General features: G+C 74.3%; 47 protein-coding genes. 20 read left to right on the plus strand and 27 right to left on the minus strand.

Annotated features, from left to right (window positions below; genetic code table 11):
* Nucleotides 1-169 precede the first annotated feature (169 nt).
* Entirely contained in the window at nt 170-1,036 is an 867-nt protein-coding gene (locus V9U70_RS17820) for a phosphotransferase enzyme family protein (RefSeq protein ID WP_336676399.1), read from the plus strand.
* 22 nt (nt 1,037-1,058) lie between these two features.
* On the opposite strand, the gene V9U70_RS17825 is transcribed toward V9U70_RS17820, so the two are convergent.
* Together V9U70_RS17825 and V9U70_RS17830 are read right to left on the minus strand one after the other, a co-directional pair.
* Nucleotides 1,059-1,772 (minus strand): 3'-5' exonuclease, encoded by a 714-nt coding sequence (locus tag V9U70_RS17825; protein WP_336676401.1) that lies wholly within the window; start codon nt 1,770-1,772, stop codon nt 1,059-1,061.
* 137 nt (nt 1,773-1,909) lie between these two features.
* Nucleotides 1,910-3,145 (minus strand): SAV2148 family HEPN domain-containing protein, encoded by a 1,236-nt coding sequence (locus V9U70_RS17830; RefSeq protein WP_336676403.1) that lies wholly within the window; start codon nt 3,143-3,145, stop codon nt 1,910-1,912.
* 381 nt (nt 3,146-3,526) lie between these two features.
* Here V9U70_RS17830 and glgX point away from each other — a divergent pair, with 381 nt between their 5' ends.
* Both glgX and treY read left to right on the plus strand, forming a co-directional pair.
* Complete coding sequence (gene glgX / locus V9U70_RS17835) at nt 3,527-5,656, plus strand: glycogen debranching protein GlgX (RefSeq protein WP_336676405.1); 2,130 nt, start codon at nt 3,527-3,529, stop codon at nt 5,654-5,656.
* A 137-nt stretch (nt 5,657-5,793) separates the two neighbouring features.
* Nucleotides 5,794-8,205: a malto-oligosyltrehalose synthase gene (gene treY / locus V9U70_RS17840; RefSeq protein WP_336676407.1), complete on the plus strand. Its 2,412-nt coding sequence runs from the start codon at nt 5,794-5,796 to the stop codon at nt 8,203-8,205.
* Here treY and V9U70_RS17845 read toward each other — a convergent pair.
* From V9U70_RS17845 to V9U70_RS17860, 4 genes are all read right to left on the minus strand, one after another.
* On the minus strand, nt 8,165-9,202 hold the full coding sequence (locus V9U70_RS17845; protein WP_336676408.1) for a cytochrome P450: 1,038 nt from the start codon (nt 9,200-9,202) through the stop codon (nt 8,165-8,167). The two genes, treY and V9U70_RS17845, sit on opposite strands and share 41 nt — an antisense overlap.
* A gap of 315 nt (nt 9,203-9,517) precedes the next feature.
* On the minus strand, nt 9,518-10,264 hold the full coding sequence (locus V9U70_RS17850) for a dienelactone hydrolase family protein (protein ID WP_336676410.1): 747 nt from the start codon (nt 10,262-10,264) through the stop codon (nt 9,518-9,520).
* A gap of 153 nt (nt 10,265-10,417) precedes the next feature.
* Entirely contained in the window at nt 10,418-10,984 is a 567-nt protein-coding gene (locus tag V9U70_RS17855) for a DUF1707 and FHA domain-containing protein (RefSeq protein ID WP_336676412.1), read from the minus strand.
* A 211-nt stretch (nt 10,985-11,195) separates the two neighbouring features.
* Complete coding sequence (locus tag V9U70_RS17860) at nt 11,196-12,326, minus strand: alpha-L-fucosidase (RefSeq protein ID WP_336676415.1); 1,131 nt, start codon at nt 12,324-12,326, stop codon at nt 11,196-11,198.
* Between the two features lie 330 nt (nt 12,327-12,656).
* On the opposite strand from V9U70_RS17860, the gene treZ reads away from it, so the two are divergent.
* Complete coding sequence (gene treZ, locus V9U70_RS17865; RefSeq protein ID WP_336676417.1) at nt 12,657-14,414, plus strand: malto-oligosyltrehalose trehalohydrolase; 1,758 nt, start codon at nt 12,657-12,659, stop codon at nt 14,412-14,414.
* Between the two features lie 49 nt (nt 14,415-14,463).
* Here the strand turns inward: treZ and V9U70_RS17870 are convergent, their stop codons facing one another.
* Together V9U70_RS17870 and V9U70_RS17875 are read right to left on the minus strand one after the other, a co-directional pair.
* Entirely contained in the window at nt 14,464-15,612 is a 1,149-nt protein-coding gene (locus V9U70_RS17870; RefSeq protein ID WP_336676418.1) for an aminopeptidase P family protein, read from the minus strand.
* Between the two features lie 139 nt (nt 15,613-15,751).
* Nucleotides 15,752-16,393, minus strand: a complete 642-nt coding sequence (locus V9U70_RS17875; protein ID WP_336676419.1) for a nucleoside/nucleotide kinase family protein — start codon at nt 16,391-16,393, stop codon at nt 15,752-15,754.
* Nucleotides 16,394-16,501: 108 nt separating this feature from the next.
* Here V9U70_RS17875 and V9U70_RS17880 point away from each other — a divergent pair, with 108 nt between their 5' ends.
* Entirely contained in the window at nt 16,502-16,891 is a 390-nt protein-coding gene (locus V9U70_RS17880) for a VOC family protein (RefSeq protein ID WP_336676420.1), read from the plus strand.
* Between the two features lie 57 nt (nt 16,892-16,948).
* Here V9U70_RS17880 and V9U70_RS17885 read toward each other — a convergent pair whose 3' ends face one another.
* From V9U70_RS17885 to V9U70_RS17910, 6 genes are all read right to left on the minus strand, one after another.
* A complete protein-coding gene (locus V9U70_RS17885) occupies nt 16,949-17,872 on the minus strand; it encodes a LysR family transcriptional regulator (protein WP_336676421.1) in 924 nt (307 codons plus the stop codon).
* 49 nt (nt 17,873-17,921) lie between these two features.
* The gene (locus V9U70_RS17890) at nt 17,922-19,115 is read right to left on the minus strand and encodes a glycine C-acetyltransferase (RefSeq protein ID WP_336676423.1); all 1,194 of its coding nucleotides are present in this window, start codon (nt 19,113-19,115) and stop codon (nt 17,922-17,924) included.
* Nucleotides 19,116-19,146: 31 nt separating this feature from the next.
* Nucleotides 19,147-20,175 (minus strand): L-threonine 3-dehydrogenase, encoded by a 1,029-nt coding sequence (tdh, locus tag V9U70_RS17895; RefSeq protein WP_336676425.1) that lies wholly within the window; start codon nt 20,173-20,175, stop codon nt 19,147-19,149.
* Between the two features lie 318 nt (nt 20,176-20,493).
* Nucleotides 20,494-22,851, minus strand: coding sequence for a bifunctional serine/threonine-protein kinase/ABC transporter substrate-binding protein (locus tag V9U70_RS17900; protein WP_336676427.1), 2,358 nt, complete (start codon nt 22,849-22,851; stop codon nt 20,494-20,496).
* A gap of 2 nt (nt 22,852-22,853) precedes the next feature.
* Entirely contained in the window at nt 22,854-25,055 is a 2,202-nt protein-coding gene (locus V9U70_RS17905) for a bifunctional serine/threonine-protein kinase/ABC transporter substrate-binding protein (RefSeq protein WP_336676429.1), read from the minus strand.
* 9 nt (nt 25,056-25,064) lie between these two features.
* Nucleotides 25,065-25,868, minus strand: a complete 804-nt coding sequence (locus tag V9U70_RS17910; RefSeq protein WP_336676431.1) for a hypothetical protein — start codon at nt 25,866-25,868, stop codon at nt 25,065-25,067.
* A 553-nt stretch (nt 25,869-26,421) separates the two neighbouring features.
* On the opposite strand from V9U70_RS17910, the gene V9U70_RS17915 reads away from it, so the two are divergent.
* Nucleotides 26,422-29,001, plus strand: a complete 2,580-nt coding sequence (locus tag V9U70_RS17915; protein WP_336676432.1) for a GTPase-associated protein 1-related protein — start codon at nt 26,422-26,424, stop codon at nt 28,999-29,001.
* A 57-nt stretch (nt 29,002-29,058) separates the two neighbouring features.
* Here the strand turns inward: V9U70_RS17915 and V9U70_RS17920 are convergent, their stop codons facing one another.
* Entirely contained in the window at nt 29,059-29,271 is a 213-nt protein-coding gene (locus V9U70_RS17920) for a hypothetical protein (RefSeq protein WP_336676433.1), read from the minus strand.
* A gap of 254 nt (nt 29,272-29,525) precedes the next feature.
* Between V9U70_RS17920 and V9U70_RS17925 the strand changes: the two genes are divergently transcribed.
* The gene (locus V9U70_RS17925) at nt 29,526-29,999 is read left to right on the plus strand and encodes a hypothetical protein (RefSeq protein WP_336676435.1); all 474 of its coding nucleotides are present in this window, start codon (nt 29,526-29,528) and stop codon (nt 29,997-29,999) included.
* A 78-nt stretch (nt 30,000-30,077) separates the two neighbouring features.
* Here the strand turns inward: V9U70_RS17925 and msrB are convergent, their stop codons facing one another.
* The 4 genes from msrB to V9U70_RS17945 all read right to left on the minus strand — a co-directional run bounded on the left by msrB (nt 30,078) and on the right by V9U70_RS17945 (nt 33,389).
* Entirely contained in the window at nt 30,078-30,485 is a 408-nt protein-coding gene (msrB, locus tag V9U70_RS17930) for a peptide-methionine (R)-S-oxide reductase MsrB (protein WP_336676437.1), read from the minus strand.
* Nucleotides 30,486-30,495: 10 nt separating this feature from the next.
* Nucleotides 30,496-31,905, minus strand: a complete 1,410-nt coding sequence (murC, locus tag V9U70_RS17935) for a UDP-N-acetylmuramate--L-alanine ligase (RefSeq protein ID WP_336676439.1) — start codon at nt 31,903-31,905, stop codon at nt 30,496-30,498.
* 71 nt (nt 31,906-31,976) lie between these two features.
* Entirely contained in the window at nt 31,977-32,429 is a 453-nt protein-coding gene (locus V9U70_RS17940) for an indole-3-glycerol phosphate synthase (protein ID WP_336676441.1), read from the minus strand.
* A gap of 162 nt (nt 32,430-32,591) precedes the next feature.
* Nucleotides 32,592-33,389 carry a pyrimidine reductase family protein gene (locus V9U70_RS17945; protein ID WP_336676443.1) on the minus strand — a complete coding sequence of 266 codons (798 nt, stop codon included), beginning with the start codon at nt 33,387-33,389 and terminating at the stop codon, nt 32,592-32,594.
* A gap of 37 nt (nt 33,390-33,426) precedes the next feature.
* Here V9U70_RS17945 and zapE point away from each other — a divergent pair, with 37 nt between their 5' ends.
* The 3 genes from zapE to V9U70_RS17960 all read left to right on the plus strand — a co-directional run bounded on the left by zapE (nt 33,427) and on the right by V9U70_RS17960 (nt 36,727).
* The gene (gene zapE / locus V9U70_RS17950; RefSeq protein WP_336676445.1) at nt 33,427-34,518 is read left to right on the plus strand and encodes a cell division protein ZapE; all 1,092 of its coding nucleotides are present in this window, start codon (nt 33,427-33,429) and stop codon (nt 34,516-34,518) included.
* An 88-nt stretch (nt 34,519-34,606) separates the two neighbouring features.
* Complete coding sequence (locus tag V9U70_RS17955) at nt 34,607-35,032, plus strand: OsmC family protein (protein ID WP_336676447.1); 426 nt, start codon at nt 34,607-34,609, stop codon at nt 35,030-35,032.
* Between the two features lie 321 nt (nt 35,033-35,353).
* Nucleotides 35,354-36,727: an alkaline phosphatase PhoX gene (locus tag V9U70_RS17960; protein WP_336676448.1), complete on the plus strand. Its 1,374-nt coding sequence runs from the start codon at nt 35,354-35,356 to the stop codon at nt 36,725-36,727.
* A 142-nt stretch (nt 36,728-36,869) separates the two neighbouring features.
* Here V9U70_RS17960 and V9U70_RS17965 read toward each other — a convergent pair whose 3' ends face one another.
* The gene (locus tag V9U70_RS17965) at nt 36,870-37,217 is read right to left on the minus strand and encodes an STAS domain-containing protein (protein ID WP_336676450.1); all 348 of its coding nucleotides are present in this window, start codon (nt 37,215-37,217) and stop codon (nt 36,870-36,872) included.
* Nucleotides 37,218-37,371: 154 nt separating this feature from the next.
* Here V9U70_RS17965 and V9U70_RS17970 point away from each other — a divergent pair, with 154 nt between their 5' ends.
* Complete coding sequence (locus tag V9U70_RS17970; protein ID WP_336676452.1) at nt 37,372-38,241, plus strand: polysaccharide deacetylase family protein; 870 nt, start codon at nt 37,372-37,374, stop codon at nt 38,239-38,241.
* A 207-nt stretch (nt 38,242-38,448) separates the two neighbouring features.
* On the opposite strand, the gene V9U70_RS17975 is transcribed toward V9U70_RS17970, so the two are convergent.
* The 4 genes from V9U70_RS17975 to V9U70_RS17990 all read right to left on the minus strand — a co-directional run bounded on the left by V9U70_RS17975 (nt 38,449) and on the right by V9U70_RS17990 (nt 40,777).
* Nucleotides 38,449-38,979, minus strand: a complete 531-nt coding sequence (locus V9U70_RS17975; RefSeq protein WP_336676453.1) for a hypothetical protein — start codon at nt 38,977-38,979, stop codon at nt 38,449-38,451.
* Nucleotides 38,976-39,224 carry a helix-turn-helix transcriptional regulator gene (locus V9U70_RS17980; RefSeq protein ID WP_336676455.1) on the minus strand — a complete coding sequence of 83 codons (249 nt, stop codon included), beginning with the start codon at nt 39,222-39,224 and terminating at the stop codon, nt 38,976-38,978. The genes V9U70_RS17975 and V9U70_RS17980 overlap by 4 nt, the downstream gene beginning before the upstream one ends.
* Nucleotides 39,225-39,520: 296 nt before the next feature.
* Complete coding sequence (locus tag V9U70_RS17985; RefSeq protein ID WP_336676457.1) at nt 39,521-39,712, minus strand: hypothetical protein; 192 nt, start codon at nt 39,710-39,712, stop codon at nt 39,521-39,523.
* A 390-nt stretch (nt 39,713-40,102) separates the two neighbouring features.
* Nucleotides 40,103-40,777: an AIM24 family protein gene (locus tag V9U70_RS17990; RefSeq protein ID WP_336676459.1), complete on the minus strand. Its 675-nt coding sequence runs from the start codon at nt 40,775-40,777 to the stop codon at nt 40,103-40,105.
* Between the two features lie 71 nt (nt 40,778-40,848).
* Between V9U70_RS17990 and V9U70_RS17995 the strand changes: the two genes are divergently transcribed.
* The 3 genes from V9U70_RS17995 to V9U70_RS18005 all read left to right on the plus strand — a co-directional run bounded on the left by V9U70_RS17995 (nt 40,849) and on the right by V9U70_RS18005 (nt 44,937).
* Nucleotides 40,849-41,589 carry a peptidyl-tRNA hydrolase gene (locus tag V9U70_RS17995; protein ID WP_336676460.1) on the plus strand — a complete coding sequence of 247 codons (741 nt, stop codon included), beginning with the start codon at nt 40,849-40,851 and terminating at the stop codon, nt 41,587-41,589.
* Nucleotides 41,590-41,720: 131 nt separating this feature from the next.
* The gene (locus V9U70_RS18000; RefSeq protein ID WP_336676461.1) at nt 41,721-43,169 is read left to right on the plus strand and encodes a multinuclear nonheme iron-dependent oxidase; all 1,449 of its coding nucleotides are present in this window, start codon (nt 41,721-41,723) and stop codon (nt 43,167-43,169) included.
* 175 nt (nt 43,170-43,344) lie between these two features.
* Nucleotides 43,345-44,937, plus strand: coding sequence for an alpha/beta hydrolase (locus V9U70_RS18005; protein ID WP_336676463.1), 1,593 nt, complete (start codon nt 43,345-43,347; stop codon nt 44,935-44,937).
* Between the two features lie 142 nt (nt 44,938-45,079).
* Here V9U70_RS18005 and hemQ read toward each other — a convergent pair whose 3' ends face one another.
* Together hemQ and hemG are read right to left on the minus strand one after the other, a co-directional pair.
* Complete coding sequence (gene hemQ / locus V9U70_RS18010; RefSeq protein WP_336676465.1) at nt 45,080-45,808, minus strand: hydrogen peroxide-dependent heme synthase; 729 nt, start codon at nt 45,806-45,808, stop codon at nt 45,080-45,082.
* Nucleotides 45,805-47,310, minus strand: coding sequence for a protoporphyrinogen oxidase (gene hemG, locus V9U70_RS18015; RefSeq protein ID WP_419723993.1), 1,506 nt, complete (start codon nt 47,308-47,310; stop codon nt 45,805-45,807). The genes hemQ and hemG overlap by 4 nt, the downstream gene beginning before the upstream one ends.
* A gap of 326 nt (nt 47,311-47,636) precedes the next feature.
* Between hemG and V9U70_RS18020 the strand changes: the two genes are divergently transcribed.
* Nucleotides 47,637-49,013 (plus strand): FAD-dependent oxidoreductase, encoded by a 1,377-nt coding sequence (locus tag V9U70_RS18020; RefSeq protein ID WP_336676849.1) that lies wholly within the window; start codon nt 47,637-47,639, stop codon nt 49,011-49,013.
* A gap of 49 nt (nt 49,014-49,062) precedes the next feature.
* On the opposite strand, the gene hemE is transcribed toward V9U70_RS18020, so the two are convergent.
* Nucleotides 49,063-50,076 carry a uroporphyrinogen decarboxylase gene (gene hemE, locus V9U70_RS18025; RefSeq protein WP_336676851.1) on the minus strand — a complete coding sequence of 338 codons (1,014 nt, stop codon included), beginning with the start codon at nt 50,074-50,076 and terminating at the stop codon, nt 49,063-49,065.
* A 202-nt stretch (nt 50,077-50,278) separates the two neighbouring features.
* Between hemE and V9U70_RS18030 the strand changes: the two genes are divergently transcribed.
* The 5 genes from V9U70_RS18030 (at nt 50,279) to V9U70_RS18050 (ending at nt 56,974) form a co-directional block, all read left to right on the plus strand.
* Complete coding sequence (locus tag V9U70_RS18030; RefSeq protein ID WP_336676466.1) at nt 50,279-50,938, plus strand: DUF3000 domain-containing protein; 660 nt, start codon at nt 50,279-50,281, stop codon at nt 50,936-50,938.
* 211 nt (nt 50,939-51,149) lie between these two features.
* Entirely contained in the window at nt 51,150-51,812 is a 663-nt protein-coding gene (locus V9U70_RS18035) for a helix-turn-helix transcriptional regulator (RefSeq protein ID WP_336676468.1), read from the plus strand.
* A 114-nt stretch (nt 51,813-51,926) separates the two neighbouring features.
* A complete protein-coding gene (locus V9U70_RS18040) occupies nt 51,927-53,201 on the plus strand; it encodes a ribonuclease D (RefSeq protein ID WP_336676469.1) in 1,275 nt (424 codons plus the stop codon).
* Between the two features lie 426 nt (nt 53,202-53,627).
* On the plus strand, nt 53,628-54,848 hold the full coding sequence (locus tag V9U70_RS18045; protein WP_336676471.1) for a thiolase family protein: 1,221 nt from the start codon (nt 53,628-53,630) through the stop codon (nt 54,846-54,848).
* Nucleotides 54,845-56,974 carry a 3-hydroxyacyl-CoA dehydrogenase NAD-binding domain-containing protein gene (locus tag V9U70_RS18050; RefSeq protein ID WP_336676472.1) on the plus strand — a complete coding sequence of 710 codons (2,130 nt, stop codon included), beginning with the start codon at nt 54,845-54,847 and terminating at the stop codon, nt 56,972-56,974. Before V9U70_RS18045 ends, V9U70_RS18050 begins: the two co-directional genes overlap by 4 nt.
* Nucleotides 56,975-57,046 lie beyond the last annotated feature (72 nt).

Raw genomic sequence — 57,046 nt, forward strand, 5'->3', positions numbered from 1 at the left:
ACGCCGGGAAGGGGCACGGCCGTTCCCGCTCCTTCCTTCGGCGCGGCCCGGCCGCGCGGGGCGATGAGGCGGCGGCGTTCGTCGCGATCCGCCTGCCGGGAGACCGCCGCCTCATGCCGACGGGCCGCCGTTCCCCGAGGCGACCTGCGGGGATGCGAAAATCACCCCCATGGACGAGATGCGTGCGCGCGAGGTACTGACCGCCGCCGGGCTGCCCGGCACCGCGAAGCTGCTCGCGCTGGGCGAGAACGCGGTGTTCGCCGCCGACGACCTGGTGGTCAAGGTCGGGCGGGACGCCTCCGGCCACCCGGAGCTCCGCGAGCGGGCCGAGAGGGAGGTGGCCCTCGCCGACTGGCTCGCCGCGTCCGGTGTGCCGGCCGTCCGGGCGGCCGAGCGCGGCGCCCGGCTGGTAGAGGGCCATCCGGTGACCCTCTGGCACCGGCTCCCCGACCCCGTGCGCCCCGCCGAGCCGCGCGATCTCGCACCTCTGCTCTCCCTGGTGCACGCGCTGCCCGCCCCACCGGACTTCCCCCTGCCGCGCCGGGAGCTGCTGGGCGGTGTGGAGCGGTGGCTGAGCCTGGCGGGAGAGGCGATCGACCCGGCCGACGCCGACTACCTCCGCGAGCGCCGCGACGGCTTCGCGGCCGCGTCCGCCGCTCTGGTCCCCCGGCTGACGCCTGGTCCGATCCACGGTGACGCGCTCCCGCGCAACGTCCATGTCGGGCCCGAGGGCCCGGTCCTGGTCGACCTGGAGACGTTCTCCGCCGACCTGCGGGAGCACGACCTGGTCGTCCTCGCCCTGTCCCGCGACCGCTACGGGCTGGACGCGGCGGCCTACGACGCCTTCACCTCCGCCTACGGCTGGGACGTACGGGAGTGGGAGGGGTGCGCGGTGCTGCGCGGCGCCCGCGAGACGGCCAGCTGCGCCTGGGTCTCCCAGCACGCCCCGGCCAACCCGAAGGCGCTCGCCGAATTCCGCCGCCGGGTGGCCTCGCTGCGCGACGGCGACACGGAGGTCAGGTGGTATCCCTTCTAGGGGATGCCCCCGGGCCCGGTGCTCACCGGCTGCGCGGGATCATCGGCCAGGACGCCTCGACGACGGCCGCCGGGTCGGCGGTGCGCCGCAGGTAGGCCTGGAGCGAGGCCGACTGCTCTGCCGCCGCCCGGACCTGGAGGGCGTGCAGCTCGGACGGCGGCAGCGTCCCGACGGGCCGGTGGCGCTCCCCCATCCGGCGCACCACGCGCACGGCGGCCACCGCGTCCGCCGTCGCGTCGTGGGCGGCGTCCAGCGTCACCCCGTAGTGGTCGCACAGTGCCTGGAGGGCACGCTTGCCCTTGCGGTACCTGTCGACGTGCTTGTCGATCACCAGCGGATCGATGACGGGCGAGGGCGCGCCGCCCACCCGTTCCTCTACCGACGCCAGCTGGTACCTGCGGCATTCGCGGTCCAGCAGCGAGAGGTCGTAACGCGCGTTCATCACCACCAGCGGGACGCCGGAGCTCAGCACCCCGGCCACCGCGTGGGCGATCTCCTCGACGGACGAGGCGGCCCGGGAGCCGTGCCGGCGGGCGTGGTCGGTGCCGATGCCGTGGATAGCCGACGCCTGCTCAGGTATCGCCACCCCCGGGTCGAGCAGCCAGGTCCGCTGCTCGGCGACCGTGCCGTCCGGCTCCAGCCGGACGAGCGCGGCGGTGACGATCCGGTCGGTCTCGACGTCGGTCCCCGTCGTCTCCAGGTCGAAGCCGACCAGTGTTCCCCGGTGCCAGCTCATCCGGATACCTCCTTCGTGGTGCGCTCCCCCAAGTGATGACCACCCTGCCACGTGCCACTGACAGCACCCCCGGGGCCCCGGAAGCCGCACGGCGCCCGAGTCGGCACGGGCACCCGTGCGGATGCCCGCACGGCCCGTCAGGAAACCGGGCGTGAATCCGTCCAGACCGATTCGAACTCCTCGCGATAGGTCTCGAAGAGACCGTGTTCGCTGTCCTGCCCCGCCCGCACCACCGTGCGCCGGCCGCCGCCGCGCAGCACCAGGACCGGGGCCTCCATGCCCCGGGCGCGCCGCAGGTAGGGCTGGACCACGCCCACGGCGTCCTGGCCGTCGCCGTCCACCAGGTAGGCCGTGAAGCGCGGCGTCTCGTCGAAGACCTGGATCTCGAAGGCCCCCGGGTCGCGGAGTCGGGAGCGCACCCGGCGCATGTGGAGGATGTTCATCTCCACCGACCGGCTCAGCTCCCCCTTCTTGAGGCTCAGCTCCCGCTCCCGTCGGCGGACCGCGCTGCTGGCCGGGTTGATGAACAGCAGACGGACGCGGCAGCCCGACTCGGCGAGCCGGACGAGCCGGCGGCCGGAGAAGTTCTGGACGAGCAGGTTGAGGCCTATCCCGATGGCGTCCAGCCGCCGCGCTCCGCCGAACAGGTCCTCCGCGGGCAGCTGGCGCTGGAGTCTGACCCGGTCGGCGTGGACGGAGACCACGTCGGCGTACCGGTCGCCCACCAACTCCTCCACCGCGTCCACCGGCAGCCGGTCCGCCGCGGGCGCCCCCGCCCCGCTGCCGAGGATGTCCAGGAGGCGGGCGGAGGCGCGTTCGGCCTGGGCGAGGACCGCCTCGTTCAGCGCGCGGTTGCGGGAGACGACGTTGCGCGCGACCTCCAGCTCGTCGAGGGCCAGCTCGACATCGCGCCGGTCGTCGAAGTACGGCTCGAAGCAGGGCCAGTGCTGGACCATCAGTTCGCGCAGCTGCGGCAGCGTCAGGAAGCTGAGGACGTTGTCGTCGGCCGGGTCCAGCAGATAGCCCTTGCGGCGCGAGACCTCGCGGACGGCGACGGCGCGCTGCACCCACTCCTGGCCGGCCGGCCCGGCCGCGGCCACCACCCAGTCATCGCCGTGCACCGGCTCGTAGATCGGCCGGAGCACCGCTGCGACGACGGCCCGCAGCCGCTGTTCGACCAGATTCAGCCAGATATAGGCGCGTCCGGCTCGCTGGGCGCGTGTGCGCACCTCGCCCCAGTCCTCGGCGCCCCAGTCCAGCTCGGCGCCGATCTCCATGGGTTGCGCAAGGGACACCGCCCCGGGCGGCGCATCGCTCGACTCCCCCTCGCGACCTGCGTCACCTGGAGGCAGCTCGAACCCTCCCGAGCTCACCCGCGTACCGCCTTCCACTCCCCCACCCAACGATCAAGGAAGGGTACTCCGGGAGCATGATCCGACGCAGCCCGATGCACAGCGACTTTCCCAACTGTCCGGCCGAAGCGGCTTGTTCCTTTCCGCTGGATCAGGCGGAGTGAGCTGATTCATAGCGGTTGCGCACACCGTCGCGGGGCGGGGTCGGGGCGTGCGCCGTGCGGCGCGTCCCGTAAGCGCGTCCGGGGCGGCGCCGGAGTGTCCGAAGTTGACCGGTACGGCCGACGGGACCCGGCCGCACCGAGCGGCCTCCTAGGCGAGCGCCCCGTTTTCGGGGAGTATCGGGGAATATCGGGCCGAGGAGGCCGCCGCACCCGGATCAGAAGTGGAAGAGTCCTATCTATGCAGGTCCGGCCGGGACACGCGTATCCCCTCGGCGCCACGTACGACGGCGCCGGCACCAACTTCGCGGTCTTCTCCGAGGCCGCCCACCGGATCGAGTTGTGCCTGCTGCACGACGACGGTTCCGAGACGGCGGTGGAGCTCCGCGAGACCGACGCCTTCGTGCGCCACGCCTATCTGCCCGGAGTGATGCCGGGCCAGCGGTACGGCTTCCGGGTGCACGGGCCCTACGAGCCGCAGCGCGGCCAGCGGTGCAACTCCGCGAAGCTGCTGCTGGACCCGTACGCCCGTGCGATCTCGGGGGAGATCGACTGGGGCGAGGCGGTGTACGGCTATCCGTTCGGCCGGCCGGACGGCCGCAACGACCTCGACTCGGCCCCGCACACCATGAGCTCGGTGGTGGTCAACCCGTACTTCGACTGGGGCGACGACCGCCGCCCCCGTACGGACTACCACCGCACGGTGATCTACGAGGCCCACGTGAAGGGCCTGACGATGCTCCACCCGGGTCTGCCGCCCGAGCTGCGCGGCACGTACGCGGGCCTGGCGCATCCGGAGGTGATCGCCCACCTCACCGAACTGGGGGTGACCGCGATCGAACTGATGCCCGTCCACCAGTTCGTACAGGACCACCGGCTGTCGGACGCGGGGCTCGCCAACTACTGGGGTTACAACACCATCGGCTTCTTCGCCCCGCACAACGCGTACGCCTCCTGGGGCGAGCGCGGCGAGCAGGTGCTGGAGTTCAAGCAGGCGGTGAAGGCGCTGCACCAGGCGGGCATCGAGGTCATCCTCGACGTGGTCTACAACCACACGGCCGAGGGCAACCACCTCGGCCCGACGCTCTCCTTCCGGGGCCTCGACAACGCCTCCTACTACCGGCTGACCGACGACCAGCGCTACTACATGGACACCACGGGCACCGGGAACTCCCTGCTCATGAGGTCCCCGCACGTCCTCCAGATGATCATGGACTCGCTGCGGTACTGGGTGACCGAGATGCATGTCGACGGCTTCCGCTTCGACCTGGCGGCCACGCTCGCACGCCAGTTCCACGAGGTGGACCGGCTCTCCTCGTTCTTCGACCTGGTGCAGCAGGACCCGGTGGTCAGCCAGGTGAAGCTGATCGCCGAGCCGTGGGACGTGGGAGAGGGCGGTTACCAGGTCGGCAACTTCCCGCCCCTGTGGACCGAGTGGAACGGCAAGTACCGCGACACGGTCCGCGACCTGTGGCGGGGCGAGCCGCGCACGCTCGCGGAGTTCGCCGGCCGGCTCACCGGCTCCTCCGACCTCTACCAGGACGACGGGCGCCGCCCCCTCGCCTCGATCAACTTCGTCACCTGCCACGACGGCTTCACCCTGCACGACCTCGTCTCGTACGACGAGAAGCACAACGACGCCAACGGCGAGGGCAACCGGGACGGCGAGAGCCACAACCGCTCGTGGAACTGCGGCGCGGAGGGCGACACCCAGGACCCCGGGGTGCTGGAGCTGCGGGCCCGCCAGATGCGGAACTTCATCGCCACGCTGATGCTGTCGCAGGGCGTGCCGATGCTGAGCCACGGCGACGAGTTCGCGCGTACGCAGCGGGGCAACAACAACGCGTACTGCCAGGACAACGAGGTCTCCTGGGTCCACTGGCCCGATCCGGAGAACCCCGGGGACGACGCCCGCCGCGGCCTCCTGGAGTTCACCCGGACGATGGTGTGGCTGCGCCGCGACCACCCGGTCTTCCGGCGCCGCCGCTTCTTCCACGGGCGGCCGGTGGAGGGCACCCACGACGAGCTGTCCGACATCGCCTGGTTCACCCCCGACGGACAGGAGATGACGCAGCAGGACTGGCAGGCGGCCCACGCCAGGGCGATGACCGTGTTCCTCAACGGTCACGCGATCTCCGAGCCGGGGCCGCGCGGGGAGCGCATCCTTGACGACTCGTTCCTGCTGATGTTCAACGCGAGCGCCGAGAGCCTGGAGTTCGCCGTCCCCGTCGGCCACGGGGAACAGTGGCAGGTCGTCGTCGACACCGCCCGGGCCGACGGGACTGCTCCGGGGGGCGGGGCCAAGGTGGCGGAGGGCGAGCGGATCACCCTGGTCGGGCGCAGCCTCGCCGTGCTGAAGCGCCCGGCCTGAGCCCGGGTCGGGCGAGGAGCAGGCCCCGGGGGCTGCCGGCCGGGTCGTTCGGCAGCCGGGTCCGGTGGGGCTCCGGGCAGGGTGAGACGGTCCCGCGCGGTGACACGGAACGCCCCGCGCGGGGTACGTAGGAGTCCATGACGCCCTCCGCCACGTACCGGCTTCAGCTCCAGCCCGACTTCCCCTTCGCCGCAGCCGAGAAGGCGGTGCCCCACCTCGCCGCGCTCGGTGTCTCGCATCTGCACCTGTCACCCGTTCTGGAGGCGGTTCCCGGCTCCCGGCACGGCTACGACGTCGTCGACCACAGCCGGGTCCGCGCGGAGCTGGGCGGCGAGGAGGGGCTGCGGTCCCTCGCTGCGGCGGCCCGGGAGCACGGGCTCGGGCTGGTCGCGGACATCGTGCCGAACCACATGGCGGCCGCGCCCCGGTACAACCGCCGGCTGTGGGAGGTGCTGCGCGAGGGCCCGGCGTCCCCGCACGCCCGCTGGTTCGACGTCGACTGGGCGGCGGGCGGGGACAGGATGCTGCTGCCGGTGCTCGCCGGGCCGCTCGGCGATGAGCTGGGCCGGCTCGCGGTCGAGGGGGGCGTGCTGCGCTACGGCGAGCAGGAGTTCCCGCTGCGGCCGGGGACGGCGGAGCTGCCGCTGCCCGCGCTGCTGGACGCGCAGCACTACCGGCTCTGCTGGTGGCGGCTGGCCCGCACCGAGCTGAACTACCGGCGGTTCTTCACGGTCTCCGAGCTGATCGGGGTGCGCGTCGAGCACCCCGAGGTCTTCGACGCCACCCATGGCAAGATCCTCGAACTGCTGCGCGACGGGGTGCTGGACGGGCTGCGCGTCGATCACCCGGACGGCCTCGCCGACCCGGCCGCCTATCTGGACCGGCTGCACCGGGCCACCGGGGGGCGGTGGACCGTGGTGGAGAAGATCCTCACCGGCGACGAGCGCCTCCCGGCCCACTGGCCGGTCGCGGGGACCACGGGGTACGACGCCCTGCACCGGATCGACGGGCTGTTCACCGACCCCGCCGGCGCGGCGGAGCTGCTCGACCGCTACCGGGAGTTCGCGGGCCCGCCCGGCGACCGCGGCGGCGACTGGGCGGCGACGGTGCGCCGGTCCGCGTACCGGGTGGCGGCCCATGAGCTGGCCGCGGAGACGGCCTGGCTGACCCGGTCGGCGGCGGCCGTCTGCGCCGCCGACCCCACGTTGCGCGACCACGCTCCCTGGGCCCTGCGGACGGCGATCCGGGAGCTGCTGGTCCGGGTGCCCGTCTACCGCCCCTACGTCACGGCGGGCGGACCGGCCGCCCAGGGTGCAGAGGACGCCCTTCCGCAGGCCGCGGTGCAAGGCGCGAAGGCCGTGTTCGCGGTGCCGGAGGAGGCGGCGGCCGTCGACGTCGTACGGGATCTCGCGCTCGGGCGGCTCGGCGAGGGGGAGGAGCGGGCCGCCTTCTGCGCCCGGTTCGCCCAGACCGCGTCCGCGCTGCGCGCGAAGTCGGTGGAGGACACCGCGTTCTACCGGTATGTTCCGCTGGTCTCGGCCAACGAGGTGGGCGGGGACCCGGGGCGGCCCGCGGTGAGCGCGGCCGAGTTCCACGCCTTCGCCGCCCGCATCGCCCGCGACTGGCCCGCTGCCGGTACGGTCCTGACCACGCACGACACCAAGCGCAGCGCCGACGTCCGGGCCCGGATCGCGGTGCTGTCCCAGTGCCCCCGGCGGTGGGCGTCGCTGGTGGCGGAACTGACGGCGGCCACGGCCGTCGCGGCCCCCGACCCCCAGCTGGCGTGGCAGGCCTGGCAGACGGCGTTCGGATGCGCGGACCTGCCCGCAGAGGAACTGGCGGAGCGGCTGACGCCCGCCCTGCTGAAGGCGGTGCGCGAAGCCGGCCTGTTCACGAGCTGGACGGAGCCGGACCCGGCGTACGAGCGGGCGGTGGAGGACTTCCTCGCCGCCGGCCCGGGCAGCGCGTCGGGCCCGGCCCGCACCCGGATCGCCGCGTTCGCCGAGGCGCTGGCTCCGCATGTGCGCGCCCAGGTGCTGGGGGCGGCACTGGTGCAGCTGACGATGCCGGGGGTGCCCGACCTCTACCAGGGCTCGGAGAACACGTACGCGGCGTTGGTCGACCCGGACAACCGGCGGCCGTTCCGGCGGCCCGAGGCCCCCGACGAGAAGCACGCGTTGACGGCGGCCGCGCTGGGGCTGCGGCGCGAGCTGCCGGAGGCTTTCGGGGAGTCGGGGACGTATGCCCCGCTGGCGGCCCGCGGCCCGGCCGCTTCCCACCTGCTGGCGTTCTGCCGGTCGGGCGAGGCAGTCACGGCGGTGACCCGGCTGTCGCTGCGACTGGCCGAGGGCGGTGGCTGGCGGGACACGGTGGTGGAGCTGCCGGCCGAAGGCCCCTGGCAGGACGTGCTGTCGCACGCGCCGGTCCGGGAGTTCCCGGGCGGTGCGGTGGCGGCGGGAGAGCTGTTCGCGCAGCGGCCTGTGGCGCTGCTGCGCCGGGCACGGGCGGTCAGGACGGGCGTACGAGAAGGGTCCGCGGACCTCGGGTGAGCAGCCCGGCGGACACCGGGCGGAAGCCCTCTGCCCAGCGGATGCCGGGCATCGCCGCCAGGAGGGCGCGCAGTCCGTGTTCCGCCTCCAGCCGGCCGAGGAGGCCGGCGGGGCAGCCTGCCGGGCCGGTGAGGAGCGGTTCCGCGTCGGCGCGCAGCGGATCGAACCGGTCGGGCGCGCAGAACCGGGCGGGGTCGCGGCCCGCCGCGCCGATGAGGCAGGCGACCGGCTCCCCGGCGGGCAGCGTGCCGCCGCTGACGGTGACCTCGGTACGGGTGCGGCGCAGCACGATCTGCACCGGCGGGTCGCGGCGCAGCGTCTCGGCCCAGGCCCGGTGGAGCAGCCCCGCGGGCTCCGGCCCGCCGCGCACGGCGGCCAGCAGGTCGGGGGCGTCGAGCATGTTCGCCAGGAACGAGGCGAGGGCCCGCTGGCGGAGCGCGGGATGCTCGGCACAGTCGCCCGTTCCGCCGCCGGGCCCGGGGTGGGAGGCGCCCGGGGGCAGGGCCCTCGGCTCCGGGCGGGAAGGCCCGGCCGCCGCGGCGGCTCCGGCGGGCAGCCACCGGCAGAACTCGGCGACGAGATCCACCCGGTCGCGCCGGGTCACCCGGCGGGCCAGGACGTAGGCGGTCCGTTCGATGGCGCGGGCGCGGGCGGCGGCCGGGCCGGGCGCCGCGGCGTCCCCGGGCAGCGGGGTGCAGACCACGCTGCCGCGGCACAGCCCGAGCGGGGCGGGGAGCGGGCCGCGCGGTGCTCCGTCGTGCGGGTAGCCGGTGAACCGGGGGTCGGTGAGGGCCATGGCGACGTCCGGGTAACGGCTGAGCAGCCAGGCTCCGAGGCCCGGATCGTAGGCGAGGGGGTAGTCGGTGCGCAGCAGGCGGTAGAGCCTCAGCCGGTACGGGTCCGTGGACGCCCCCGGCTCCAGCAGGCTGGGCTGTCGGTCGTCGGGCCGGTGGGGGCGGCGGGCGGCCGGCAGGGATTCGGGGTGGTCGACCGGCATCCTCTGCCCCCTGGGAACGGTGCGCCGACGGCCGACGCGCGTCCTCCCAGCGGACCACCGGCGGGGCCGGACCGCAGTCGGCGTACGGCCGTTCGGGTGAGGATGCGCCGGGCGGGCCCCCGGGGCGGGGCGGGGCGTGGGCGTGCGCCCGGGATGTGACCGAGAAGCGCGCCGAAGGGGCGACGGGATGACCGCGAAGGCTGATCCCGGCGGCCGCGACGGCCCGCCGCGGATCGCCGTGATCACCGCCTGTCGCGCTGGATCCGGCGCCCACCCTGAGAGGGGGGAGGCTGTCAGTGCCCGGCTCCAGCAGGCTCACGCGGGTCGTGCCCCAGGGCCCTCCGTCACGGGCAGGCACTCGGCGAGCAGGTCGACGACGTCACGCCAGGCTCGCTGCGCGTGCCGTGGGTGGTAGCCGACGCCGGGGACCACAGGGTGGCCGACCGTCGGGTGGTGGAAGGCGTGCACCGCGCCGCCGTAGACCGTGAGACGCCAGTCGACGCCCGCGGCCTGCATCTCAGCGGCGAACGCGTGCCGTTGAGCGGGCGGCATGATCGGGTCCTCCGACCCGACCCCGGCCCACACCGGGCAGCGAATGCGCGCCGCCTCGCCCGGTCGGCCCGTGGTCAGCGCGTTGACTGTCCCGATCGCGCGCAGGCCGACGCCGCCGCGCCCGACTTCCAGCCCGACGGCGCCCCCGGTGCCGTAGCCGACGGCGGCGATCCGGTCGGGGTCTGTCCGCGGTTCGGCGCGCAGCACGTCGAGCGCCGCGTGGCCGATGCCCCGCATCCGGTCGGGGTCGGCGAGCAGCGGCAGGCAACGGGCCAGCATCTCCTCCGGGTCGCTCAGATAGCGTCCGCCGTGAAGGTCGAAGGCCAGAGCTGTGTATCCCCGCTCGGCGAGAGCATCGGCCCGGCGCCGCTCGACGTCGCTGAGCCCCATGCCTTCCGGTCCGAGCAGCACCGCGGGCCGGCGGCCGACACCGGCCGGGAGCGCGAGGTGCCCGACCATCGTCAAACCGTCGGCCGGATACTCGACCGTGCGCGTCGTGATCGTCGTCATGGACGGGACTGTAGTGATCGTCGAGCCCGGCCCGGATGGTGTTCTGCCGCTGGCAGATCATCGCGGACATTTCTGGAACACGGCGAGGGCTTACGAGAACCGGCGCCGGGCCCGCTCTGCGCCGACGGCACGGGGCGGGGACGGCCAACGGCCTCAGGCGAGCGGCCGGCCGGCCGGGGCGGTGAGGCGGAAACTCATCCGGCCGAAGCTCACCTGGTCCCCGTCGCGCACCGGGAGGGAGCCGACGAGCCGCTGGCCGTTGACGCAGGTGCCGTTGGTCGAGCCGAGGTCGCGCAGCACCCAGCGGGCTCCCTGAGCGGTGAGTTCGGCGTGCAGCCGGGACACCGTCTCGTGGTTGAGGCGCAGTCCGTTCGCCGGGTCGCGGCCTATGAGCAGCGGATGCGGGCCCGGGGCAGGGAGCAGCAGCCTGGGGAGCCGCTCGGTCTGCCAGGCCCGGCGCAGCTTGCCGGGGAAGGCCGAGATCCCGCCCACGGCGCGGACCAGCCCCTCCGACCAGCGGCCGCCGGCGTCCAGGTCCGCGGTGAGCGCCGCCAGTTCGTCGGGACGACGGGCGACAAGGGCCAGCTCCATGCGCCGCAGGAAGGTGTCGTGCGACAGTTTGCCCTGCGCGGCCCCCTCTCTGAGCACACCGAGGGCACGATCGCGCTGGGCGTCCGACAGCCGCGCGGGGTGCGTGTGGGACTCGAAGGGGGACGTCACGCTGTCGATTGTCGGGCCGAGGGGCCAGAAGTGTCCAGATGGGAGCGCCGCTCCCCGTGCCGGCCGGCGGAGGCGGCCCGCCGAGGGGGGCTCCCGGGGCTGCCGCGCCTGCGCCACGGGAGGACTTCGCGGCTCCGCCGCCGGGCGGCTGACGACCCGTCCGCTGTCCGGCTCCGCCGAACCGGGCCCTGAGCCCGCGCCGGGCGCCGTGTCACCCAGGGACGTGGCCCTCCGGCCGGGGCGCGCTCGCCTCCTTCGCCAGCCAGTCCAGGCGGAGCAGCTGTTCGGCGGGGATCGTGGCGTCCTCGCCGCGCGGGCCCACGTTGAGCAGCACGTTCCCGCCGTCGGCGGCCGTGTCCCGGACCAGTGAGGTGAGCGCTTCCCGGCCGATGAAGGCGTCCGGCTCCGAGGCGCGGTTGTAGCCGAAGGAGTGGTCGACGCCCCGGGTGATCTCGTACGGGTCGCGGCCCGTGTAGCGGGCGTACTCCGGGGTACGGAAGTCGAAGACGGGCGGTGTGCGCGGGACGAAGCCCTGGCCCTGCGCCACCGTCCGGCGGTCCCACCAGTTGTACAGCGCCTTGGCGCCCGGCAGGGTCAGCCCCCGCCAGTGCGGGGCGTAGGGCAGCAGGCGGTCGTTGACGACGCCGTGCGGAACGGTGAAGCGGTAGAAGTCGACCAGCGAGCGGATCTCTGCGGCGGAGGCGGGCCAGGCGATGTCGTTCCAGAGGATGTCGGGGCGGTAGCGGCGGATCAGCTCGCGCACCTGCGCGTCGGCGTAGGCGGGGTAGCGACCGCGCGGGACGGCGGAGAACATGTCGGCGGCGGTGCCGATGGGGCGGGCGTCGAAGGTCCAGTCGAGTCCGCCGGAGTAGTAGACGCCGAAGCGCAGACCCTCGGCCCGTACGGCTTCGGCGAACTCGCCGACCACGTCCCGGGCGGTGTGCCAGCCGGTGCGGTGCGGGTTCGCGGTCGCCGAGGGCCAGAGGCAGAACCCGTCGTGGTGCTTGGTGACGAGGACCGCGTACCCGGCGCCCGCCTCCCGGAAGGCGCGGGCCCAGGCGGCCGGGTCCCAGCCGGTGAGCCCGTCCTCGAAGTCGCGGCCGAACTCCGCGTAGGGGCGGGTGCCGTAGGTGGCGCGGTGGTGGGCGGCGACCGGGGAGCCGGGGAAGCGGAGCGCGTTCTCGTACCACTCGGCGTAGGAGGTCCAGCCCAGCGGCGCACGCCGTCCGGCTGCCGGGAGCCCGGCGGCGGGGACGTGGGGCGGGGCCCAGCCGGGGACGGAGGCGGGTGTCCAGTGAACGAAGATCCCCAGCCGGGCCCGGGACCACCATGAAGCGACCATGGCGGGAAGTATCGATCACTCGGGGGGCGCCGCGTAAGCCCCTTCGACGGCCCGGTTCCGGCGCGGTCCCCCCGCTGCCCGCGCCCCGCGCGGAGCGGGTCGCGGTACCGGGCGGAGGACCGCTTCGGGCACGGGGCGGCCTCCGGCGGCCGTACGTGTGAGCAGAACCAGGACACACGAGCAGATCCTGTATGGAGCGGAACCTCCCCGGGCAATGATCAGGACCAGACCACAGTCGCCGGTGACGGGCCGGTGGCGGAGCCCGTCGCGTGGACCGCGGAGCGTGCCCGCGGGCGACGGGGCGGCCTGCCCAGGGACGAGGAGTGGCGGATGCAGTTCGAGGTGTGGGCCCCCGGGGCGGACTCGGTCGTGCTGGAGGCGGCGGGCGTTCCTCGCCCCATGGAGCGCGATCCGGTGCGCGAGGGGTGGTGGCGCGCCGAGGCGCGGGCGGCCGACGGGGACCGCTACGGGTTCCGGGTGGACGACGGTCCTCTGCTGCCCGACCCGCGGTCGCGGCGCCAACCGGACGGCCCGGACGGCCCGAGCGCGGTCGTCGACCAGGAGGCGTACGCGTGGCGGCACGCGTGGGAGGGGAGGCGGCTGAGCCGGGCGGTCCTGTACGAGCTGCATGTCGGCACGTACACCCGTGAGGGCACGTTCGACGCCGCGGCGGCGCGGCTGGGCCATCTGGCGGAGCTGGGCGTCACCCACGTGTCGCTGATGCCCGTCTGCCCGTTCCCGGGGACCCACGGCTGGGGGTACGAGGGCGTCTCGCTGTGGGCGGTGCACGAGCCGTACGGCGGACCGCGGGGGCTGAAGCGTTTCGTCGACACGGCGCACGGGCTGGGCCTCGGAGTGGTCCTGGACGTCGTCCACAACCACCTCGGCCCGTCCGGCAACCACCTGCCCGCCTTCGGTCCGTACTTCACCGACGCCCACCACACCCCGTGGGGCGCGGCCGTCAACCTGGACGCACCGGGCTCCGACGAGGTGCGGGCCTTCCTGCTGGGCAGCGCGCTGGCCTGGCTGCGCGACTACCGGCTGGACGGGCTGCGCCTGGACGCGGTCCACGCGCTCGCCGACACCCGGGCGCTGACCTTCCTGGAGGAGCTGTCGGCGGCGGTCGACGCGCTCTCCGCCGAGCTGGGCCGGCCGCTCGGCCTGATCGCCGAGTCCGACCTGTGCGACCCGCGCACGACCACTCCGCGCCAGAAGGGCGGCCTGGGCCTGCACGCCCAGTGGAACGACGACTTCCACCACGCGCTGCACACGGCGCTCACCGGCGAGTCCCAGGGCTACTACGCCGACTTCGCCCGCGCCCCGCTGGCCGCCCTCGCCAAGACGGTGACGTCGGGCTTCTTCCACAACGGGACCTACTCCACGTTCCGGGGCCGCACCCACGGACGCCCGGTCGACGTGACGCGCAGCCCGGCGCACCGTTTCGTGGGATACGCCCAGACGCACGACCAGATCGGCAACCGGGCCCTCGGCGACCGGCTCGCCGCGTCCCTCTCCCCCGGTCTGCGGGCGTGCGCCGCCGCCCTCGTGCTGACGGGGCCGTTCACACCGATGCTGTTCATGGGCGAGGAGTGGGGGGCCCTCACTCCGTGGCAGTTCTTCACCGACCACACCGATCCGGAGCTGGCCGAGGCCGTACGCGACGGCAGGCGACGGGAGTTCGCGGCGCACGGGTGGGCAGCCAAGGAGATCCCCGACCCCCAGGACCCGGCGACCCGGGACCGCTCCTGTCTCGACTGGGCGGAGCCGGAGCGCGAGCCGCATGCCCGCCTGCTCGCCTGGCATCGTGAACTGATCGCGTTGCGCCGCATGTTGCCCGATCTCCACGACCCCGACCTCGCGTCGGTGAGGACGGCGTTCGACGAGGAGGCCCGCTGGCTGGCGTACCGCAGGGGCGATCTGCGGGTCGCGGTGAACCTGGCGGACGCCCCGGCCGCGATTCCGCTGGGGTCGGGCCGCCGCCGGGGCGCCGGGCGGGTGCTGGCGGCCTGGGAGCCCGTCCCGGCTCCGGGGGCGGACGGGGTGCTGCACCTGCCGCCCCAGTCGTGCGTGGTGCTGGCGGACGACTGATCCCGCGGGGCGGTCGTCGGCGCGTGCCAGGCAGCGGCGGGCCGTCCCGCTACTCCACGACGGCCAGTTCGCGGGCGGTGGTGTTGAGCCGTCGCCCGCCGTCCTCGGTGACGGCCACGATGTCCTCGATCCGGACGCCGAAGCGGCCCGGGAGGTAGATGCCCGGCTCCACTGAGAAGCACATGCCGGGAACCAGCGGCTGTTCCTCCCCCTCGATCATGTAGGGCGGTTCGTGGGTGGTGACGCCGATGCCGTGGCCGGTGCGGTGGATGAACCGCTCGCCATAGCCGAACTCGGTGATCACCGCACGGGCCGCCCGGTCGATCTCCTGGCAGGCCGCGCCCGGCCGGACGGCGGCGCAGCCCGCCCGCTGGGCCTCGCGGACGATGTCGTGGACCCGCTGCTCCTCGGCGGTCGGCTCGCCCACGTGGACCGTGCGGGAGGTGTCGGAGCCGTAACCGTGCTTCAGGCCTCCGAAGTCGAGGACGACCATGTCGCCGCGCTCGATGGTGCGCTCACCGGCCTCGTGGTGCGGGTTGGCGCCGTTGGGACCGGAGCCGACGACGGTGAAGTCGACCTGGGAGTGCCCGAACTCCCGGAGCAGCGCCGCGAGGTCGGCCGCCACGTCGGTCTCCCGGCGGCCGGAGAAGCGGACCTTCAGGATCTCCTCGTACGTGGCGTCGGCGGCGGCCCCGGCGGCGGTGAGCCGCTCCAGCTCGGCCGCGTCCTTCACCGCGCGGAGCATCGGGAGCGCCTCGGTGAGCGCCGCGTAGGAGGTGTCGGGCAACTTCCGCTGAAGACCGAGCAGATGCATCGCCCAGGTGTTGTCGCTGACGCCGAAGCGGCCCTGGGCGTCCAGCAGCGGCGCGGTCACCGCGTACGCGTCCTTGCCGTCGGTCCAGTCCCGCAGGGTGAGGGCGGGCGCTCCGGTGGCGGCCGCCGCGTCGGGGGCCTCCAGGGTCGGGACCACCAGGACCGGGTCATGCCCGGCCCGCAGCACGAGGAGCGTGAGGCGTTCCGTGCTCACGGGCCGGTAGCCGGTGAGGTGGACGAGGTCGGGTCCCGGCGCGACGATCACCCCGGCGAGGCCGGCCTCTGCGGCGGTCTCGGCGGCCCGCGTCATCCGGGCCCGGTAGTCGTCGGCGGTGAAGGGCGGGGGCGGGGCGGACTGCTGGGCGGACGGGCTCGGGCTGGGCATCAGGACCTCCTGGCGGCGCGGGACGGCACACAGCATCCTGCCCGTCCGGCGGGGCGGACGCGAGCGGGTGACGGGCCGGGCCCGGTCTCCCAGGGCACGGCGGGCCGCCGACCGCGTCCGGCCCTCGGCGCCCGGCGCGTCACAGCCGCACGATGAGAGCGGCCCGGTCACGGCTCCCCTCGACCAGCCGGGCGTTCGCCTCGTCGGACCTGGCCACCCACTCCCGCGCGCGGGAGGGGGGTTTGCCGAACCGCACATGGCGCTCGACAAGCCGGTGGACGCGCTCCTCCGGGTCGATGTCCAGGAACCACGCCTCGTCCAGCAGCCCGCGCACCGGCGCCCAGGGCCCGTCGTCGAGCAGCAGGTAACTGCCCTCGGTGACGACCAGCTCCACGCCGGGCGGCACGGGCAGGGCGCCGGCGACCGGCTCCTCCAGGGCCCGGTCGAAGGCGGGGGCGTACACCGGGTGCACCGGGTCCGGGTCGCGCAGCCGCCGCAGGAGGGCGGCGTACCCGGCCGCGTCGAAGGTGTCGGGCGCGCCCTTGCGGTCCGCGCGGCCGAGGCGGTCCAACTCGGCGGCGGCCAGGTGGAAGCCGTCCATCGGGACGAGGGCGGCGCGGCCGTCCAGGGCCGCGACCAGGCGCTGGGCCAGTGTGGACTTCCCGGCCCCGGGCGGCCCCGCGATGCCCAGGACGCGCCGCCTCCCGGTGTCCGCGAGGGCGCGGGCCCGCTCGATCAGCGCGGCCTGGCCGCCCGTGCTCATGCCGTCCACGATGTCCATACCGAGCATGGTGGGGCGGCGGAGGGCCTCCACGGTAGTGTTACGTATAACGAATGCCGTCGGCGATCGCGCCGGGCGGCCGCGCTCCTTGGGGGAGGACTCCTCGCCATGTCCCGCATCGCCCTGGTCACCCTGGTCGTCCGCGACTACGACGAGGCGCTCGCGTTCTATCGCGACGCGCTCGGATTCGAGCTGGTGGAGGACACCGACCGGGGCGACGGGACCCGCTGGGTGGTGGTGCGCCCGCGCGGCGCGGCCCCCGGCACGGGGCTTCTGCTGGGCCGGGCGAAGGACGAGGCGCAGGCCGCGAGCGTCGGGGCGCAGACCGGCGGCCGGGTCGGCTTCTTCCTGTACACCGAGGACTTCGCGGCCGACCACGAGCGGATGCGCGCGGCCGGGGTGCGGTTCCTGGAGGAACCCCGGCACGAGGCGTACGGCTCGGTGGCGGTCTTCGAGGACCTCTACGGCAACCGCTGGGACCTGTTGCAGCCGGCGTGACCCCGTCGCGGCCCTCCGCACGGCGTGCGGGCCGATCCGGCAGGCCGGGGGCGGTGCTCAGGCCCGTGACAGGCCCGCCTCCCGTACGGCGACCGCCTCCATCGCGTCCAGTACCGGCCGGATCAGCGGGTGGCCCTCCGCCCCCTGCCGCACGGCCGCGAAGACCCGGCGGGTGGGGGCGCTGCCCTCCACCGGGCGGACGACCACGCCGGTCAGCTCCATGCCCCGCAGCGCCGACCTCGGCACCAGGGCCACCCCGGCGTCCGCCCCGGCCAGCGCGACCACGGCGCGAAAGTCGTCCGAGGAGTGTTCGAGCGAGGGGACGAACCCGGCGTACTCGCAGGCCAGGACCACCACGTCATGGCAGGGGTTGCCCGGGTACGGACCGATCCACGGGTCCTTGGCCAGGTCGGCGACCGTCACCTGCTCCTGGCCGGCGAGGCGGTGGGCCACCGGGAGCACCGCGTCGAACGGCTCGGAGTACAGGGGGACCCGGGTGAGGCGCAGGTCGTCCTCCGCGGGCGCGCCCCGGTACTCCACGGCCACCGCCACGTCGACCTGCCTGTCCAGCACCATCGGCACGCTCGCGTCGCCCTCCGCGTCCTGGACCCTGACCCGGATGCCGGGCGCGGTGCGGGCCAGCTCCGCGAGGGCGGGGGCGAGGACGAGCCCGATGCCGGTGGCGAACGCCGCGACGGTGACCGTGCCGGCGACGCCCGCGCTGTAGTCGGCCAGCTCGGCCTCTGCCCGCTCCAGCTGGGCCAGCACCCTGTTCGTGTGGCTCAGCAGGATCTCCCCGGCGGCGGTGAGCCGGGTGCCGCGGGCACCGCGTTCGACGAGGCGGTGGCCGGTCTCCTGCTCCAGGGCGGCGAGCTGCTGGGAGACCGCGGAGGGTGTCAGGTACAACGCCGCGGCGGCCGCGGTCACGGTGCGGTGGTCGGCCACCGCACGGAGGATTCGCAGCCGCCGCGCATCGATCATGCGCCTATTGTCCCAGGTCGCGGCCGATGGCCCCGACAGTGTGCACGCCTCACGCCTCCAGGGCCGCCCGAGCGTCGACGAACGCGTCCACCGCGCGGTTCACGTCGGCGGTGGAGTGCGCGGCGGAGAGCTGGACCCGGATGCGGGCCGCGCCCTGCGGGACGACGGGGTAGGAGAACCCGATCACGTAGACACCGCGCTCCAGGAGCAGCTCCGCCATCCGGCCCGCCTTCGCCGCGTCCCCGATCATGACGGGGGCGATGGCGTGGTCGCCGGGCAGGACGTCGAAGCCCTCCTGGGTCATCCGGGAACGGAAGAGCGCGGTGTTGGCGTTGAGCTGCTCGCGCAGGTCGCCGGCCGACTCCAGCAGGTCGATGACCTTGAGGGAGGCGGCGGCGATGACCGGCGCGAGGGAGTTGGAGAAGAGGTACGGGCGCGAGCGCTGACGCAGCAGGGCGACGATCTCGGCGCGGGCCGCGACGTAACCGCCGGACGCACCGCCGAGCGCCTTGCCGAGTGTGCCCGTGATGATGTCGACCCGGTCCATGACGCCGTGCAGCTCGGGGGTGCCGCGTCCGCCGGGGCCGACGAAGCCGACGGCGTGCGAGTCGTCGACCATGACCATGGCGCCGTAGCGGTCGGCGAGGTCGCAGATCTCCCGGAGCGGGGCGACGTACCCGTCCATGGAGAACACGCCGTCCGTCACGATCAGCCGGCGCCGGGCCCCGGACGCCTCCTTGAGCTGCTGTTCCAGGTCGGCCATGTCGCGGTTGGCGTAGCGCAGGCGCTTCGCCTTGGAGAGCCGGATGCCGTCGATGATGGAGGCGTGGTTGAGGGCGTCGGAGACGACCGCGTCCTCGGGGCCCAGCAGCGTCTCGAAGACGCCGCCGTTGGCGTCGAAGCAGGAGGAGTAGAGGATCGTGTCCTCCTGGCCGAGGAAGGCGGAGAGCCGCTGCTCCAGCTCCTTGTGGACCTCCTGGGTGCCGCAGATGAAGCGGACGGAGGCGAGGCCGTAGCCCCAGCGGTCCAGCGCCTCGTGGGCGGCGGCGACGACCTCGGGGTGGTCGGCCAGGCCCAGGTAGTTGTTGGCGCAGAAGTTGAGCACCTCGCCGGGGCGTCCGCCGGAGGTGACGGCCACGGTCGCGGACTGCGGGGTGCCGATCACCCGCTCGGGCTTGTGCAGTCCGGCGGCCCTGATCTCGTCGAGGGTGGTGCGCAGATCGTCGCGTACGGAGTCGAACATGCCAGATTCCTTAAGCCGTGGGGTCGGAAGGTCAGACGGTCCAGTCGAGGATGACCTTGCCGCCGAGGCCGCTCGCGGCGTCGTCGAAGGCCGCTTCGAAGTCGCGGAATCCGTACCGGCCGGTGATCACGGGCGCGAGGTCGAGGCCGCCCTCCAGCAGGACGGACATGGCGTACCAGGTCTCGTACATCTCCCGGCCGTAGATGCCCTTGATGGTGATCATCGAGGTGACGACGCGGGACCAGTCGACGGCGAACTCCTCTGCGGGCAGGCCGAGCATCGCGATCCGGCCGCCGTGCGTCATGTTCGCGACCATGTCGCGCATCGCCTCGGGGCGGCCGGACATCTCCAGACCGATGTCGAACCCCTCGCGCAGGCCCAGCTCCCGCTGGCCGTCCGCGATGGTGCGGTCCGCGACGTTGAGGGCGAGGCTGACGCCGACCTCGCGGGCGAGGGCGAGTCGGGCCTCGCTGACGTCCGTGATGACGACGTTGCGGGCCCCGGCGTGCCGGGCGACGGCGGCGGCCATGATCCCGATCGGTCCCGCGCCGGTGATCAGGACGTCCTCGCCCACCAGCGGGAAGGAGAGCGCGGTGTGCACGGCGTTGCCGAACGGGTCGAAGATCGCGGCGATGTCGAGGGCGACGGGGGCCCGGTGCACCCACACGTTGGAGGCGGGCAGCGCCACGTACTCGGCGAACGCGCCGTCCCGGCCGACCCCGAGGCCGAGCGTGGAGCGGCAGAGGTGGCGGCGGCCGGCGAGGCAGTTGCGGCACTTGCCGCAGACGAGGTGGCCCTCGCCGCTGACCAGGTCGCCGACCGCGATGTCGGCGACGTCGGAGCCGATCGCGGCGACCTCGCCGACGAACTCGTGGCCGAGGACCAACGGGGTGGTGACCGCCTGCTGGGCCCAGCCGTCGTAGGCGCGGATGTGCAGGTCGGTGCCGCAGATGCCGGTGCGCAGGACCTTGATCAGGACGTCGGTGGAGCCGTACTCCGGCTCCGGCACGTCCATCAGCCACAGTCCGGGTTCGGCCTTCTGCTTGACGAGTGCCTTCACGGCTGCGGCTCCCTGACGTGGTACGCGGTGGTGGACGCCCCCGGGACCGGGACGGGCCAGAAGAGCGCTGCGGCCCGGGCGGTCCTCGGGGTACGGCGGGACGGGACGGAGCGCGCCCTGCGGCTCCACGCGCCGTCCCCGGCCGTCACGGAGCAATCTGCCGCACGGCGGGGCCCCGGGTCCATCGAGGATTTCTTAAGCGCGGCAGCAGGAGTCCTTCACACCTGGCCGTGGGTTCACCGGCCGCTGCCTCGGCCCGCTCCTGCCGCCGGGCCCGCGCCGGCCGGCCTGGTGCCGTGCCGACACGCCCTTGCGCGCCTACACGTCGGCGTACGGGCCGAGGAAGCGGGGGCGGCCGTCCTCGATCCGGTAGAGGAAGATCCCGTTCTCGTAGCGCACCTGGCGGATCGAGGGGCGGAAGGCGAGCGTGCGCACGATGCCGCGGTGCTCGGTGCGCAGGAGCCGCCGGGCCAGGCCGCTGCGCACCTCCCCGGAGGCGCTGGTGGCTCCTGCGGCGCGGGCGATCAGTCCGACGGCGTCGTACGCCTCGGCGGCCCAGGTGGCGGGCGGCGCGCCGAAGCGCGCCCGGTGAGCGGCGGTGAACGCGCGGGCGGAGGGGAGCGCCGCGGGGTCTGCGTACGCCTCGGCGAAGACCCAGCCGTCGGCGGCCTTCCCTGCTCCGGTGAGGAAGGCGGGTCCGAGGGCGGGCCCGGCGGCGATCCGGGTGCCGGTGAACCCCTCGGCCGCCAGCGCGGTGGCCAGGCGGGCGGTCCGGGACGCGTCGCCGCCCGCCAGTACGAGGGCGTCCGCCTTGCTGGTGACGGCTTCGCGGGCCGCCGCACCGAAGCCCGCGTCCCCCCGGGGCAGGGTGTGCGCGATGAGCGTGGCGCCGGCCGGGACGGCGTTGCGGAAGGCGCTGCCCAGCTCCCCGCCGAGGCCGGGTCCGGCCGTGTCCTGCACGAGGAGGATGCGCTCGGCGGGACGGGTGTGGGCGACGTAGCTGATGAGACCGGGGGTGAGCATGCGGTCGAACGGGCGGGTCACACAGAAATGGAGGCCCGTCTCGGACTCGGCGGCCGCGGAGCCGGCCGCGACGACGACCACGGCGAGCCGCGCCTCGCCGTACCGCCGGACGACGTCCTCGTCCAGCACGTCGCCGGTCGGCCCGACCGCCGCGATGACGTCGGGGTCGGCCCCCAGCAGCTCGGCCGCCCGCAGCGCCCGCCGCCGGTCCCCGGCGTCGTCCTCGGTCCGCAGGGCGAGCCGGAACTCCGTGCCGGTACGGGCGTTGTGATCGGCGACCGCGAGCTGGACGCCGCGCTCGTGGGCCAGCCCGGCGTCCCGGCCGGGGCCGCTGAGGTCGGCGTGGAGCCCGATCGTGTACGTGGGTTCTCGGCCGGCGCCCGCGGGGGAGCCGCCTCCCCCGGTGGACCGCCGCCGCCCGGCGATCCACGCCGCGGTGGAGCCTCCGGTCACGAGGACGGCTCCGGCGGCGCCTGCGGTCAGCAGCCTCCGCCGGGAGAGGCCGGCCGACGGCTCCGCCTGCCCGCCCTCTTCGGGGGCGGGGGCGGCGGTCAGCGGCTCGGGGTCCGGCAGCGCGAGGGCGGCCGCGGACCGCTCCGCGATCAGCGCGGGAAGACCGGGGGGCGGCGCCCAGGCCCCCGGGGCCGGGGCGGCGTCCGGCTCCGCCCCGGTGGCCCCGCCCCGGGCGGCCGGTGAAGCCCCCTCCGAGACACCCTGCTCCCGGGCCGCCCCCGGGGCCCCGCCCCCGGGCGCCTTGCCGGGCGCCCCACTCCGGGCCGCCCCCGGGGCCCAGGCCTCGCGGGGGTCGGGCGTCCGGCGCCGGGCCGGCCCGGGCGGGTCCCGGTCGTCCCCCCCGGCCGTCTCCAGGGCGGGGCCGATCCGGCGCGCGGGCGGCCTGGCGGCCGGGTCCTTGTCCAGGCAGGCGGTGACGAGAGGCAGCAGCGCGGACGGCAGGCCCGTCAGGTCCGGCTCCTCGTGGACCGTGCGGAACAGGACGCCCGCGCCGCCGCCCTCGCCGAACGGCCGCCGGCCCGTCGCCGCGTACACCAGGACGCAGCCGAGCGAGAACACGTCGCACGCCGGGCCCGGCGGCCCGGCCGACGCCTGCTCCGGGGCGAGGTAGCCGGGCGTGCCGATCACCGCGTCGGTGGCGGTGAGCGCGGTGGCTCCCCCGTGGCGGGCGATCCCGAAGTCGATGAGGCGGGGGCCGTCGAGGGCGAGCAGCACGTTGCCGGGCTTCACATCGCGGTGGATCAACCCGGTCGCGTGCAGCGAGGCGAGCGCCGCGGCCAGTCGGCTCCCGAGCGCCCGCACCGTGGCGGGCGGCAGCGGGCCCCCGGCCCCGACCACCTCGCCGAGCGAGGGGGCCGGGACGAAGGCGGTGGCCAGCCACGGGGCGGGCGCCTCGGTGTCCGCGCCGAGCACCGGCACGACCCACGGGCCGCTGACCCGGGCGGCGGCCTCAGCCTCGCGTCGGAAGCGGGCACGGTAGCCGGGGTCGGCGGCGTGCTCGGCGCGGATCACCTTGACGGCGGCGAGCGCCCCGCCCTCCGAGCGCCCCAGGTAGACCACGCCCATGCCGCCCGCGCCGAGCCGGGCGAGCGGACGGTACGGGCCGACGGCGCGGGGGTCCTCTGCGGTGAGGGGCCGCATGGTCAGCTCTCGGCCTTCGGGGCCGGGCCGAGGTAGCGCGGGCGTCCGTCCTCCACCCGGTACAGATAGGCGTCCTGGCCGACGAGTTGCTGCCGCTCCTCGTCGAACGCGTAGGTGCGGGAGACCCCTTCGTACCGGGTGGCGGCGATCGCGGCGGTGAGCTCGAAACGGGTGGGACGGCCGTCGCCGGAGGGCTGCTCGCTCGGGGCGCGGCTGCGCCCGCCGCCCGGCTTCCGGCTCTTCGCCGTCCGGCCGGCCAGGGCGGCCAGTTCGCGGGCGACGAGCCCGGCGACGTCGTACGCCTCGGCGGCCCAGGCGGCGGGGGCCGCACCGAACCGTTTGCGGTGGGCCGCGGTGAACGCGGTGGCGGCGGGCGCACTCGCGTCGGTGAACGGAGCGACGAACTCCCAGTCTTCGGCGGCCTCACCCGCGCCCTCGACGAACTCGGGCCCCATGGCGGTGTGCTGGGCCATGCGGGGCCCGTCGAAGGGGGTCGCCGCCAGAGCGAGGGCGGCGCGGGCGGCGCCGGCCGCGTCCCCGGCGTAGAAGAGGGCGTCGGCGCGGTGGTCGAGGAAGTCCTGGATCACCGGCGCGAGTTCGCTGGTCCCGGCCGGCACCACCCGGGGGTGTGTGGTGGCGTCGGTGAGGTTGGGCGTCATCAGGTTCGTCGCGTAGCCCGCCTGGTAGGCCGCCTGTCCGCCGGACCGGTCGATCAGGACGCCCAGCCGCTCGACGCCGGGGCGCAGCAGGAGCCGGCGGACGATGGGTATCGAGAGGGAGGCGTAGGAGGGTCCGGCCTGGAAGAGCGAGCCGTTGACCCGGGGCAGGAAGGTGATCTGGAGGGCCGACACCGTCAGCACCGGCAGGGCCGCCTCGTCGTACATGGACAGCGCCGCCGCGGTCGTGGCGTCGCCCGTGGGGCCGATGACCGCGAGGATCTCCGGGTCGCGGGAGAACTCCTCGGCCACGCGGGCGGAGCGGGCGGTGTCCCCCGCGTCGTCGAGGACCTTCACGGCGAGCCGGAAGGACTGGTTCTCCAGCGAGTTGAAGCGCTCGACGGCGAGCCGGACACCGCGCTCCTGGGCCCGCCCGGCCGCACGCTGGGCCCCCGTCAGGTCGGCGTGTACGCCGATGATCCAACGGCGGCCCGCGGGAGCGCCGTTGGAGCCGTCGCCGGGCACATCGGCGCCCAGTCGCACGGCGGCGAAGGCGCTCGCCCCGAGGGCCACCGCGCCGCCCGCCGCGAGGGCGAGGAACCGGCGGCGGCCGGAGGCGGGCTCCGGGGCGGGCCGTTCGACGACGGTGGCGTCGATGCCGGGCAGCGCCAGCAGGTCGGCGGCCCGGTCCGCGATCATCCGGACGACGTCCTCGGGCAGCCAGTCAGCTCCCTCCCCGGTCGGCACGTCCTCCGTGATCAGCCTGTCCAGATCGGCCGCGGCCGGCCGGGCGGCGGGGTCCTTGGCGAGGCAGCGCTCCAGCACGACGCGCAACGCCGGCGCCTCGATGCCGTCGAGGTCCGGTGCGTCGTGGACGGTGCGGTAGAGCAGGGCGTCGACGGCTCCGCTGCCGAAGGGCGGCCGGCCCGTGGCCGCGTACGCGAGCAGGCAGCCGAGCGAGAAGACGTCGCCCGCGGCCCCCGCCGGGTCACCGGACGCCTGTTCGGGCGGGAGGAAGCCCGGGGTGCCGACGACGATCCCGGTGCCGGTCAGGGCGGTGGCGTCGGCGGCGCGGGCGATCCCGAAGTCGATCAGCCGGGGGCCGCGGGCGGCGAGGAGGACGTTGCCCGGTTTGACGTCGCGGTGGACGAGTCCGGCGGCGTGCACGGCGCTCAGCGCGCGGGAGAGCAGCCTGCCGAGGACCATGACGCTGCGCACGGGCAGCGGCCCGTAGCGGACGATCACGTCGGACAGCGCGGGCCCGGGGACGAACTCCGTCGCGAGCCAGGGCTGTGCGGCCCCGGTGTCCGCGCCGGTGACGGGCACGGCCCAGGGGCTGTCCACCCGGCGGGCGGCCTCCACCTCGCGGCGGAAGCGGGTCCTGAAGTCCTCGTCCCCGGCGTACTCGGGGAGTATCACCTTGATGGCGGCGAGCGCTCCGGCGTCGGTGCGTCCGAGGTAGACGACGCCCATGCCGCCTGTCCCGAGGCGTCCCAGGAGCCGGTGTCCGCCGATGCGGGCGGGGTCGGTCGGCCGCAGGTCGTCCATCGTCCGCCCTCAGCTCCGCTTCTCGACGGCGTTCTCCAGCCGGACCAGCATGGCGCCGTGCGCCTGGGTGACCAGGGCGTCGATCTCGCCCCGGGTGCGGCCCTTCGCTCCCTTCCCGGTCACGGCGACGGTGAACTGGAGGGTCTGCGCCTGCTGCCAGGCGTAGTGGTGCGGCCCGCCCAGTTCGGAGCTCCGGAACTCCCCCACCTCGCTGAGGAAGTCCTCGGAGCTGTCCTGGGCGCTCTCCCCGCCGAGGAGCGCGGCCGCCACCATGGAGCCGATGGTCTCGCCGCCGCGGAGTTGCTGGGTGGGACAGCGCATGGTCTCCTCGATCGACTCGGCCATCTCCCAGGCCGCGTCCTCGCGGGTGCGATGGACGGTGACGACGGCCGCGAGGCGCAGCGGCCCCTTGCCCTTCTCCGCGGGAACTTCGAAGGTCCGGGTGAGGGCGGCCAGGACGCTGTCGGCGGGCTCCTCCTGCTGCCAGACGCAGTCCGGTCCCAGGACGGGCCAGGTCGCCGGGTCGCTCTCGTACGGGCTCCGCTTCACGACGCCGGACCCGAAGCTGTCCGGGTCGGCGATGACGCGGTCGAGCAGGTCGCGGGCCGCCGTTCGCGTCCTGGGGAGCCGGGCGGGGTCGGGCCGGAAGGCGTCCGCCGTCGCCGCGGCCCCGGACGTGTCGGCGGTCCCGGAGGTGCGGCGGCTCTCCGCCCCCGGCCCGTCGGAGCTCCCGGAACACCCGGCGAGCAGGACCGGCAGGAGCACCAGAGGCAGGGCGAGCCGGGCTTTCCTTAACGGCACCTGACCGGTCACAGCGTTCTCCCGCTTCTCCTCGACGCCGCGTCGATCATAGGTTCGCGCGGCCGTGGGGAGGAGTGCTGTCGGGCGACTGTTGCCCCATCGGAACATGCCGGAAGCCCCGTCCGCGCAGCCCTTGGGGGGCGTCTCACCCGGTCAGGACGGTTCTGCCGGGCCGCGCCGGTCTGCCCGACGGGGGCTTCGGGCCCGGCGGGCGGGGCCGGGCGGGGACGGGACGGGGCGGGGCCGGGCGGGGGCGGGGCGGAGCACGGCCGCCCGCACCGGCCGCGGCGTCCGGCGGCAGCCCCGCCGACCGGCCGGATGCGGACCTCGCGGTGCGGGCGGGCGCCGCCCAACGCCGTTGCCTGCCCTGTGCGTCGGCACGGGGCCCGCCGGGGCTTCGGGCCCCGGCGCGCGGGCCGCCGGGGCCCGGTGATCCCTCGGACGACGGTGCGCTGAGCCCCCGCCGCCTTGATAACGTCGCCCCCGCGGCTGTGGACTTCCCCCGACCCGGTCGCACGGGTGGGTGGACGGGGGCCGGGCGCGGCAGGACGAAGAGGGCCGACAGATGAGCCTTGCACAGGTGCACTACACCTCCGCCGCGCCGAAGGGCGAGTCGCCGGCGGGCAGGTTCGCCTCCGTCGGGCCCGAGGTGTCGGGAGCCCTGCTGGCGGAGATCGAGCCGCTGGTCCGCTACGAGCTGCCCGAGGGCGTCCCGGCACGGCCGACCGACGGCGAACTGCGGCTCCTGCCCCAGGCGTTCTGCTATGCCGTGCTGTCCGACGGAAGCCGGCTGGTGTCGCGGTCGGCTCCCGTGCGCGGCGCCGGCGACGCGGGCGCCGAGGTCCGGTTCCACGCCCACGCGGTGCATCTGCCCCCCGGTGTCCCGCTGCCGGGCGACCGGCTGCCGATCGAGGCGTGGCGGTCGCCGCACTGGGCGTCCGCGCTCCCGGGCGGGGCGATATCCGACCCGCTCGCGCTGCCGCCGGGCCGGCCACCGGTCTCGGAGGGCCTCGACGACTTCGCCGTCTCGCGCGGCCCGTGGCTCGCGGCGGTGCTGTCCGATCTGCGCCGGGCGAGCGAGCCGGAGGAGAGCGGCGGGCGCCCGGTGGTGCTGGTGGAGCGGCAGTGCGCGGACGTGGCGCGGTGGCTGGGGCTCGCGGCCGCCACGCTGCCGCGAAGGAACGCTGAGCACCTGACGTTCACCACGTACACCCGGCAGCCGGGGAGTTCGACGCTGCGCGTGGTGGGAGTGCTGCCCGGGGACGCGGACGCGGCGCGGGCTGCGGGGCTGCGGGTCCACGTGTGCGCGGGGCCTCCCCCGGCGGGTTCCACGGACGACGTGTGGGCGACGACGGCCGCCCGGATCTGGCGGAGCCGGGCGCCGAGACTCTTCGAAGAGGCGCGCGAGCTGCCCGGGGAGCCGTGCGCCGCAGGCCCGTTGGCGGTGACGGCTCTGTGTGCCGGGGTCACGCTCGCATCGGACGGGAGGACCGCTGCGGCGCGCTGGGCGGCCGACCGCCCCTACGCCCTGGGCGCGGGACGTGCGGAACAGCTGGTGGAGTCCTTGGCCTCCCCGGAGATCGACGACCGTACGGGCCCCGAGTTCGACGCGGTGGGCCGGTTGTTCGGTGCGCTGGAGGGGCGGTGCCCGGTCTCGGCGACCGCCCCGCTCGCCGCGATGCTGGTCACGGAGGCGGTACGCGGAGGCAACGACTCGCTGGAGCTGCCGCGCCGGGACGCGTTCACGAGCCCGGAGGGGGAGGCGGTCTCCGAGACGCTGGGGCCCGAGGTCCTGGCCGAGCTGGGGGGCGCCGGCGGGACGCGACCGGTGGCGCGGACCGTCCAACTACTGCGAGTCGCCCGCCTCTTGGCCGTCGACCACACGGACGCACTGCCCGGGATCGTGGACCGGCTGGCGCGGGCGTTGCTGGCACAGGCGTCACCGGCGACGCCTGTGCCGCCGCAGACGGCGCAGGAGGGTCCGGCGGCCGCACGGTACGGGGGCGCGGTGGGCTGCGACGACCCCACGGCGACACACCCCACTGATCCGACGGTGGGCGGCGGCGCGCCGACGACGTCTCCGGAGACGTCGGGGCCCCCGCCCTTCGCTCCGGCCCTGCTGGAGTTGCTGGACGAGCAGTTCGACGTGCGGACGGCGCTGCTCGGCGCCCTGGACCGGATCGCCCCGTGCGATCCCGGGGCGGTGGCCCGGCTCCTGGAGCGGGTGGCGCTGCCGTTCACCGGCACGCAGGCGCTGCCGCACCTGCGGATGTGCGCCGAGGTCCCGGGGGCGATGACGACTCTGGGCGGCGACCGCACGGCTGTCTGGCACCGGGTGCTCCGGGCGGCCGGCCTGTCTCCGTTCGCCGAGCCCCTGGTGCTCCGCACGGCGGTGGGCCTGGTGTGGGAGGACCGGGCCCCGACGGTGGAGGAGGCCCGGCTGCTGCTGGAGGCGGCCACCTCCGACTCCCACCGCACGGCCGGCACCTGGGCGCGCCTGGTCGACGCCGCGCTCAGCGCCTCGCCCGCCGCCACCGACGGGGCCGCCGCGCTCGCCCACGACCTGCTGCACGCCTTCCCCCAGGAGATCGGCGGTCGGCAGCGGGCCGGGCTCCTGCTGCTGGACCTCGTCCGCGAGCTGCGCTCGGGGGCTCCCCGGCCGGGCTGGGCCGCGCGGGTCCGCGATCTGTGCGCACAGGCGGAACCGCTCGAACCGGCCCTGCGGGAGGAAGCCTTCTCAGCCCTGACCGAACGACTGCTGGCTCCGGACCGGCCGGGTGCGGAGCTGTACGACTTCGTCCACAGCGACGACGCCGAGCTGATCGCCGCGTACGACCGCCTGGCCCGCTCGGAACCGGTGAGCACCCGGCTGCGTACCCAGCCCGCCTACGCGGCGGACTGCTTCGGCGTCTGGACCGCCCACCCGCACGCGGGCCGCGCCTGGGCTGCCACGGCCGCCGCCCTCCTCGACGAGGTGCTGCGCCCGGCTGTCCGCGGCATGTCCGCCGAGGCCGTCGCGGAGGTCGAGGAGACGGTGGGCCGGACCGGCAGCAGCGGCCGGGCCGACGCCTTCCGGGGCTGGAACCGCTCCAGCGCGCTGGGCCGCTTGGGACGACGGATCGCGGGCCGGGTGCGGCGGGGCTGACCCGGCCGGCGCCGGTGGTGACTCGTTCGACGTCGCGCGCCGGGCGACGGCTTCGCATCAGCCGCCCCGGCCACGCAGCCGGTCGTGAAACCCCCTGACCAGGGCACGGTCGCGCCAGCGGCGGAAGAACGCGCAGACCCGGTCCCACGGCAGGAAGTCGGCCGGCATCGCCCGGCTGTCCAGCCCGGCACCGGCAGCAACGGCCGGACCACACATCTGTTCCTGCGGGACCTGGGCGGCGAGGAGGTCGCCGGGGAGCTGATCGACCACATCTCGACCTGTCCGAGCTGCGCGACGTGGACGTCCAGATCATGCCGCTGGTGCGGCACCACCACGCGGGTCTGCTCCGCCCCCGGCGACCATTCCCCCCGGGTGCTGCCCCGGACGTCCGCTTTTGGTCGGAAGGGTGCCGCCGCAGGCCCGCCCGGTCCGCGCGTCGGCGCCGGGCGGGTAACGTGAAGAGGTACTGACTGATTGACTCATGGGCCTCCTGGCGGGCTGCGTGAACCCCAGGAGGAGCCGATATGACGACCAACCGTGGACGCAAGGACGTCATCCGTGACCGGATGGCCGCCACCGGCGAGTCGTACAACGTCGCCGCCCGCAATCTCAAGGCCATGAAGGACATGGGCGCGACCCGCGAGGCCGTCCTCGTGCAGCGCTGGACGCCCGCCGACTCCTTCGACGTGCCGTGCCCGTGCGGCGGGACGTGCGAGCCCGGCGAGACCTGTGACCACTGCCACGCCCGCCACCGCCACGTGAAGCGCTACCCGGGGTCCACCACCGAGGTCGAGACCTGGGCCGACCGCTACGAGTGCACCGGCTGCTCCTCCTCGTACACCCTCACCGTCCACCTGGCCGGACGGCCGTGGGGCGTCGCCGAGACCGCCGTGCAGGGCGGATCGGCGGAGGAGGTCGTGCAGGCCACGGTCTTCCCCGGGGTCATCCACCCGCTGCTGCGCTCAGAGGCGGCCGGGAGCGGCGACGGCCAGGAGTGACCGCCGGGGCCGCGCCCCGGGAACGCCGATGTGCCCCCGCCCCGGAACGCCGGGGCGGGGGCACTGTGCCGTCCGGGCTCAGCTCGCGTCCGGCGCCAGCGTCAGCGAGATGGAGTTGATGCAGTACCGCTGGTCCGTGGGGGTCGGGTAGCCCTCGCCCTCGAAGACGTGGCCCAGGTGCGAGCCGCAGCGGGCGCAGCGGACCTCGGTGCGGACCATGCCGTGGGCGCGGTCCTCGACCAGCTCGACCGCGTCGGTGTCCTTCGGGTCGTAGAAGGACGGCCAGCCGCAGTGCGACTCGAACTTCGTGTCGGAGCGGAACAGCTCCGCCCCGCAGGCCCGGCAGGAGTAGACGCCCGCCGTCTTGGTGTCGGTGTACTCACCCACGAAGGCGGGTTCGGTGCCGGCCCGGCGCAGCACCGCGTACTCGGCGGGGGTCAGCTCTTCCCGCCACTGCTCGTCCGGCTTCTCGACGTCGTACGGCACGTCCCGCTCCTCAGCTCGACTGGTGATCGCTGGACAGGTGGTCCAGGATGCGCGGGCCGAGGTCGGTGACATCGCCCGCTCCCATGGTGAGAACGAGGTCACCGGGCTTCGCCATTCCCGCGACGGCGGCCGGGACGTCGGCCTGGTCGTGGACGGCGGCGACCTCGGCGCCCGCCGCCTTCGCCGCGTCGATGATCAGGGCGCTGGTGATGCCGGGGATCGGGTCCTCGCGGGCCGGGTAGATGTCCAGGACCACGGAGGCGTCGGCCAGCGCGAGGGCCTGGCCCATCTCGGTGCCCAGCTCCTGGGTGCGGGAGAACAGGTGGGGCTGGAAGACGACGAGGATGCGGGCGTCGGCGGCCGCCCCGCGCATGGCCTCCAGGTCGGCGGTCATCTCGGTGGGGTGGTGCGCGTAGGAGTCGACGACCTGTACGCCCGCCGCCTCGCCCTTGAGCTGGAGGCGGCGCTTGACCCCGGTGTACGTGCCGAGCGCGGAGGCCAGGTTGTGCGCGGGGATGCCGAGGGCGACCCCGGCGGCGAGGGCGGCGACGGCGTTGTGGGCGTAGTGGCTGCCGGGGACCGAGACGGTGAAAGTCAGGAACCTGCCGTTGAGCAGGACCGTGACCTCGCTGTTCAGGCCGCGCGGGGTGACCTTGTGGACGCGGACGTCGGCGGTCTCGGCGGAGCCGTAGGTGACGACCTTCAGGTCGGACAGGTCGCGGACCCGGCGGGTCAGCTCGACGGCGCCGGGCTGGTCGGCGGAGATCACCAGGGTGCCGCCGGGGACGACCTTGCCGACGAAGGTCTCGAAGGAGTCGTAGATCTCGTCCATCGAGGCGTAGTTCGCGTGGTGGTCCAGCTCCACGTTGAGGACGATCGCGACCTCGGGGTCGTACTTCTGGAAGCTGCGGTCGCTCTCGTCCGCCTCCGCGACGAAGATGGACCCCTCGCCGTGCGTGGCGTTGGTGCCGGGGCCCTCCAGATCGCCGCCGATGGCGTACGAGGGGGCCAGGCTCAGCGAGGAGAGGGCGACGGCCAGCATCGACGTGGTGGTCGTCTTGCCGTGGGTCCCGGCGACCGCGATGGCGCGCAGGCCGTTCATCAGGGTGGCCAGCGCGTCGGACCGGTGCACCACCGGGATGGACAGCTCGGCGGCGCGCAGCAGCTCGGGGTTGTCGGCGCGGATGGCGCTGGAGACGACCACGCAGGACGCGTCGTCGGCCAGGTGGCCCGCCGCGTGCCCGATGTGCACGGTCGCCCCCAGCGCCCGCAGCGAGTCGGCGGTGGCGGACTCCCTGGCGTCGCTGCCCGCCACCTTCGCTCCGCGCTGGGCGAGGATCTTCGCGATGCCCGACATTCCGGCGCCGCCGATGCCGATGAAGTGCGGTCGTTCCATGGCGGCGGGAATACCAGGTGCCATCGTGGGTCCTCCGGGGTGCTGGTGGGCGTTCTCGGGTGCGGGCCGGTGCCGTTCCGGACCGCGGGACCAGCCTATTCGCTGTGCGCGAAGAGCTTGAGCACCGGGACGCCGACCTTGTGCCGGGCCCGGGAGGCCCAGTCGCGGTGGAAGAACTCCTCCACGTAGTGCGGGGCGGTGAGGACGATGACCTCGTCGGCGACGGCCTCCTCGACCGCGGTCTTGAGCTTGTCCAGGGGATGGTTCTCGACCACTTGTCCGACCGCGTCGGCGCCCGCCTCCCGCAGGGCCCGTAGGGAGTACTCCAGCCCGACCGCGGCCAGTTCCCGGGCCTCCTTGCCCTCGGGCTTCTCGCCCTCGCGGACGGCTTCCTTCAGCTCCCCCATCGCCACGTCGTCGATCGCGCGCAGCAGGACATCGGCCTGGTCGCCACGCGGCTGCAACAGAACGACGAACGAGATCCGCTCCTCGCCGTGGAGCGTGGTGACGAAGTCCACGTCCTCGGGGGTGAGCGGCTTCTCGATCATCAAAACGCTTGTGAACACGACAGGCGCCCTTCCGGTTCTTCGTCTCGTCGACCGCCGGTTCGGCCGTCGACGGTCGTTTGCTGAAACCATCCTTCCCCGTGTTCCCACGGGTGTGCAGGGGTAAGTGTGCCCAGCCGGAGCTAACCGGAACGGCAGATTCCGCTAACTGTCGGCCCGACGGTACCGAGTGAAGAGAAAACCGGCCTCTTCCAGCAGCGATGTCAGAGAGAAACGTTCCGGCACCGCGACCCCGGGGCCCCCCGCGATCCGCTGGGCGTCCCCGGCGGTGAGCATCGGGGACACCGTCAGGCACAACTCGTCCAGCACGCCCGCCGCCACGAACTGGCCGAGCAGCCGGGGCCCGCCCTCGGTCAGCTGCCGGGCCAGCCCCCGGCCGGCCAGCTCGCGCACCACGCGGGCCGGGTCCGCCCCGGCCCCCTCCCCCGCGATCACGACCTCCGCGCCGGCCTTCCGGGCGGCGGCGATCCGGTCCGCGGGCGCTGCCGCACCGGTCACCACCAGCGTGGGCACGAGCGGCGCGGTGAACAGCGGCAGCGAGAAGTCCAGGTCCATGGAGCCGGTGACCACCGCGACGGCGGGCGCGGGCCCCTGTCCGGCCGCCGCCCGCCGCGCGGCGAACGCCTCCCGGGCGCGGGCGGGACGGTACCCCTCCATCCGTACGGTCTCGGCCCCGGCGATCACCACGTCGGCCAGGCCCCTCAGGGTGCCGAAGACCCGCATGTCCGCGGCGCAGGAGATGCCCTGGGAGCGGCCGTCGTGCTGGGCGGCCCCGTCGAGGGTGGAGACCATGTTGGCGCGCAGCCACGGCGCCTCGCCGGCCGGGTAGGCGTAGGCGTCCGCCAGCTCGTCGAGACTCCACTCGCGGTCGTCGAGCGGTCCGGGCCGGTCGGCGGCAGCGGCTGTGGTTGTCAGGTCCGTCACAGGGAACAGGCTTCGCATGGGTGGCAGTCTGGCACGGGCCTTAGGGTGGAGAGCTGTGTCGTCCTCCACCGCGTTTCCGGGGCAGAGCCCCCTTGCCGAAGCAGCCCCGCTGTCCCTGTGCGCCCGTGAGCCGCACGTCCCCGCCGACCGTCTGGTCGCGGAGATGGTGCCGCCGCCGCGATTCGACTCCGTGCGCTTCGACACCTACGTGCCCGACCCGAACCAGCCCAGCCAGAGCGAGGCCGTCTCCGTCCTCGCCGGCTTCGCCGCCGGGCTCGGCGGGGCGCACGCGTCGGGGGGCGGGCGCCGGAAGTGGTTCAGCAGGAAACCGGCCGCGCCGACCGGGCCGCGCGGGGTCTATCTCGACGGCGGCTACGGCGTCGGCAAGACCCACCTGCTCGCCTCTCTCTGGCACGCCACGCCCGCCGAGCCGTCGCTGAAGGCGTTCGGCACGTTCGTGGAGCTGACGAACCTGGTCGGCGCCCTGGGCTTCCAGCAGACGGTGCAGACGCTGAGCGGGCACCGGCTGCTGTGCATCGACGAGTTCGAGCTGGACGACCCGGGCGACACCGTGCTGGTGTCGTCGCTGCTCAGCCGGCTGGTGGAGGCCGGGGTGGCGTTGGCCGCGACCTCGAACACGCTGCCGGGCAAGCTCGGCGAGGGCCGGTTCGCCGCCGCCGACTTCCTGCGGGAGATCCAGGGGCTGTCCGCGCATTTCCGCCCGCTGCGCATCGACGGCGAGGACTACCGGCACCGCGGACTGCCCGAGGCCCCGCCCCCGTACACCGACGAGCAGGTCACGAGGGCCGCGTACGCCACGCCTGCCGCCTCCCTCGACGACTTCTCCAGGCTGCTGGAGCACCTGGCCCGGGTCCACCCGAGCCGCTACGGCGCGCTGACCGACGGGATCGGCGCGGTCTGCCTGACCGGGGTGCGGGCGGTGCCCGACCAGTCGACGGCGCTGCGCCTGGTGGTGCTGGCCGACCGGCTCTACGACCGGGAGGTCCCGGTGCTCGCCTCCGGGCTGCCGTTCGACCGGCTGTTCAGCGACGAGATGCTGAACGGCGGGTACCGGAAGAAGTACTTCCGGGCGATCTCCCGGCTGACGGCGCTGGCCCGTGACGCGAAGGGTCTGGTGGCGCAGTAGGTTCGTGGGCGTGACACCGGGCCCGGCCGTCCGCGGACGGGCCCGTCACCTCCTGTACAACCGCGCACACCGTTCGAAGGGACTCAGCATGGCTACCACGCGTCAGGCGCACACGGTCTGGGAAGGCAACCTGATCGAGGGCAAGGGCGTCGTCACTTTCGACTCCTCCGGCATCGGTGAGTACGACGTCTCCTGGCCGGCCCGCTCGGAGAAGGCGAACGGGAAGACGAGCCCGGAGGAGCTCATCGCGGCGGCGCACTCCAGCTGCTTCTCGATGGCGCTGTCCAACGGTCTCGCCACCGCCGGCACCCCGGCGGCCCGGCTGAACACCCAGGCCGAGGTCACCTTCCAGCCCGGCACCGGCATCACCGGCATCCACCTCACGGTCCAGGGCGAGGTCCCCGGTCTCGACGAGGCGGCCTTCGTGAAGGCGGCCGAGGACGCCAAGGCGAACTGCCCGGTCAGCCAGGCGCTGACGGGAACGACGATCACCCTGACGGCCTCCCTGGCCTGACCCCGCGTGCCGTGGGGGCCGGCCNCCCCCACGGCCGTTCGGCGCGGCACACCCCCGCTCCTGCCGGGCCCCCGCGGCACCGGGCAGCGGGCAGCGACCTCCTGGCGGCCCGAGGCTTCGGGTCCCTGCGCTTTGGCGGTCCCGGGCTCTGAGGTCCCTGCGGCTCCGGCGGCCCGCGGCTCCGGGGGCCCCAGCGGCTCGGGGCCCCGACGACACCGACGACACGGTCCGGCCGCGGCGGTGCGCATGGTTCCCGCGGAGCTTTGTGCGTGCTACACACGTGCGGGTCACTTCACCTGTCCGCCAACAGGGAGTCGCCTCATGTCATCCGCACCTCGTCACCTCGCGACACGACGCCGGGCCCTGGCCGGCAGCGGAGCGGCCGCCGCCATCGCCTTCACCGGAGCCTTCGGGGAACTCTTCGCGGGCACCGCCGCCGCCCGCGGTCACCGCGGTTACGGCCCCCTCGTCCCCGACCCGGCCGGCCTGCTCGACCTGCCGAAAGGTTTCCGCTACCGGGTGCTGTCCCGGGAGGGCGAGCCGCTGCGCTCCGGCGAGGGGCGGGTGCCCGGCAACCACGACGGGATGGGCGCCCTCCCCGGCCGGCGTGGGCGCGTCCACCTCGTACGCAACCACGAGAACCGGTCCGGGGCCGAGATCGGCGTGCCGACCGTAGACGGTCTGACCTACGACCCCATGGGCAAGGGCGGCTGCACGGTCCTGGAGTTGGACGGCCGAAACCGTGTGCTCGGCGAACGCGTCGGCATCGCCGGCACCGCGGTGAACTGCGCGGGCGGTCCCACCCCATGGAGCACGTGGCTGACCTGCGAGGAGACCGAGGACAGAGCCGGCACGAACGGCTACACCAAGGACCACGGCTTCGTCTTCGAGGTGGACGGGGCCGATCCGCGCCGCACCGGGGCCGTCCCGCTGACCGCCATGGGCCGTTTCCAGCACGAGGCCGTCGCCGTCGACCCGAAGTCCGGGATCGTGTACGAGACGGAGGACGCGTTCGAGCGACCGTTCGGCCTCTTCTACCGCTTCCTCCCCGAGAAGCCTCTCGGGGGCGCGGGCTCACTGCGGGCGGGCGGGGCGCTGGAGGCTATGCGGGTGCCCGGCGTGCCCGACCTGTCGATCGTCCAGGAGCCCGGAGCCCGCTTCGACCGGGTCGAGTGGGTCCCCGTACCGGACCCGCTGGCCACCGGGACGGCGATCCGCTTCCAGGACTTCGGGCCGGGGGGCGTCACCCACGCGCAGAAACTGGAGGGCTGCTACTGGGGCGGTTCTTCGGTCTACTTCGTCTCCAGCTTCGCGCGCCGGGACGAGGGCTCCGCGGCCGACCACTACGGGCAGGTCTGGCGCTACGAGCCGAAGAGGTGCCGGCTCGCCCTGGTCGTGGTCTTCGGCCCGGACACCGACGTCCAGCTGCCCGGCGAGTCTCCCGACAACATCTGCCTGGCCGCCGACGGCGGGCTGATGGTCTGCGAGGACGGCGGCGGCGCGCAGCATGTGCTCGGGGTGACCCGGCGGGGCCAGGTGTACGCCATGGCGCGCGGGCGGCAGAACATCGGGACGCCCGACGAGCCGGCGTGGGGGGAGTTCGCCGGGGTGGTGTTCTCCCCGGACGGCTCGACCATGTACCTGAACTGCTACACGCCGGGGACCACCTTCGCGGTGACCGGGCCGTGGCACTGACGGGGCCGAAAGGGGGCGACCGGCTGACCGCGCCGTAGCGAAGACGGGCGGTGGCGCACGGCACACGGGGAACGGCGGACGCCTGTCGCCCGGACGCCTCCCACGGTCCCCGCCCCCTCCCGCGCTCGTCCGGCGGTCGCCGTCATCGCTCGTCGATCACGGCGACCGCGTCGAGTCCCACCCTGCGCAGCGTCCGCTGGACGGCGCGGCCGGCCCCTCTGACCGTGAGCTCGGCGGGCTCCGGCCGCAGGGTGGCCGCCCGCAGCAGGGCGTAGGCGCAGGCGAGATCGATGTGGGTGACCCCGCGCATGTCCACGGCCCACGCGGCGGCCCCGGCGAGCTGGGGGTCCTCCAGGACCTCTTCCAGCTCCCGGAGGGCTTCGGCTCCCACCACCCCGGTCAGGACCAGCACGGCCGGCCCGCCGTCGGCGGCGGCGACGACCTCCAGGGTCGTTCCGGTCTGCGGGGTGGAGGGGTGTTCGGCAGCCATGGTGATTCCTTCGCGGTCCGGGGGGAAATCCGCTGTTCTTCCATGGTCCCTCGTCACGGGGCCACGGCGCGCGGCAGTGGGTGCCGCGCGCCGCCGACTGCCTCCCGGAGCGCCGCACCGGCCTTTCGGCCGCAATGTCGGATATTTTCCGCAAATGATCAGATCATCATGGAAAACGGCTGTCACAGCTGCCGTGGGGGCGCTGCTCGTCGGCGCCGCGTCGGCCGGATGCGCCGGCCCCGGCGGCGGCTCCCCCGCCGGCCCCGCCGCTGCCGCTTCACCCCCTCCCCCGGTGCAGAGGAAGCCGCCCACCGTGGCTCCGGGCCCGGCGGGCCGCACGCCGGTCTTCGAGCGGCGACCGGCGGGCGGGGGCCCGGCCGACCACTCCGCGGAGAGGGTCGTGGCCCTCACGTTCGACGCCGACATGACGGCCGGCCAGGGCGCCCGCGCGGCCTCGGGCGAGCGCTTCGACAATCCCGGGCTGATCGCCTCGCTGCGGCGGCTGAAGGTGCCCTCGACCATCTTCATGACCGGCCGTTGGGCCGAGGAGTATCCGGCTCAGGCCAAGGCCATCGGCACCGATCCGCTGTTCGAGATCGCGAACCACTCCTACAGCCACTACGCCTTCAGCACGCCGTGTTACGGCCTGCCGGCGGTCCAGGAGGCCGAGATGGCCCGGGACGTGGAACAGGCCTTCGCGGCTTTCCGGAAGGCCGGGGCGCGCAACGTGGTCCCCTACTTCCGGTTCCCGGGCGGCTGCTACGACGAGTCGGCGTTGCGCGCGCTGGCCCCGGCGAACGTGACGGCCGTGCAGTGGGACGTGGTCAGCGGCGACGCCTTCGCCACCGACGCCGACGCGGTGGCCGAGCAGGTGCTGGACGGCGTCCGGCCGGGGTCGCTCGTGGTGATGCACTGCACGCGCAGCGCAGCCCCCGCCACCGAGGCCGCGGTGCGCCGGATCGTCCCGGAGCTGCGCAAGCGCGGCTACCGCTTCGTGAAGGTCTCGGAGCTGATGGAGGGGTAGGGACCGCCGGAGCCACGCCCTGCGGTACGCCGGGGCGCGACGGGGGCTGGGGCCCGGCCGCGGAGGGCTGGGGCCGGCGGCCTGCGGCCTCGGGCGGGCCGGCCCACAAGAGGCCGGGCGGCCCGGTCGGGGAGGGCCGGTGCCGGAGTCGGCCGGGCCGGCCCCCCGCCCCGAGCGATCGGCCGTCGGCCGGACGCGGTGAACTCGTCAGGGCAGGAGGCCGTCGTCTTCGCAGGGCTCGTCCTGGGCCATCAGACCGGCCACCCACAACGGCATCAGCCAGTGCACGACGAGGACCGCGATGAGCGCCGGCGCCACGTAGGCCACAGGGGCGTCGCCCCTGGCCGCGCCGGTGATCAGCAGCCCCGCGACGGCCGCGGCGAGAATCAGGGTCATCGCCCGGTGGGCGCGGGCCTGCACCCGGACGCGCTCGGCGGACTGCCGCTCGTCCAGCGCGTGCTCGCGCAGTTCGAGCAGGCCGCGCGTGGCTCCGTTGATCGCCCCGGTCGCGACCATCCACGGCAGCAGCAGCACCGCCATGGCGGCTACGGCCCAGATCGGCTCCCTCCCCGCGAGGTAGAAGTAGGTCATCAGCCCGCCGATGACCGCGGTCAGCGCCAGATGTGCGGCGACGACCAGGCGCCGACGGGCGGCCGTGGCGTACAGCGGCCGACCTCGGCCATCGTTCATCAGCCGCAGCATGCTGCGGTCGTAGCGCGTCATCCGCGTCGCCGTCATGGCGTCTTCCTCCCGTAGACCTCATCCGTGAGCGGCCGGAACGGTTCGAGCGAGAACAGCGCCTCCACCGGCAGCTCGAAGAACTTCGCGATCCTCAGTGCCAGGTCGAGGCTCGGGTTGTACTGCCCCCGCTCGATGTAGCCGATGGTCTGGTAGTGCGCCCCCACCGCCTCGGCCAGGCGCTGCCGCGACACTTTCCGCTCGGCGCGCACCACGGCCATCCTGTTGTACACCTGCTCGCTCATGTATAAGAAGTACTACATTCACAGCGAGAACGACAACCCTCTGCCCGCGTCGACGGGCCGGAAAGGCCGTTTGCAGGCCGTGGCTTCGGCCCGTGGCCGGGGAAGCGACGACCCGCACGGCGTGGAAACCGCCGCGGTGGCCGTGCGGCGGCGTCATCGGCTCCTGCGCAGGGAACGCACAAGGCCGTCACCGCCGGGGAGGGCGGGCCGCTCCACGGTGGAGCGGCCCTCGCCCGCCGACATGGCACACCGCCCTGGCACGCCGCGGCCCGGCGCCTGGGATGCGGCGGCAGACCTCAGCCGGAGCAGGCCGTGCGGCCCGCCTCCTGCCAGGTGCAGACCGGGCAGAGCGTGCTGCCCTTCGTCGACTCGGGATACTCGGTCGGTGCGCGGCAGAGCACGCACTCGGCGTACGGCGGCCCCTCGCCGACGCCGAGGGACGCGGGCGGGGCGACCGGCCCCGGGGTCTCGCAGTACGCGTCGTCCATGCCCACGAGCCTACTCATCCGCGCCGGCGGCTCTCTCCGGCAGCCCGGGAAGGCGGCCGCGGCGGCGAGCCGCGGCAGGGTGGGCGGCCGGCACGTGCCCGCCCGCGCTCCGGCGGCCGGGGCGGCGACCGCGTACCTCGGCGGGGAACCGGTCACCACGGGCGCCGGGACCGGTCCAGGCGCGGCGGGCGCGACGGACCAGCCCCGACGGCTCACCACCGGCCGGATGCCGAGCGCCCCACGGCCGGTGCGAGCGGGGCGCACCACAGGGCGGTGAGCAGCCCGGGGCGGGCGGCGGACGGCCGGGAGGCGGCGACGGAGCGCGCGTCGGCGAGCGGGCGCCCAGGGGCCCACCGCCCTACCGGCGCCCCACGCCCCTGCGGCGCAGGCTCAGTTGGACGCCTTCTCCGGCCGGGCCTCGCTGGGCCGTACGATGACGAACCCCTCGCCCTGGAGCACCAGTTGGACGGCCTCGCCGGAGCCGCCGCGGACCATCGAGCCGACGCTCTGGGAGCGGTGCAGGCTCGTCGTGAGGTGCTGGCTCCAGCCGACGACCGCGTCCGTGTCCACGTAGACCGGCTGAGCGGCCGTCACGGGGATCACGATGGGGGTGCCCTCGCACATCAGACCGAGCTTGCCGTACCCCGTGAACACGCTGTTGAAGAGGCCGCCGCCGACCATTCCGGCGCCCTTCACCGTCTTGATCTCGTACGAGAGGGTGGCGTCGAAACACAGGACGTTGCGGCCGTTGATGGTGAGCGAGTCGCCCTGGTCCATCTCCACGATGAAGCAGTTGGCCGCTTCGTGAGCGAACCAGGCCTCGCCCTGGCCCCGGACCGCCATGAGCGCCAGGCCCTCCCCGGTGACCGCCCGCTTGAGCAGACCGCCGATGCCCTGGCCCTTGCGCTCGAACTGGAGGTTGCCGCGGAAGGCGATCATCGAGCCCTGCCGGGCGTGCATCTCCCCGTTGACGGCGTACTTGATCGACTTGGAGTTCTGCAGGGTCATGCCGGGGGCGGTGGCCTGCTGGGCCATGTGCTCGCTGGAAAACAGGTCGCTCTTCATACGGGGCATCCTCACCCGGGCGCTGTCGTTCCGCCAAGGAGGTGACGCCCCGGGCCTGGCAGACTGGGGCGGTGACCAGCAACGACGCCCCCGCCCCCGAGAGTCCGCCCGTCAACGGCCCCGCCGGCCGCGACCAGGCGCCGCAGTTCGTGCTGCCGCTGGTGCTCCATCTGGAGAAGACGGACCCGCCCGCCCGCACCGACGCGCTGGAGACCGCCGCCCGCGCGGTGCTCACGATCCTCTCCGACGAGCGGTCCCTGGGCGACGGTGTGTGGGCGCAGGCGATGCGGGACTGGCAGGACGCGCGCATCCGCAAGGTCGTACGCCGGGCGCGCGGCGCGGAGTGGCGCAAGGCCGCGGCGCTGGACGGCATCACCGTGACAGGCGGGAGCGCCGAGGTACGGGTGTACCCGCCGATCCCCCTGGACGGCTGGCCCAAGGAGCTGGCCAAGCTCCAGGTGTCGGGCACCGACCTGGACGATCCCGAGCCGCCCGCGGCCCCCGACCCGCAGGGCCCGGTGCTGTGGCTCAACCCGGAGCTGGAGATGTCGGCGGGCAAGACGATGGCGCAGGCGGGGCACGCCGCTCAGCTCGCCTGGTGGGAGCTGAGCGAGACCGAGCGCACGGCGTGGCAGGAATCCGGATTCCCGCTCTCCGTGGCCACGGCCTCTTCGGACCACTGGCGGGATCTGATCACGAGCGGCCTGCCGGTGGTGCGCGACGCGGGTTTCACCGAGATCGCCCCCGGGCCGACCGTCGCCGCGGAGGGTGGCTCCCGCCTCTGCCCGCTCCAGCGCGCGCGACGACCCTGAGGGGGCGTCGCGTCCGGCCCCGAAGCGCACGGCGGCTGAAACCTCAGATTCTGCTCTGAACGTCTCCCTCTTCGGGTTCGCCACTGCTCGACGGGGCCATGACCCCCGCACGGAGTCGGACAGGGGGGACCATGAAACTGGGCATCGGCATCGGCTGGCGGCCGGAGATCGCGGCCGAGGTGGAGGCGCTGAGCGGGATCGACTGGGTAGAGGCGGTCGCGGAGAACCTCTGCGCCGACCACCTCCCGGACTCCCTCGTACGGTTGCGGCAGCGCGGTGTGCGGGTCGTACCGCACGGCGTGGCGCTCGGGCTGGGCGGAGCCGGCCGCCCGGACCGCTCGCGCCTCGCCGCCCTCGCGGCGCGGGCCGAGCTGCTGGGGGCGCCGCTGGTGACCGAGCACATCGCGTTCGTACGGTCCCGGGGGGCCGCGGCCGGGCCACCGGGGCTGGAGGCCGGGCATCTGCTGCCGGTGCCGCGCACCTGGGACGCGCTGGACGTGCTGTGCGAGAACGTGCGCGTCGCCCAGGATTCGCTGCCGGCGCCGCTGGCCCTGGAGAACATCGCGGCGCTGGTCTCCTGGCCCGACGAGGAGTTGAGCGAGGGGCAGTTCCTGGCGGAGCTGGTCGAGCGGACCGGGGTGCGGCTGCTGATCGACGTGGCCAACCTGCACACCAACCATGTAAACCTCGGCCAGGACCCGGCGAAGGCGCTGGACATGCTGCCGGTGGAGGCCATCGCGTACGTGCATGTGGCCGGCGGCGTCGAGAAGGACGGCGTCTGGCACGACACGCACGCCCACCCGGTGACCGCGCCGGTCCTGGACGTGCTGACGCGGCTCCGCTCCCGGGTCGATCCGCCGGGGGTCCTGCTGGAGCGCGACGACGCCTTCCCGCCCGCGGCGGAGCTGGCGGCGGAACTGGACGCGATCCGGGCCGTCGTGCGGGCGCCGCACCCCCCGGCGGCCGTGCGACGGGCGGTCGACGCTCTGCCGGAAGCCGGCACGCTACCGGTGCCCGTGGCACGTGCGGCGGTCCCGGGGGCCCGTCCGGCGGCCGACCCATATCCGGCCGCGGCCCCGGCCGCCCGGCCCGCGGCGACCGGGCAGGCCCCTGACACGCCTGCCCGAGTCCCCCGGCGCCGCACCGCCCGGCCCGAGGACGCACGGCCCGAGGGTGCGCGCGAGCGCCTCGCCGTCGCGCAGGGCGGGCTGCTGGCGGCGCTCGTCGCGGGGGGGCCGGCGCCCGAGGGCTTCGATCCTTGGCGGCTGCGGGTGCAGAGCCGGGCGCTGGCCGCCAAGCGCGCCGATGTCGTCGCCAGGGTGGCGCCCGAGCTGCCGGACATCCTCGGCGACGGCTACCGTGCCGCGTTCCTCGCCTACGCCGACGGCCGCCCGATGCCCGGCGGCCACCGCCGCGACGCACTGGACTTCGCGGCGCACCTCCTGGCGACGGGCGGCCCCGCGAACCCCGGGGCGCGGCGCCGGCTGGCGCACTGGTGGCGGGACCGGGCCGCCGCCCGGCCGCCGCGCCGTGCCACCCGTCTCGTCCGGGCGGCCCGCGCCCTCCTCGTGAGGACGTGAGCCGACCGCGAGACGCCCTGGCCGCTCGGGCCGCCCTCACCCGCGTCCCACCCGTCGAACAGGGTTCCTGACCACCCGTCGGGGGCTTCTTCCGGAGACATGGGCGCCCGGTGCTGGACATCTCGGCGCGTCCGCCCGACCCTGCCTCTTCGCTCCCCCGCAGAGAGGCCCGCGCGTGAGAACAGCTGCGCTGTACACATCGATCGGCTCCCTGGTCCTGTCCGCCCTGGCCGTCGCTCCGGCCTCCGGCGAGGCCCGCCCGGTGGCGGCCGGGCGGACCGGGACGCCCGTCACCGCGGCCGAGACCCGGGGCGCCGAGATCGCCGCCGCCCGCGCCGCGGCCGCCGGAATCGACTTCACCGCCTGCCCGGAAGAGGAGATGCTGCCGGACTCCCTGAAGTGCGGCGCCGTGCGGGTCCCCCTCGACTACGCGGAGCCGGACGGGAGGCAGATCGAACTGACCGTCAGCCGCACACCCGCCACCGGCCCGGACTCCGAACGGCAGGGCGCGTTCGTCTACAACCCCGGCGGTCCGGGCGCTTCGAGCATCACCTTCCCGATGGTCGGCGGGCTGCCGGCCTGGAAGGAGATCGCCGGGGCGTACGACCTGGTCGGCTACGCCCCGCGGGGGGTCAGCGGCTCCTCGGCCCCGCTGAGCTGCCAGGACCCCTCCGTGTACACGAACGGCCCCACGGACGCGCCGACCCACCCGACCCAGGAGGACAAGGAGCGGCGCATCGCCCGCGCCAAGGCCTACGCGCAGGGGTGCGCCGAACACGCGGGCGAGACCCTGCGGCACTACACCTCGCTCAACAACGCCCGCGATCTGGACGTCCTGCGCGCCGCGCTCGGCGAACCGGGGCTGACCTTCATGGGGGCGTCCTACGGGACGTACTTCGGGGCGCTGTACGCGACGCTGTTCCCCTCGCACGTGAGGCGCATGGTCTTCGACTCAGTGGTCGACCCGGACCCGGAGCAGATCTGGTACCGCTCCAACATGCGCCAGTCGCTGGCCTTCGAGTCGCGGTGGGGGGACTTCCGCCGCTGGGTGGCCGAGCACGATTCCGTGTACCGCCTGGGGTCCACGCCCCAGGCGGTACAGCGGCACTACGACACGGTGCGCGCCGAGCTGGCGGCCGAGCCCGCGGGCGGCACGGTGGGGCCCGGGCAGCTGCACTCGGCGTTCCTGAGCGCGGGGTACTACGACGACTACTGGGCGATGCGGGCGACGGCGCTGTCGGAGTACGTCCGGGGCAATCCGGAGCCGCTGATCGCCCAGGCCTCGCCTCGCGCGGTGGCGGCGGCGGGCAACGAGAACGCACAGGCGGTGTACACGGCCGTGGAGTGCAACGACGCGCCGTGGCCGCAGGACTGGGAGGTGTGGGACCGCGACCATACGGAGCTGGCGCGCGTCGCCCCGTTCGAGACCTGGGACAACGCCTTCACCAACCTGCCGTGCGCCTTCTGGCCCGCGCCCCGGCAGCGGCCGCTGGACGTCGGGACGCGGTGGGGTGAGCTGCCGCCGGTGCTGATCCTGGCGGCGGAGCGGGACGCGGCGACCCCGTACGAGGGGGCGCTGGAGCTCCGGCGGAGGCTGCCCGGCTCGTCGCTGGTGACCGAGCGGGGCGCCGGGAGCCACGGCGTCGGCGGGGCGGGCAACGCCTGTGTCGACGAGCATCTGCGGCGGTATCTGCTGACCGGCGAGACGCCGGGGCGGGGCGCGGACTGTGCCGCGCGTCCGGGGCCGAATCCGGTCTCCCTGGACTGAACGGGTGAGGGGCCGCCGCACCGTGGCGGTGCGGCGGCCCCTCGAAGCCGAACCCGGTGTCGCTGGAACGGCGGGCGGCACGGTCGGTGCCTGGTGCCCGTCTTCTGATCTTCCGGGTTGGGGTGGGTGCGGGACGCGCTGGTTATGCGAGCCCGGCCACCAGGTCTGTGACGCTCTTCCTGCGGCCCGTGTAGAACGGGACCTCCTCGCGCACGTGGAGGCGTGCCTCGGAGGCGCGCAGGTGACGCATCAGGTCGACGATGCGGTACAGCTCGTCCGCCTCGAACGCGAGAATCCACTCGTAGTCGCCCAGCGAGAACGAGGCGACGGTGTTGGCCCGGACGTCGGGGTAGCCCCGGGCCATCTTGCCGTGGTCGGAGAGCATGCGGCGGCGGTCCTCGTCGGGCAGCAGGTACCAGTCGTAGGACCGCACGAAGGGGTAGACGCTGATGTAGTCGCGCGGCGTCTCGTCGGCGAGGAACGCCGGGATGTGCGACTTGTTGAACTCGGCCGGACGGTGCAGCGCCATGTTCGACCACACCGGGTCGAGCGCGCGGCCGAGCCGGGTGCGCCTGAAGAGGTTGTACGCCTCCTGGAGCTCGTCCGAGGTCTCGGCGTGCCACCAGATCATGAGGTCGGCGTCGGCCCGCAGACCGGACAGGTCGTACGTGCCGCGGACGGTGACGTCCTTGGCCGCGAGCTGGTCGAACAGCTCCTGGACCTCGTCGGCGTACTCCGCGCGGTCCAGCGGCAGCACGTCGCGCAGCTTGAAGACCGACCACAGGGTGTAGCGGATGACCTCGTTGAGGTCCTTGGCCTTCTTGCCGGCGTTCGGACTCTTGCTTGATGTCGCAGTCTCAGGAGCACTCATACGGCTATTGTCCCGCCTCGCTCCCCGTGCCCCGAACCAGGGTCGGCGTGGCGATGATCTCCCCCGGCGCCGGTCCCGTGCCGTCCTCCGAGATCGCGGCTGATCTCGTCCGCCGCACGCTGGGCGCCGCCGATGCAGGCGGGGATGCCGACTCCGTCGTAGACCGCGCCGCAGACCCGCAGGGCCTTAAGCCGGGCGACCTCGTCGCGGATGCGGGCGACCCGGCCGAGGTGGCCGACCGGATACTGCGGCAGGCCGCCTGTCCAGCGGGTGACCTCGGTGTCCACGGGCCGTGCGGTGAGCCCGGTGGCGGCGGCGAGGTCGCGCAGGGACACCGCGACGAGCTCGCCGTCCTCGCGTTGCAGGTGGTCCTCCTCGCCGTACCGGCCGACGGAGGTACGGAGCACGAAGAGGCCGGGGGCCGCGTCGGCGACCCACGACCACTTGTTGCTGGAGAAGGTGGAGGCCTTGATGGTGCGGCCGTCGACCGGCGGCACCAGGAAGCCCGAGCGGCCGCGCAGGGCCTCGTTCGCCTCGATGTCGGAGCGCCGGAAGGCCAGGGTGACCAGGGCCATCGAGGCGTACTCGACGGCGGACAGCTCGGCGGAGGCGGCCGGGCACTCGGCGGCGAGCAGGGTGGCGGCGGACCAGGCGGGAGTGGCCAGGACGATGCCGTCGGCGGCGATCGTCCCGGTCTCCGTGCGGACGGCCCAGCCCCCGTCCGTACGGGTCAGGCCGAGGACGGGCGTCTCGGTGCGGATCTCTCCGCCGCCGGCCCGCACGGCGTCCCCGACGGCGCCCGGGAGGGTGCCGAGGCCGCCCCGGATGCCCTGGAAGACCGGTCCCGTCCGCTGCCGCGCGGCGGCCCTCTCCTGGACCCGGCGCACGCTCTCCAGCAGCGGGCCGCCCTCCTTCACCGCCTCGAAGAGCTGGGGTACGGCGGCGCGCATCGAGATCCGGTACGCGTCCCCCGCGTAGACCCCGCCGAGGAGCGGCTCCACCAGCCGGTCCACGACCTCGTGACCGAGCCGGTCGGCGACGTACGCGCCGACCGCGACGTCGTCGCCGACGGCGGCCGGGGCGAGGTCGCGCTCCCGCGCGATCCGGGCCAGGCCCTCCGGGGACAGGACGCCGCCGAGGGCCGCCGGGTCGCCGGGGACGCCCATGACGTGCCCCTGGGGCATCGGCCGCAGCGCGTCGCGGGTCCACAGCGAGGCGGTGGCGGTGGCGGGCGGCTGGAGCCGGTCGGCCAGTCCGACCTCGCCCGCCAGGCCGACCGCCTCCGGTCGCCGGGCGAGCATCGACTCGGCCCCCAGGTCGACCTGGACGCCCGCGATCTCGCCGGTCATGAGCTTGCCGCCGAGGCGGTCCGCCCCCTCCAGGAGGGTGACCCGCAGCCCGGTGGCGACCAGCCGGTGGGCGGCGGCCAGACCGGCGATGCCGCCGCCGATGACGACGACGTGGCCCGTGGGCGTGTCCGCACGCTGATGAGAACGCTGCATGGGTCCACTCTCTCAAACCCGTTCCGCAACGTGATCGCGACCGCTGAAGAACCACCGGTCGGCAGCCGGACGAGCGGCGGCCACGTCGAACCGGCACGGTCAACCACCTTTGTAGGGCGGCCAGTCGGTACCGAGGTGAAGAGCGTGCCGGAGGCCGTCGCCGCCGCGCTGGGGCCGGCGGCCCGGCGGGCGCTGCGCGGGCCGCGGGGAGGCCCGGCGGCCCGCGCAGGCGTCCGGGGCCGGGCCGGAGGCCCCGCCGGCCCTCTGAGCGCCGTAGCGTGGGCTCCCGGACACGGCGAAAGGGGCCCGGCAGGGCAGCGGAGCGACTGGTGGTCATCGGCGGGGACGCGGCGGGCATGTCCGCCGCGTCCCAGGCCCGCAGGCTGAAGGGGCCCGACGCGCTGGAGATCGTCGCCTTCGAGCGTGGGCACTTCGCCTCGTACTCCGCCTGCGGCATCCCGTACTGGGTGAGCGGCGACGTCGAGCGGCGTGACGACCTGATCGCCCGCACCCCGCAGGAGCACCGGGCGCGGAACATCGATCTGCGGATGCGGACCGAGGTGACGCGGATCGATGTGGCGGGGCGGCGGGTGCGGGCGCTGGACCGGGAGAGCGGCGAGACGTACTGGACGGGCTACGACAAGCTGGTGATCGCCACCGGGGCCCGTCCGGTGCGCCCGGCGCTGCCCGGTATGGACGCGGCCGGGGTGCACGGGGTGCAGACGCTGGACGACGGGCAGGCGCTGTTGGACTCGATGGGCGCCCCGGAGAACGCGCCGGGGCGGCACGCGGTCGTGGTGGGCGCGGGGTACATCGGCGTCGAGATGGCCGAGGCGATGCTGAAGCGCGGTTTCGAGGTGACCGTGCTCAACCGGGGCGAGCAGCCGATGTCGACCCTCGACCCGGACATGGGGCGGCTCGTGCACGAGGCGATGGACGGGCTGGGCATCGTCACGGTCGACGGGGCGGCGGTCACCGGGATCGTCGCGGGGCCCGACGGACGGGTGCGCGAGGTGACGACGGAGGCGCGGGCCTACCCGGCGGACGTGGTGGTCCTGGGCATCGGCGTCGAGCCGGAGACCGCGCTCGCCCGGGAGGCGGGGCTGCCGGTGGGGGCGCACGGCGGGCTGCTCACCGATCCGGCGATGCGGGTGCGGGGCCATGAGGACATCTGGGCGGGCGGCGACTGCGTGGAGGTCCTGGACCTGGTGGCGGGCCGCTCCCGGCACATCGCGCTCGGCACCCACGCCAACAAGCACGGCCAGGTGATCGGTTCCAACGTCGCAGGCGGCTACGGAACGTTCCCGGGCGTGGTCGGCACGGCGGTGAGCAAGGTCTGCGACCTGGAGATCGGCCGGACCGGGCTGCGGGAGAAGGACGCCCGCGCGGTCGGGCTGCGCTACGTCACGGCGACCGTCGAGTCGACCGGGCGGGCGGGCTACTACCCGGGGGCGGAGCCGATGACGGTGAAGATGATCGCGGAGTACCGCACGGGCCGACTGCTCGGGGTGCAGATCGTGGGCCGTGAGGGGGCGGCCAAGCGCGTGGACGTGGCGGCGGTGGCGCTGACGGCCGGCATGACGGTGGAGCAGATGACGGCGCTCGATCTGGGGTACGCCCCGCCGTTCTCGCCGGTGTGGGACCCGGTGCTGGTGGCGGCCCGCAGGACGGTGGCGGCGGTGCGGGGCGCCGGGGCGGCCTGAGGGGCCCGGGGCGCGGGGGCGGGGACCGCCCGGGCGCCCCGGGCCCGGCTCAGCGCGCGGTCCGCGTGTGCACGTACTCCACGAGCCGGCTGAGGGCGTCAGGGTCCATCGACGGCATGACGCCGTGGCCGAGGTTGAAGATGTGGCCCTCCAGGCCCGCGGCGGCGTCCAGCACCTCGCGGGTCTTCTCCTCGACCGCGGGGGTCGGCGCGAACAGCACCGCCGGATCGAGGTTGCCCTGGAGCGCCTTTCCGGGGCCGACGCGGCGCGCGGCCTCGTCCAGCGGGACCCGCCAGTCGACGCCGACGACGTCCGCCCCGGCCTCGCCCATGAGCCCGAGCAGTTCGCCGGTGCCGACGCCGAAGTGGATGCGGGGGACGCCGTAGGGGGCGATGGCGTCGAAGACCTTCGCGGAGGCGGGCAGCACCGCGCGGCGGTAGTCGGCGGGGGCGAGCGCGCCGACCCAGGAGTCGAAGAGCTGCACGGCGGAGGCGCCGGCCTCGATCTGCACCTTGAGGAAGGCGCCGGTGATCTCGGCGAGCCGGTCGACCAGGTCGGCCCAGAGCTGCGGGTCGCCGTACATCATGGCCTTGGTGCGCTCGTGGTTGCGCGAGGGACCGCCCTCGACCAGGTAGCTGGCGAGGGTGAAGGGGGCCCCGGCGAAGCCGATGAGCGGGGTGGCGCCCAGCTCTGCGGTGAGCATGCCGATGGCCTCGGTGACGTACGGGGCGTCCTCGGGGGTGAGGTCGCGCAGCCGGGCCAGGTCGGCTCGGGTGCGGATCGGCTCGGCGATGACGGGGCCGACGCCGGGCTTGATGTCGAGGTCGATGCCGATGGCCTTGAGGGGCACGACGATGTCGCTGAAGTAGATCGCGGCGTCGACCTTGTGGCGGCGCACGGGCTGCATCGTGATCTCGGCGACGAGCTCCGGCATCATGCACGACTCGAGCATCGCGATGCCCTCGCGGACCTTCAGGTACTCGGGCAGCGAGCGCCCCGCCTGGCGCATGAACCAGACCGGCGTGTGGGACACGGGCTCGCGACGGCAGGCCCGGAGGAACACCGAGTCGCGGGTGGCGGCGTCGCCGGCGGGGGTGTCCGTCCGCCGGCCCGGGGAGAGGGTCTCCCGCGATCGGGCGGGGCTGGGCTCTGAGGGAAGGTCGTTGGCACTCACGCACAGAATCTTCGCACGCGCGCCGAAGGAGCCCGGCCCCGCAGGGTGTCTCTCCCTGCGCGAGGCCCGGCTTCCGCCTACTCTTCCCGGCATGGCTCCGGCTCAGGGACAATTTTCCGATCATTCTGATGGTGCTGACGGCAAGGGCGGCGCGGAGGGCCCCTCCGTCCCGCCCGCCTTCCTCACGGCGATCGACGCGCTGCGCTCCGCCCGGCTGCGCCCGGAGCTGGAGGTGGAGCCGACCAGGCCGCCCCAGCGCCTCGCGCCGCACGCGTACGCCCTGGAGGCGGCGGTGGTGGACGGCGAGGACGATCTCGCCGACGGCCGGCTCGTCCTGCTCCACGATCCGGCGGGGCACGAGGCCTGGCAGGGCGCCTTCCGGCTGGTGACGCTGGTCCGGGCGGAGCTGGAGCCGGAGATGGCCGCGGACCCGTTGCTGCCGGAGGTGTGCTGGTCCTGGCTCACCGGGGCGCTGGAGGCGCGGGGCCTGCTTTACGGGGAAGCCGGCGGGACGGTGACGCGCGCCGGATCGCACTACTTCGGCGCACTGGCCGAGCGCCGGCCCGCGACCCAGATCGAGATCCGGGCGTCCTGGACGCCCCGGGAGGGGCGGGGCGGGGTGCCGGACACGGCGTCGCACCTGATGGCCTGGGGCGATCTGCTGTGCCAGATCGCGGGCCTGCCGCCGTCGGACCCGGCGGACGCGGCGGTGGTGACGCTGCCGCAGCGGCGCGGGCCGCAGGTTCCCTGACCCTCCGTCACCTGCGTCGCACAGACACCGGCTCGCTTTTCGTACAATCGATCGCGCGTCCTATTTGCCCGAATTGTTACGCATCAATTCGCGATCTTCCCCTAAAGGAGGACGGGTCGGCTGCCGAAGAGGTCAATGACCCTTCAAGCACGGTTCGCCCCCCGCAACATCCCCCGAGCCGGCCCGTCCCGCCACTCCCCCAGGAGGCCTGGTGTCCGTTCTCCTCGAGCAGCCCGCAAGCCTGGTCGCCTACCGCCCGAACAAGCCGACGGCCATGGTCGTCGTGGCCGACCCGCGCGTCCGTTCCACCGTCACCCGCCATCTGTGGGCCCTCGGAGTACGTGACGTCATCGAGGCGTCGTCCATCGCGGAGGCCCGTCCCCGCGTCGGCAGTCCGCGCGACATCTGCGTTGCCGACGTCCACCTGCCCGACGGTTCCGGGCTGACCCTGCTGTCCGAGACCCGAGCCGCAGGCTGGCCCAACGGTCTCGCCCTCTCCGCCGCCGACGACATCGGCGCCGTTCGCAACGCCCTCGCGGGCGGCGTGAAGGGCTACGTCGTCACCGGCACCCGCAACAACATCGGCCACCCCGCCCGCCCCGGCGTCGCACCGATCGGCGCCAACGCAGCCCGTATGCACCGCAGGCCTCCCGGCTCCCCGAGCCACCCGGGCGGCTACCGCGAACTGTCCGGCCGTGAGGTGGAGGTGCTCCGCCTGGTCGCCGAAGGCCAGTCCAACAAGGCCATCGGCGTCTCGATGGGCCTCTCCGCCCTGACCGTCAAGTCCCACCTCGCCCGGATCGCCCGCAAGCTCGGCACCGGCGACCGCGCGGGAATGGTCGCCGTCGCCCTGCGGACGGGCATCATCCACTGACCGCACCCCACCGGGACGTGCACCGATGCGTCCCCGGCTGGAATACGCGCATGGCCGCCCGTCGACGGAACGTTCCGTCGACGGGCTCCGTGCAGACACCGATACCCTTGACCCGTGACCGACGCCCAAGAGACCGCAGCAGACACTTCACTGCGAACCACCGGGGGCGCTCCCCCGGCCGACGTCGCCCCGGCGCCGATCCCCTTGCTCGAACCACGCGAGGGCATTCCCCCGGTGGTGACGTCCGACGACGCGCTCGCGGAGGTGATCGCGGCCTTCGCCGCGGGCACCGGCCCGGTGGCCGTGGACGCCGAGCGCGCCTCCGGCTACCGCTACGGCCAGCGCGCCTACCTCGTCCAGCTGCGCCGTGAGGGCGCGGGCAGCGCCCTCGTCGACCCGGTCGGCTGCCCCGACCTCTCCGGGCTCGGCTCCGCCCTGTCGGGCGCCGAGTGGATTCTGCACGCCGCCACCCAGGACCTGCCGTGCCTGCGCGACATAGGCATGACCCCCACCTCTCTCTTCGACACCGAGCTGGCGGGACGGCTCGCGGGCTTCCCGCGCGTCGGCCTCGGCGCGATGGTGGAGAACGTCCTCGGTTACGCCCTGGAGAAGGGGCACTCCGCGGTGGACTGGTCCACCCGGCCGCTCCCCGAGCCCTGGCTGCGCTACGCCGCGCTGGACGTGGAGCTCCTGATCGACCTGCGCGACGCGCTGGAGGAGGAGCTGGAGCGGCAGGGCAAGCTGGAGTGGGCGCGGGAGGAGTTCGACGCCATCGCCGCCGCGCCGCCCGCCCCGCCCCGCAAGGACCCCTGGCGCCGCACGTCGGGCATGCACAAGGTGCGCCGACGCCGTCAGATGGCGGTCGTCCGCGAGCTGTGGAACACCCGGGACCAGGTCGCCCAGCGCCGCGACGTCTCTCCGGGCAAGGTGCTCGGGGACGCCGCGATCGTCGAGGCCGCCCTCGCCCTGCCGCTCAACGTGCAGGCGCTGACCGCGCTGCCGGGATTCGGCCACCGCATGGGACGCCGCCAGCTGGAGCAGTGGCAAGCCGCTGTGGAGCGGGCCAGGGCGCTGCCGGAGTCGGAGCTTCCGCAGCCCGGCCAGCAGCCGGCCGGCCCGCCCCCGCCGCGTTCCTGGGCCGACAAGGACCCGGCCGCCGCCGCCCGGCTCTCGGCCGCCCGCGCCGCCGTGTCCGAGCTGGCCGAGCGCCTCAACATGCCGCAGGAGAACCTGATCACTCCGGACACCGTGCGCCGGATCTGCTGGGAGCCGCCGCAGAGCCCGACGCCGGGCGCCGTCGAGGAGGCCCTCGCCGGGTACGGGGCCCGGAACTGGCAGATCCAGCAGGTGGCGCCCCTGCTGACCGAGGCCCTGAACACCGGCGCCTGATCCCGCCCGCTCAAACCCCCCGGCCACCGGCCGGGGGGTTTCGCGTCCTCCCGGCCGGAATCCGACCGGGGCCCGGCACGGGAGCACGGCCAAGGCCCCCCGGTAAGGCGCCGCAGCGGAGGCGGCCGGTGACGCACAGCACGCGTCCGCCAGGGCGGGCAGGGCGCGGAGGGGCGAAATCACGCCAGGTTGCACCGCCCCGCAGGGCGCGTGAGGTGCTGCCGCGAAGGTGGCGGCGAGGGGTGGGAGAGCCCGTAGGGCGGCGGCGCGACAGCCCGCCATCGGCCGCCGACGGGGTGTGACCTTCGACGCTCCGGCCGCAGGGGGTGGGCAGTCTGGTTACCCGCAAGTAGCATGATGGGAGGCGGCGCGTCCCCGTGACGTGCCCCGCAGCAGTGCCATCCCGCACCCTGGAGGAGAGCCACCGTGCCTCGTACCATCCGGGACGTCGTCTTCGTCGACGGCGTCCGCACCCCGTTCGGCAAAGCGGGCCCCAAGGGCATCTACCACGAGACCCGCGCCGACGATCTCGTCGTGAAGGCCATCCGGGAGCTGCTGCGCCGCAACCCGGACCTGGACCCCGCGACGATCGACGAGGTCGCCATCGCCGCGACCACCCAGATCGGCGACCAGGGGCTCACGCTCGGCCGCACCGCCGGAATCCTGGCCGGTCTGCCGCAGTCCGTCCCCGGTTACTCGATCGACCGCATGTGCGCGGGCGCGCTGACCGCCGTCACCTCGACGGCCGGCTCCATCGCCTTCGGCGCGTACGACGTCGTCGTGGCCGGGGGCGTCGAGCACATGGGCCGGCACCCGATGGGCGAGGGCGTCGACCCGAACCCGCGCTTCGTGTCGGAGAAGCTGGTCGACGAGTCCGCCCTCTTCATGGGCATGACCGCGGAGAACCTGCACGACCGCTACCCCACGATCACCAAGCAGCGCACCGACGCCTACGCGGTGCGCTCGCAGGAGAAGGCCGCCAAGGCCTACGCCGAGGGCAAGATCCAGCAGGACCTGGTACCGGTCTCGGTGCGCCGCACCGACGCAGAGGCGGGCGAGACGGGCTGGGGCCTGGTCACCGCCGACGAGCCGATGCGCCCGGGCACCTCGATGGAGTCCCTGGCGGGCCTGAAGACCCCCTTCCGCCCGCACGGCCGTGTGACGGCCGGTAACGCCGCGGGGCTCAACGACGGCGCCACGGCCTCCCTGCTCGCCGCAGAGGACGTCGCCCGCGAGCTGGGCCTCCCGGTCAAGATGCGCCTCGTCTCCTACGCCTTCGCGGGCGTGGAGCCGGAGGTCATGGGTTACGGCCCGATCCCGGCGACCGAGAAGGCGCTGGCCAAGGCCGGTCTCTCGATCTCCGACATCGGTCTCTTCGAGATCAACGAGGCCTTCGCCGTGCAGGTGCTCGCCTTCCTGGAGCACTACGGCATCGCCGACGACGACGCCCGCGTCAACCAGTACGGCGGCGCGATCGCCTACGGTCACCCGCTCGCCTCCTCCGGTGTCCGGCTCATGACGCAGCTGGCCCGGCAGTTCGAGGAGCAGCCCGAGGTCCGCTACGGCCTGACGACGATGTGCGTCGGCTTCGGCATGGGCGCCACGGTCATCTGGGAGAACCCGAATTTCGACGGAGGCAGCAAGTGAGCTCCACCACTGAGCTTCTGAAGGGTGCGGCCGAGCTGTTCCCCGGCGAGGTCGTCACGCAGGCGCACGTACGCCACCTGGACCTGCCGTCCGGCGCCGGCAGGTTCGCGCTCATCACGCTGGACAACGGCCTGGACCACACCAAGCCGACCACCTTCGGACCGCAGTCGCTGGCGAACCTGAACGCGGCGATCGACCAGGTCGAGAAGGAGGCGTCCGACGGCGCCATCACCGGCGTCGGCATCACCGGCAAGCCGTTCATCTTCGCCGTCGGCGCCGACCTCAAGGGCGTCGAGCTGCTCGGCCGTCACGAGGACGCCCTGGCGATCGGCAAGGGCGGCCACGACGTCTTCCGCCGTCTGTCGGGCCTCGCGGTCCCGACGTTCGCGTACTACAACGGCGCGGCGATGGGCGGCGGTGTCGAGGTCGGTCTGCACTGCACCTACCGCACCGTCTCCACGGCGATCCCGGCGTTCTCCCTGCCCGAGGTCTTCCTCGGCCTGGTCCCCGGCTGGGGCGGCTGTGCGCTCCTCCCGAACCTGATCGGCGCCGACCGCGCGGTCTCGGTGATCATCGAGAACTCCCTGAACCAGAACCGTCAGCTCAAGGGCCGGCAGGTCTACGAGCTCGGGATCGCCGACGCGATCTTCGAGGGCGCGGACTTCCTGGAGCAGTCGCTGACCTGGACCGCGGCCGTCCTCAAGGGGGAGCTCGCCGTCGAGCGTCCCACGGTCGACCGCGGTGACGCCTGGGACCAGGCCGTCGCCCGCGGCCGGGCCGTCGCCGACTCCAAGGTGCACGGGGCGGCCCCGGCCGCGTACCGGGCGCTAAACATCATCGCCGCGGCCAAGGACGGCGACCTGAGCGCCGGCTTCGACGCCGAGGACCAGGCGCTGGCCGACCTGATCATGGGCGACGAGCTGCGCAGCGGCATCTACGCCTTCAACCTGGTCCAGAAGCGTGCCAAGCGCCCGGCCGGCGCGCCGGACAAGAGCCTGGCCCGCCCGGTCACCAAGGTCGGCGTCGTGGGCGCGGGCCTGATGGCCAGCCAGCTGGCGCTGCTGTTCCTGCGCCGCCTGGAGGTGCCGGTCGTCCTCACGGACATCGACCAGGAGCGCGTCGACAAGGGCGTGGGCTACGTCCACGCCGAGATCGAGAAGCTGCTCGGCAAGGGTCGCGTCAACCAGGACAAGGCCAACCGCCTCAAGGGCCTGGTCTCCGGCGTCCTGGACAAGGCCGAGGGCTTCGCGGACGCGGACTTCATCATCGAGGCCGTCTTCGAGGAGATCGGCGTCAAGCAGCAGGTGTTCGCCGAGGTCGAGGCGGTCGCCCCGGCGCACGCGATCCTCGCCACCAACACCTCCTCGCTGTCGGTGACCGAGATGGCCTCGAAGCTGAAGCACCCCGAGCGGGTCGTCGGCTTCCACTTCTTCAACCCGGTCGCGATCCTGCCGCTGCTGGAGATCGTCCGCGGCGAGCAGACCGACGACGCCTCGCTGGCGACGGCGTTCGGCGTGGCGCGCAAGCTGAAGAAGACGGCGGTCCTGGTGAAGGACGCCCCGGCGTTCGTCGTCAACCGCATCCTCACCCGCTTCATGGGCGAGATCCAGAACGTCATCGACGAGGGCACACCGGTCGAGGTGGCGGAGCGGGCCGTCGAGCCGCTCGGCCTGCCGATGTCCCCGCTGGTGCTCCTGGAGCTGGTCGGCCCGGCCATCGGCCTGCACGTGTCCGAGACCCTGAACCGCGCCTTCCCGGAGCGCTTCACCGTCTCCCAGAACCTCGCGGCGGTCGTGAAGGCCGGCAAGCGCGGCTTCTACGTCCACGACTCCGGTGCCCCGGTCCTCGACCCCGAGGTCGCGGCCCTCCTCCAGCAGGGCGACACCGTCCTCACAGAGGAGCAGACGCGTGAGCGCGTGCTCGACGCGGTGGCGCAGGAGATCGGCCTGATGCTGGACGAGGGCGTCGTCGCCGAGGCCCAGGACATCGACCTGTGCCTGATCACCGGTGCGGGCTGGCCCTTCCACCTGGGCGGCATCACCCCGTACCTGGACCGCTCGGGCGTCTCTCAGCGGGTCAACGGCAAGCCGTTCCTCGCGCAGGGCGTGGCGAGCGTCCCGGCGTAACGGGCGGCAGGAGGACGGCCCGGCGCGCCATGAGTGCGCCGGGCCGTTTCCGTGTGCCCGCCTCCCTGACCG

Source organism: Streptomyces pratensis, assembly GCF_037137275.1.
GTDB classification, from domain to species: domain Bacteria; phylum Actinomycetota; class Actinomycetes; order Streptomycetales; family Streptomycetaceae; genus Streptomyces; species Streptomyces pratensis_B.

Bases quoted from the DNA above. Each gene is read 5' to 3' on its own strand.
- V9U70_RS17820 (WP_336676399.1), top strand. From the start codon at position 170: ATGGACGAGATGCGTGCGCGCGAGGTACTGACCGCCGCCGGGCTGCCC.
- V9U70_RS17825 (WP_336676401.1), bottom strand. From the start codon at position 1,772: ATGAGCTGGCACCGGGGAACACTGGTCGGCTTCGACCTGGAGACGACG.
- glgX (WP_336676405.1), top strand. From the start codon at position 3,527: ATGCAGGTCCGGCCGGGACACGCGTATCCCCTCGGCGCCACGTACGAC.
- treY (WP_336676407.1), top strand. From the start codon at position 5,794: ATGACGCCCTCCGCCACGTACCGGCTTCAGCTCCAGCCCGACTTCCCC.
- V9U70_RS17845 (WP_336676408.1), bottom strand. From the start codon at position 9,202: ATGCCGGTCGACCACCCCGAATCCCTGCCGGCCGCCCGCCGCCCCCAC.
- V9U70_RS17850 (WP_336676410.1), bottom strand. From the start codon at position 10,264: ATGACGACGATCACGACGCGCACGGTCGAGTATCCGGCCGACGGTTTG.
- V9U70_RS17860 (WP_336676415.1), bottom strand. From the start codon at position 12,326: ATGGTCGCTTCATGGTGGTCCCGGGCCCGGCTGGGGATCTTCGTTCAC.
- treZ (WP_336676417.1), top strand. From the start codon at position 12,657: ATGCAGTTCGAGGTGTGGGCCCCCGGGGCGGACTCGGTCGTGCTGGAG.
- V9U70_RS17870 (WP_336676418.1), bottom strand. From the start codon at position 15,612: ATGCCCAGCCCGAGCCCGTCCGCCCAGCAGTCCGCCCCGCCCCCGCCC.
- V9U70_RS17875 (WP_336676419.1), bottom strand. From the start codon at position 16,393: ATGGACATCGTGGACGGCATGAGCACGGGCGGCCAGGCCGCGCTGATC.
- V9U70_RS17880 (WP_336676420.1), top strand. From the start codon at position 16,502: ATGTCCCGCATCGCCCTGGTCACCCTGGTCGTCCGCGACTACGACGAG.
- V9U70_RS17885 (WP_336676421.1), bottom strand. From the start codon at position 17,872: ATGATCGATGCGCGGCGGCTGCGAATCCTCCGTGCGGTGGCCGACCAC.
- V9U70_RS17890 (WP_336676423.1), bottom strand. From the start codon at position 19,115: ATGTTCGACTCCGTACGCGACGATCTGCGCACCACCCTCGACGAGATC.
- V9U70_RS17900 (WP_336676427.1), bottom strand. From the start codon at position 22,851: ATGCGGCCCCTCACCGCAGAGGACCCCCGCGCCGTCGGCCCGTACCGT.
- V9U70_RS17905 (WP_336676429.1), bottom strand. From the start codon at position 25,055: ATGGACGACCTGCGGCCGACCGACCCCGCCCGCATCGGCGGACACCGG.
- V9U70_RS17915 (WP_336676432.1), top strand. From the start codon at position 26,422: ATGAGCCTTGCACAGGTGCACTACACCTCCGCCGCGCCGAAGGGCGAG.
- V9U70_RS17925 (WP_336676435.1), top strand. From the start codon at position 29,526: ATGACGACCAACCGTGGACGCAAGGACGTCATCCGTGACCGGATGGCC.
- murC (WP_336676439.1), bottom strand. From the start codon at position 31,905: ATGGCACCTGGTATTCCCGCCGCCATGGAACGACCGCACTTCATCGGC.
- V9U70_RS17940 (WP_336676441.1), bottom strand. From the start codon at position 32,429: ATGATCGAGAAGCCGCTCACCCCCGAGGACGTGGACTTCGTCACCACG.
- V9U70_RS17945 (WP_336676443.1), bottom strand. From the start codon at position 33,389: ATGCGAAGCCTGTTCCCTGTGACGGACCTGACAACCACAGCCGCTGCC.
- V9U70_RS17955 (WP_336676447.1), top strand. From the start codon at position 34,607: ATGGCTACCACGCGTCAGGCGCACACGGTCTGGGAAGGCAACCTGATC.
- V9U70_RS17960 (WP_336676448.1), top strand. From the start codon at position 35,354: ATGTCATCCGCACCTCGTCACCTCGCGACACGACGCCGGGCCCTGGCC.
- V9U70_RS17965 (WP_336676450.1), bottom strand. From the start codon at position 37,217: ATGGCTGCCGAACACCCCTCCACCCCGCAGACCGGAACGACCCTGGAG.
- V9U70_RS17970 (WP_336676452.1), top strand. From the start codon at position 37,372: ATGATCAGATCATCATGGAAAACGGCTGTCACAGCTGCCGTGGGGGCG.
- V9U70_RS17975 (WP_336676453.1), bottom strand. From the start codon at position 38,979: ATGACGGCGACGCGGATGACGCGCTACGACCGCAGCATGCTGCGGCTG.
- V9U70_RS17980 (WP_336676455.1), bottom strand. From the start codon at position 39,224: ATGAGCGAGCAGGTGTACAACAGGATGGCCGTGGTGCGCGCCGAGCGG.
- V9U70_RS17985 (WP_336676457.1), bottom strand. From the start codon at position 39,712: ATGGACGACGCGTACTGCGAGACCCCGGGGCCGGTCGCCCCGCCCGCG.
- V9U70_RS17990 (WP_336676459.1), bottom strand. From the start codon at position 40,777: ATGAAGAGCGACCTGTTTTCCAGCGAGCACATGGCCCAGCAGGCCACC.
- V9U70_RS18000 (WP_336676461.1), top strand. From the start codon at position 41,721: ATGAAACTGGGCATCGGCATCGGCTGGCGGCCGGAGATCGCGGCCGAG.
- hemQ (WP_336676465.1), bottom strand. From the start codon at position 45,808: ATGAGTGCTCCTGAGACTGCGACATCAAGCAAGAGTCCGAACGCCGGC.
- hemG (WP_419723993.1), bottom strand. From the start codon at position 47,310: ATGCAGCGTTCTCATCAGCGTGCGGACACGCCCACGGGCCACGTCGTC.
- V9U70_RS18030 (WP_336676466.1), top strand. From the start codon at position 50,279: ATGGCTCCGGCTCAGGGACAATTTTCCGATCATTCTGATGGTGCTGAC.